General features: G+C 67.8%; 48 protein-coding genes and 1 tRNA gene (1 of these 49 only partly in view). 23 read left to right on the top strand and 26 right to left on the bottom strand.

Annotated elements, in window-relative coordinates:
• The first annotated feature begins 323 nt into the window (after positions 1-323).
• Positions 324-764 (top strand): hypothetical protein, encoded by a 441-nt coding sequence (locus OHB44_RS09795; protein WP_330440471.1) that lies wholly within the window; start codon positions 324-326, stop codon positions 762-764.
• Positions 765-1401: 637 nt separating this feature from the next.
• Here OHB44_RS09795 and OHB44_RS09790 read toward each other — a convergent pair.
• Positions 1402-2097: a hypothetical protein gene (locus OHB44_RS09790; RefSeq protein ID WP_330440470.1), complete on the bottom strand. Its 696-nt coding sequence runs from the start codon at positions 2095-2097 to the stop codon at positions 1402-1404.
• An 867-nt stretch (positions 2098-2964) separates the two neighbouring features.
• Positions 2965-4020 carry a hypothetical protein gene (locus tag OHB44_RS09785; RefSeq protein ID WP_330440469.1) on the bottom strand — a complete coding sequence of 352 codons (1056 nt, stop codon included), beginning with the start codon at positions 4018-4020 and terminating at the stop codon, positions 2965-2967.
• 733 nt (positions 4021-4753) lie between these two features.
• Between OHB44_RS09785 and OHB44_RS09780 the strand changes: the two genes are divergently transcribed.
• From OHB44_RS09780 to OHB44_RS09760, 5 genes are all read left to right on the top strand, one after another.
• Complete coding sequence (locus tag OHB44_RS09780; RefSeq protein ID WP_330440468.1) at positions 4754-6223, top strand: glycoside hydrolase family 3 N-terminal domain-containing protein; 1470 nt, start codon at positions 4754-4756, stop codon at positions 6221-6223.
• Entirely contained in the window at positions 6217-7272 is a 1056-nt protein-coding gene (locus OHB44_RS09775; protein WP_330440467.1) for an Ldh family oxidoreductase, read from the top strand. Before OHB44_RS09780 ends, OHB44_RS09775 begins: the two co-directional genes overlap by 7 nt.
• Positions 7269-8858, top strand: a complete 1590-nt coding sequence (locus OHB44_RS09770) for a hypothetical protein (protein WP_330440466.1) — start codon at positions 7269-7271, stop codon at positions 8856-8858. Before OHB44_RS09775 ends, OHB44_RS09770 begins: the two co-directional genes overlap by 4 nt.
• Positions 8855-10984 (top strand): hypothetical protein, encoded by a 2130-nt coding sequence (locus OHB44_RS09765; RefSeq protein WP_330440464.1) that lies wholly within the window; start codon positions 8855-8857, stop codon positions 10982-10984. The genes OHB44_RS09770 and OHB44_RS09765 overlap by 4 nt, the downstream gene beginning before the upstream one ends.
• 84 nt (positions 10985-11068) lie before the next feature.
• The gene (locus tag OHB44_RS09760) at positions 11069-11995 is read left to right on the top strand and encodes a sugar phosphate nucleotidyltransferase (protein WP_330440463.1); all 927 of its coding nucleotides are present in this window, start codon (positions 11069-11071) and stop codon (positions 11993-11995) included.
• Here the strand turns inward: OHB44_RS09760 and OHB44_RS09755 are convergent, their stop codons facing one another.
• Together OHB44_RS09755 and OHB44_RS09750 are read right to left on the bottom strand one after the other, a co-directional pair.
• A complete protein-coding gene (locus OHB44_RS09755) occupies positions 11996-12538 on the bottom strand; it encodes an AAA family ATPase (protein ID WP_330440461.1) in 543 nt (180 codons plus the stop codon).
• A 134-nt stretch (positions 12539-12672) separates the two neighbouring features.
• Entirely contained in the window at positions 12673-13656 is a 984-nt protein-coding gene (locus tag OHB44_RS09750) for a DUF5954 family protein (RefSeq protein ID WP_330440460.1), read from the bottom strand.
• Positions 13657-14172: 516 nt separating this feature from the next.
• Between OHB44_RS09750 and OHB44_RS09745 the strand changes: the two genes are divergently transcribed.
• Positions 14173-14907 carry an HAD family hydrolase gene (locus OHB44_RS09745; protein ID WP_330440459.1) on the top strand — a complete coding sequence of 245 codons (735 nt, stop codon included), beginning with the start codon at positions 14173-14175 and terminating at the stop codon, positions 14905-14907.
• On the opposite strand, the gene OHB44_RS09740 is transcribed toward OHB44_RS09745, so the two are convergent.
• Positions 14904-16166 (bottom strand): helix-turn-helix domain-containing protein, encoded by a 1263-nt coding sequence (locus OHB44_RS09740; protein WP_330440457.1) that lies wholly within the window; start codon positions 16164-16166, stop codon positions 14904-14906. The two genes, OHB44_RS09745 and OHB44_RS09740, sit on opposite strands and share 4 nt — an antisense overlap.
• 191 nt (positions 16167-16357) lie before the next feature.
• Here OHB44_RS09740 and OHB44_RS09735 point away from each other — a divergent pair, with 191 nt between their 5' ends.
• Positions 16358-16549: a hypothetical protein gene (locus OHB44_RS09735; RefSeq protein WP_330440456.1), complete on the top strand. Its 192-nt coding sequence runs from the start codon at positions 16358-16360 to the stop codon at positions 16547-16549.
• A gap of 487 nt (positions 16550-17036) precedes the next feature.
• Here the strand turns inward: OHB44_RS09735 and OHB44_RS09730 are convergent, their stop codons facing one another.
• A complete protein-coding gene (locus tag OHB44_RS09730) occupies positions 17037-17243 on the bottom strand; it encodes a hypothetical protein (protein WP_330440455.1) in 207 nt (68 codons plus the stop codon).
• 82 nt (positions 17244-17325) lie between these two features.
• On the opposite strand from OHB44_RS09730, the gene OHB44_RS09725 reads away from it, so the two are divergent.
• The 6 genes from OHB44_RS09725 to OHB44_RS09700 all read left to right on the top strand — a co-directional run bounded on the left by OHB44_RS09725 (position 17326) and on the right by OHB44_RS09700 (position 27677).
• Positions 17326-18729 (top strand): APC family permease, encoded by a 1404-nt coding sequence (locus OHB44_RS09725; RefSeq protein WP_330440453.1) that lies wholly within the window; start codon positions 17326-17328, stop codon positions 18727-18729.
• On the top strand, positions 18726-19739 hold the full coding sequence (locus OHB44_RS09720) for an acetamidase/formamidase family protein (RefSeq protein ID WP_330440451.1): 1014 nt from the start codon (positions 18726-18728) through the stop codon (positions 19737-19739). Before OHB44_RS09725 ends, OHB44_RS09720 begins: the two co-directional genes overlap by 4 nt.
• Before the next feature lie 10 nt (positions 19740-19749).
• Positions 19750-20427, top strand: a complete 678-nt coding sequence (locus OHB44_RS09715) for a GOLPH3/VPS74 family protein (RefSeq protein WP_330440449.1) — start codon at positions 19750-19752, stop codon at positions 20425-20427.
• A gap of 1032 nt (positions 20428-21459) precedes the next feature.
• Positions 21460-22104 carry a GNAT family N-acetyltransferase gene (locus OHB44_RS09710; RefSeq protein WP_330440448.1) on the top strand — a complete coding sequence of 215 codons (645 nt, stop codon included), beginning with the start codon at positions 21460-21462 and terminating at the stop codon, positions 22102-22104.
• A gap of 488 nt (positions 22105-22592) precedes the next feature.
• The gene (locus tag OHB44_RS09705) at positions 22593-22844 is read left to right on the top strand and encodes a transposase (RefSeq protein WP_330440447.1); all 252 of its coding nucleotides are present in this window, start codon (positions 22593-22595) and stop codon (positions 22842-22844) included.
• Positions 22845-25115: 2271 nt separating this feature from the next.
• Complete coding sequence (locus OHB44_RS09700; RefSeq protein WP_330440444.1) at positions 25116-27677, top strand: NACHT domain-containing protein; 2562 nt, start codon at positions 25116-25118, stop codon at positions 27675-27677.
• 16 nt (positions 27678-27693) lie between these two features.
• Here OHB44_RS09700 and OHB44_RS09695 read toward each other — a convergent pair whose 3' ends face one another.
• From OHB44_RS09695 to OHB44_RS09670, 6 genes are all read right to left on the bottom strand, one after another.
• Positions 27694-30780 carry a type I restriction endonuclease subunit R gene (locus tag OHB44_RS09695; protein WP_330440442.1) on the bottom strand — a complete coding sequence of 1029 codons (3087 nt, stop codon included), beginning with the start codon at positions 30778-30780 and terminating at the stop codon, positions 27694-27696.
• A gap of 3 nt (positions 30781-30783) precedes the next feature.
• Positions 30784-32019: a restriction endonuclease subunit S gene (locus OHB44_RS09690; RefSeq protein WP_330440441.1), complete on the bottom strand. Its 1236-nt coding sequence runs from the start codon at positions 32017-32019 to the stop codon at positions 30784-30786.
• Positions 32016-33977, bottom strand: a complete 1962-nt coding sequence (locus OHB44_RS09685) for a type I restriction-modification system subunit M (RefSeq protein WP_330440440.1) — start codon at positions 33975-33977, stop codon at positions 32016-32018. The genes OHB44_RS09690 and OHB44_RS09685 overlap by 4 nt, the downstream gene beginning before the upstream one ends.
• Before the next feature lie 877 nt (positions 33978-34854).
• The gene (locus tag OHB44_RS09680) at positions 34855-35691 is read right to left on the bottom strand and encodes an IS5 family transposase (protein ID WP_330440439.1); all 837 of its coding nucleotides are present in this window, start codon (positions 35689-35691) and stop codon (positions 34855-34857) included.
• Between the two features lie 481 nt (positions 35692-36172).
• Positions 36173-36244 (bottom strand) — tRNA-Val (locus OHB44_RS09675).
• 50 nt (positions 36245-36294) lie between these two features.
• Positions 36295-36921, bottom strand: coding sequence for a PGPGW domain-containing protein (locus OHB44_RS09670; RefSeq protein WP_442932693.1), 627 nt, complete (start codon positions 36919-36921; stop codon positions 36295-36297).
• A gap of 294 nt (positions 36922-37215) precedes the next feature.
• On the opposite strand from OHB44_RS09670, the gene OHB44_RS09665 reads away from it, so the two are divergent.
• The gene (locus OHB44_RS09665) at positions 37216-37647 is read left to right on the top strand and encodes an SsgA family sporulation/cell division regulator (RefSeq protein ID WP_007457244.1); all 432 of its coding nucleotides are present in this window, start codon (positions 37216-37218) and stop codon (positions 37645-37647) included.
• A 114-nt stretch (positions 37648-37761) separates the two neighbouring features.
• Here OHB44_RS09665 and OHB44_RS09660 read toward each other — a convergent pair whose 3' ends face one another.
• Positions 37762-38538, bottom strand: coding sequence for a glucose 1-dehydrogenase (locus OHB44_RS09660; RefSeq protein ID WP_330440392.1), 777 nt, complete (start codon positions 38536-38538; stop codon positions 37762-37764).
• Positions 38539-38740: 202 nt separating this feature from the next.
• On the opposite strand from OHB44_RS09660, the gene OHB44_RS09655 reads away from it, so the two are divergent.
• Positions 38741-39733, top strand: coding sequence for a helix-turn-helix transcriptional regulator (locus OHB44_RS09655; protein WP_330440391.1), 993 nt, complete (start codon positions 38741-38743; stop codon positions 39731-39733).
• A 7-nt stretch (positions 39734-39740) separates the two neighbouring features.
• Complete coding sequence (locus OHB44_RS09650; RefSeq protein WP_030333674.1) at positions 39741-40196, top strand: RrF2 family transcriptional regulator; 456 nt, start codon at positions 39741-39743, stop codon at positions 40194-40196.
• A 12-nt stretch (positions 40197-40208) separates the two neighbouring features.
• On the opposite strand, the gene OHB44_RS09645 is transcribed toward OHB44_RS09650, so the two are convergent.
• The 7 genes from OHB44_RS09645 to OHB44_RS33465 form a co-directional block, all read right to left on the bottom strand.
• A complete protein-coding gene (locus tag OHB44_RS09645; protein ID WP_238686575.1) occupies positions 40209-40820 on the bottom strand; it encodes a malonic semialdehyde reductase in 612 nt (203 codons plus the stop codon).
• A complete protein-coding gene (locus OHB44_RS09640; protein ID WP_330440384.1) occupies positions 40817-41377 on the bottom strand; it encodes a flavin reductase family protein in 561 nt (186 codons plus the stop codon). The genes OHB44_RS09645 and OHB44_RS09640 overlap by 4 nt, the downstream gene beginning before the upstream one ends.
• On the bottom strand, positions 41374-42708 hold the full coding sequence (locus tag OHB44_RS09635) for an LLM class flavin-dependent oxidoreductase (protein WP_330440383.1): 1335 nt from the start codon (positions 42706-42708) through the stop codon (positions 41374-41376). The genes OHB44_RS09640 and OHB44_RS09635 overlap by 4 nt, the downstream gene beginning before the upstream one ends.
• An 11-nt stretch (positions 42709-42719) precedes the next feature.
• Positions 42720-43586: an ABC transporter permease gene (locus OHB44_RS09630; RefSeq protein ID WP_238686578.1), complete on the bottom strand. Its 867-nt coding sequence runs from the start codon at positions 43584-43586 to the stop codon at positions 42720-42722.
• Positions 43579-44424, bottom strand: a complete 846-nt coding sequence (locus tag OHB44_RS09625) for an ABC transporter ATP-binding protein (protein WP_330440380.1) — start codon at positions 44422-44424, stop codon at positions 43579-43581. The genes OHB44_RS09630 and OHB44_RS09625 overlap by 8 nt, the downstream gene beginning before the upstream one ends.
• Positions 44421-45452, bottom strand: coding sequence for an ABC transporter substrate-binding protein (locus tag OHB44_RS09620; protein ID WP_330440379.1), 1032 nt, complete (start codon positions 45450-45452; stop codon positions 44421-44423). The genes OHB44_RS09625 and OHB44_RS09620 overlap by 4 nt, the downstream gene beginning before the upstream one ends.
• Positions 45453-45583: 131 nt before the next feature.
• Positions 45584-45661, bottom strand: a complete 78-nt coding sequence (locus OHB44_RS33465; protein WP_349881247.1) for a putative leader peptide — start codon at positions 45659-45661, stop codon at positions 45584-45586.
• A gap of 248 nt (positions 45662-45909) precedes the next feature.
• Between OHB44_RS33465 and OHB44_RS09615 the strand changes: the two genes are divergently transcribed.
• On the top strand, positions 45910-46089 hold the full coding sequence (locus OHB44_RS09615) for a DUF4236 domain-containing protein (RefSeq protein ID WP_030333600.1): 180 nt from the start codon (positions 45910-45912) through the stop codon (positions 46087-46089).
• A gap of 194 nt (positions 46090-46283) precedes the next feature.
• On the opposite strand, the gene OHB44_RS09610 is transcribed toward OHB44_RS09615, so the two are convergent.
• Together OHB44_RS09610 and OHB44_RS09605 are read right to left on the bottom strand one after the other, a co-directional pair.
• Positions 46284-47168: a hypothetical protein gene (locus OHB44_RS09610; protein ID WP_330440375.1), complete on the bottom strand. Its 885-nt coding sequence runs from the start codon at positions 47166-47168 to the stop codon at positions 46284-46286.
• 24 nt (positions 47169-47192) lie between these two features.
• Positions 47193-47714 (bottom strand): VOC family protein, encoded by a 522-nt coding sequence (locus tag OHB44_RS09605; protein ID WP_210787616.1) that lies wholly within the window; start codon positions 47712-47714, stop codon positions 47193-47195.
• A 49-nt stretch (positions 47715-47763) separates the two neighbouring features.
• On the opposite strand from OHB44_RS09605, the gene OHB44_RS09600 reads away from it, so the two are divergent.
• Both OHB44_RS09600 and OHB44_RS09595 read left to right on the top strand, forming a co-directional pair.
• Positions 47764-48225, top strand: coding sequence for a MarR family winged helix-turn-helix transcriptional regulator (locus OHB44_RS09600; RefSeq protein ID WP_030333595.1), 462 nt, complete (start codon positions 47764-47766; stop codon positions 48223-48225).
• Between the two features lie 57 nt (positions 48226-48282).
• Positions 48283-49929, top strand: a complete 1647-nt coding sequence (locus OHB44_RS09595) for a tetratricopeptide repeat protein (RefSeq protein WP_330440374.1) — start codon at positions 48283-48285, stop codon at positions 49927-49929.
• A 361-nt stretch (positions 49930-50290) separates the two neighbouring features.
• On the opposite strand, the gene OHB44_RS09590 is transcribed toward OHB44_RS09595, so the two are convergent.
• Both OHB44_RS09590 and OHB44_RS09585 read right to left on the bottom strand, forming a co-directional pair.
• Positions 50291-51664, bottom strand: coding sequence for an ATP-binding protein (locus OHB44_RS09590; RefSeq protein WP_330440373.1), 1374 nt, complete (start codon positions 51662-51664; stop codon positions 50291-50293).
• 74 nt (positions 51665-51738) lie between these two features.
• Positions 51739-52395, bottom strand: coding sequence for a response regulator transcription factor (locus OHB44_RS09585; RefSeq protein WP_330440372.1), 657 nt, complete (start codon positions 52393-52395; stop codon positions 51739-51741).
• 95 nt (positions 52396-52490) lie between these two features.
• On the opposite strand from OHB44_RS09585, the gene OHB44_RS09580 reads away from it, so the two are divergent.
• The gene (locus OHB44_RS09580) at positions 52491-53618 is read left to right on the top strand and encodes a LolA family protein (RefSeq protein WP_238686585.1); all 1128 of its coding nucleotides are present in this window, start codon (positions 52491-52493) and stop codon (positions 53616-53618) included.
• Between the two features lie 68 nt (positions 53619-53686).
• Here the strand turns inward: OHB44_RS09580 and OHB44_RS09575 are convergent, their stop codons facing one another.
• Positions 53687-54313 (bottom strand): SGNH/GDSL hydrolase family protein, encoded by a 627-nt coding sequence (locus tag OHB44_RS09575; RefSeq protein WP_238686586.1) that lies wholly within the window; start codon positions 54311-54313, stop codon positions 53687-53689.
• Between the two features lie 146 nt (positions 54314-54459).
• Here OHB44_RS09575 and OHB44_RS09570 point away from each other — a divergent pair, with 146 nt between their 5' ends.
• Positions 54460-56754, top strand: a complete 2295-nt coding sequence (locus OHB44_RS09570; protein WP_238686587.1) for a HelD family protein — start codon at positions 54460-54462, stop codon at positions 56752-56754.
• Positions 56755-56809: 55 nt separating this feature from the next.
• On the opposite strand, the gene OHB44_RS09565 is transcribed toward OHB44_RS09570, so the two are convergent.
• Positions 56810-57229, bottom strand: coding sequence for a hypothetical protein (locus OHB44_RS09565; protein WP_238686588.1), 420 nt, complete (start codon positions 57227-57229; stop codon positions 56810-56812).
• A gap of 191 nt (positions 57230-57420) precedes the next feature.
• On the opposite strand from OHB44_RS09565, the gene OHB44_RS09560 reads away from it, so the two are divergent.
• On the top strand, positions 57421-57671 hold the start of the coding sequence (locus OHB44_RS09560) for a glycerophosphodiester phosphodiesterase family protein (RefSeq protein ID WP_330440369.1). It continues 1792 nt past the right edge of the window; the window shows 251 of its 2043 coding nt (coding positions 1-251); the start codon lies at positions 57421-57423; its stop codon lies off the right edge, out of view.

Raw genomic sequence — 57671 nt, 5'->3', positions numbered from 1 at the left:
CGACCAAGCGTCCTCGAATCTTCACACGGAACAGCAGGTCGAGCCGCCATCGCGCCGATGGCCGGCAGGATCGCGACGACAGCCAGCGCGGCAGCCGGTCCTGCGACCTCCAGGGATGGGTACGCGTGCAACCGCAGGGTTTCGACCCGCTGTAATTGAATCCGCTTTCGTCTACGGGGCGTCGACCTGCCTCAATCGGCTAAGCAGGTGCAGGTGTCCTCAACGGCTGGGGCACGATCGCCGGCACCACGGTCGACGGGCAGTTTTGTGGAACGGTGGGAGGAGCACGCCCCGGATAGACTGCCTGCCGCGGAGATCCCTACGTGACGGGCGAGGTGCACATGGATCCGGTGTCGACCATGGACGAGGACACGGCCCGAATGTTCCTGGAGAAGTTTCCCGAAGCCGCGCGTCTGGTGACCGCCACGACGACCGCGCTCGGTGAAATGCACCAGGCGACGCTGGCGTCGAACGACAGAAGCCAGGACCAGGTGATGCGCGAGTGGCAGGCGGTAGGTGCGGCGATCGAAGCGCAGCTACAGAGAGACGGTCTCGATCCGGACCAGCGAGACCGTCTGATCGACCAGCGTTTCCTGGCCGCTGAACGGCTGACCGAAGCCGACGGCAGAAACAAGGCGTTCCTCGACCGGCTGGACCACCGCAAAACGCTGTTTGCGGTGGTCCTCGCCGCCACCGCGATCACCCTCGCAGCCGGCGGGAAGGCGATACTCCAGAACCGTTCACTGCTAAGCCGGATCAGCTGACGATCGCCGCCGAGACAGGACCCGGCATATTCACCCTGACCAGAAGCGGACCTAACCTTTCGGAACACCCTCTCAGACAGAACGAACCTCACGTCCACGGGAGGCCCGCCATGCTTTCGCCAGGAGTTCTTAGCCTGGGCGTGGGAGGTTGCGGGCCAGCGCCCGCCCTGAAGAACCTCAGCTCGACGTCCAGGATGGTTCCGGCTCGGCGGGTTTCAGGGCCTTGCCGAGGCAGTACGGGTCGTCGGGTGGCAGGTGCTCGTCGAGGTAGCGGCCGACGATCTGGTCGCCGGCGTCCCTGAGCTGCTCACCGCGGTCTGCGGTGGTCTCGGTGATGCAGTCGCAGCCAGTGGTGGGACGGTCCGTGTGTACGAGGGTGCCAACCGGTAAACCTCGGCCCGACTGCCACAGCTGCCGGCGGTACGACCGATTACTGTCGGCCGGAGCCAGCCGAAGACTTTGCCTAGCCTCAGCGCATCTACGGGCCACGGCGACGGCCGGGGCCCGCGCTGAGCTGCGCGCACCGCTAGCCACATCGCCGGTCTACAGCGGACCTGCAGACAGATCAGGACGCTAAACGAGCAGCAGGCCCCGCTGCGACGGCCGGATGACGGCCCCGGGTCACTGCACCTCCCTCTCAGCGCGGATCGCGAATGAACGCGAGCAGTTCGTGGCCGAGGTCGGAGGCGGCGGGACTCCAAGCGCCGTCGGCAGACATCATGCCGCCGAGCGGCGCTTGCACCAGCCCGGCCGCCTCCAGCACCCGGTAGTAGCGTCTGATCAATTCATCGCCTCGCGTAGCGAGGTCCGGCATACCGGCTTTGATCAAGGTCGTACGATTCGAACTGAGAGCGAATTGCGGGCGATCAAGGCCGGTCCGATCAAACCAGCCGGCCGGGTCACCGAGCAGGCCGAGCAGCCTGATGTGGGTGGGCATCAGCTCATCGATAAGCCGGAATAGCTGCTGCTGATCATCGTGGCCGGGCGCGGACGGAAGAGCCGCGTTGAGCAGTGCGTTACGCAGCGCATCGCGTTTGACCTGCTGGGAGTTACGCTCCGCGATCTGGGTAGCCGTGACGACGGAGTCCAGGAAACCTTCATCCTCCGCGAGCCCCTGCGGGTCGAAGGCGTCGACCTTCTCTCGCAGCTCCGCGAGTCCTTCGGCGACGTCGGTGAACCATTGCTCACGCCGCTGGTTAACGCTGTAGTTCAACGCCGCCATCAAGATCACGGCCACCGACCCGCCAGCTACTGGGATCAGGTTGAGGCCGGCCTCCGTGACGGTCTGCGCAATCTCACGGGATCTGCTGTGCGCCGGGGGTTTGGTATCCACCCGCCGATCATTCCCTACAGGTCCGGACACCGTGCCCATCGGCGTATGGGGCGACAGCACCGTGTGATGGGCGCCGCCAATGGAGCGCCTCTTCGGAAAGTGAAATTTGGGTGAGCTCGTTGCTGGCCGGCTTCGCGTGCGGCCTCTTGGCGGAGCGCAGGGTTCGCCTCGCAGTAAGTGTGAGAGGCACGAGGCAGCAGCCTCCCCGTGACGAAGAGTGACGTTGAGACAGCGTGACCAACTCCCTGCGCCAGAGACTCCGCAACACGACCGGAGTTGACAGGGAAAACCACGGCGCGGAGATCGAACTGGTCGCCTTTCCGTCCGAGTCGCGTCGGGTGACGACAACATCATTCGCGTACGCGCTCTCGATGCTGGTGCCGGCCGGAGCGAACAGGTGCCGCGGCACTGCGGTAAACGCCGCCGCCACCTCCGGTCGGGTAATCCAACCCTGGCTGCGTAGCTGGTCAACCAGCTGCAGGCGAGCGTCCTCCGCCGTCAACGTCTCGGTCGTCCTGCTTTCAGGTGCCACGAGGAAATCTCCTTCCTCGAACGAACATCAGGTGAGCAGCCGGCCGACCGCGACGAGCATCGGCGCGATGCTGGAATGCGGCAGTTCGAGATCAGCAGACCGGTGCGCCTAGCGAGTCGACCCGTCGACACGCGCCTGGAGGCATTCGCTGACGCGGCGGACCAGCGGTGAATTCCTGGGCGTCGGAGGGCATGCGGACACCGTAGAACTTCAGGCAGCCGACACGCCCGCAGCGCCAGGCACCGACAGTGTCGGCACATCGCGACACCAACTCCAACACTCCCCGGCCTTGACCACGTTCGGCGACATCTGAGATGCACGGCCTTTCGAAGCGATTACCGAGCGGGTGATATTCGCGGCAACTCCCGAAGTTCGCGGAGGATGTCGCGGACCACTGGTGAGCGCGGTGCGGCGGGGGCGAGTTCGTCGTGAAGTCGGTGTAGCAGTGCGACGCTGCGCACGGAGCTGACGGCGGGTAGGCGGCCAAGGGCGAGGCGGGCTGTGCTGACCGCGAGGTCGAGGTCGCCGGCGGCGTTGTGCGCGAGGCTGAGCCAGGCGGCGTGGCGTAGTGCGGAGCGTTGTGGGGAGTCGGTTGGACTGGTGTGCGCGCGGGCGTGGAGCAGCCGTTCAGCTTGGCGAAGGAGTGCTGGCCGTTGAATTGGCACCTGCTCGGCCAGTACGACGAGGCCGCGGCCGGTGATCGCGTCCAGTTCGACCCGGTCGATGTACGACGCCCATCGGGGTAGTGGGGCGTCGGGGGCGGTGTCGAGGAGCGTGAGGGTGTTCTCGCGCATGTGGAAGAAGCTGGTGAGGTCGCCGGCGACGGCGTGGGCGAGGCTGCTGCGGGCGGCTACCAGCGAGCGGACAGCGGGCGGCGTCTTTGCCGCCGATTCTTGGGCTGCAGAGGCGAGTTGCAGGGCGTCGAGGGCGTGTCCGCGGTCGGCGGCTTGGTTGGACATGAGGGCCAGGATGCTGGCGGCTAGGCCGGGATCGCACGAGGCGTGCCCGGCGCGTAGAGCGGTGAGGTACCACCGTTGGGCGAGGCCGTCCTCGTTGGCATCGAACGCCATGAACCCGGCGGTCTGGGCGAGCTGCGCTAGTGCGGCAGCTAGGCGCCGGCCGGCCTCCGCATTGTAGGAAGCTCGGCGCAGGAGCCGGGCCACGGCGGCGAACTGGTCACTGACGAAGCCGCGGGCGGCGCCGCCCTGCTGATCGTCGAGCTGCTGTGCGTGGGCGACGACGGTGTCGATCATGTCCAGCAGCGGTGGGGTGACCGGTCCGCCGTCTCCGGCAGCCGCGATCAGGTCTGGATGTGGCTGGTGAAGCGCGGCCCACGCGGGGGCGGTGAGCGCGGCGCCGGTGACACCGATGAAGGTGCGACGGGTCGGCACGGGTCCTCCTACGAGGCTGAGCAGTCCGTTGCTGTCCCAGGGTAGGTCCATCGCGTGATTCGCCGGCAACGCTGGATGCGAACGCGGGGCATTTACCCCCCAGACGTCCTCGAACATCAGGTCAATTCTGAGCTTGGCGGAAAGCACCTCGACGACGAGATCGGGTATGTCACCGTGCGGCACCGCGCCATCTGAGACCCATTTGTAGGGGGTTTTGGGGTGAACTCTGCGGGTGCTGCCTCGTGCCACGAGAGCGGAGTTGATTCGTCGGGCGAGGGCCTCGGGCCCCCATTGCGCCTCTCGAAGCAGACCGGCCAGCCGTTGGTTGGCGCGGGATGTCGTGGGTTCGGCTTCCACGGTGGGATCCCCCTTCCGGGTGCCGGTAGTGCAGCCGCGGGCCTGACAGTAGCGGCCACGGTCAGTGGCGGGGACCGAAGCGCACCATCCGCACCAGGTTCCGAGCGAGCGGCACCGATGGCACTCCGTCGACGCCTCCCCCAGGCGCTCGGAACCGACAAAGGTCGATGTGTGGGCAGGGTCAGGGCCTCGGTTGTCACTCCAGACGTCCTGCAGTTGATGCCCATCAGTCGACCTGCGGTCGCAAGGGAGAGCTGCCATGCCACGTCCATTTCCCGGCCAGCCGGTAGGAGTCGATCCCGCCCTTACCGCTGACATTGATCTGCTGGTGCGTCCCGGCCGGATATCGCTTGGGCCCGTCGGTTGCGTTCAGTCAGTGCACGAGCAGGCCGGTAGTGAGCCGGGCCGGATTAGTAAAGCCGTCGTCGCAGGCCCGGCGCGGTTGAGCCAGGTCATCCGGACGGCGAGCGAGAACTCAGCCGGTCCGCTGCCGCTGTTGCTGAGCGTGAATCAGGAGGGCGGCCGGCTGAACGCGCTGGACTGGCCAGGCGTGGCCCAGTTGCCAGGGAATCTGGCGCTTGGGGCAGCGGTGGACGAGGACCTGGCCGAGCTGGCAGGGACGGCGATCGGTGAGCAGCTCCGGTCGGTGGGGTTGACCTGGAATTTGGCGCCGGTGTGCGACATCACGGGGTGGCCTGCAGCTGCTGCCGTTGGCGCTCGCTCCTTCGGCTCCGATCCTGAACGGGTTGGGCTGTTGGCGGCAGCTTTCGTGCGCGGAGTACAGGCGGCTGGCGTCGCGGCGACCGCCAAGCACTTTCCTGGGCTGGGCGGGGTTGGTGGGGACCCGCACCACGTCGCGCCGGTGGTCGACCGACTCGACCAGGGTGCGTTGCTGCCGTTCCGGGCGGCGATTGACGCGCAGGTGGCGTGCGTGATGGTCGGCAGTCACACCGTGCTCGCGGTGGACAACAAGCCGGCGTTGGCATCGCCGCGCGTGCTTGGCCTGTTGCGTGACGAGCTGGGCTTCGGCGGTGTGGTGGTGAGCGAGAACTTGTCGATTCGGGCGGTGCACGAGCCGCTGGGTGGCCTGGCCGGGGCGGCGGTCGCCGCAGTGGAGGCCGGGGTGGACATCGTGATGCTGGACTCGGAGGTTTCCCGGGGGCGCAGCTCGTCGGCGGCAGGTCGGCGCCGCGCGCAGGTGGTGCAGGCGCTGACGGCGGCGGTCGAGCAGGGCGTGATCGATCGCCGGCGGATTGGCGAGGCCGTGGAGCGTGTGCAGGAGCTGCATCGGCGATACGGCCTGACGCCCGGCTCGGTCCGGCCGGACTGGCGGTCCGCGAACGCGGCGGCCTGGCGTGCGACGGAACAGATCGCCGACCGTTCGGTGGCGGTGGTGCGTGGAGACCGGCCCCTTCCGCTGGACGTGCCGTCCGGCAAGGTGCTGGCCTTGGTGCGGGTGCCTGACGAAGGGCAGCGGCGCGCCGACAGTGCCCGCTACACGCCGGACTATCTGCCCGCGCTGCTCGCCGCGCACCACGGCGTGGTGCAGGTGCCGGTCGGCGCTCCAGTGCCAACAGCCGGCCCGGTGATCGTGTACGGCTATGACACCCGCACCACAACCGCGGGTCCGAGCAGAGCTGCCCAGGAAGCCACCCGGCTGGTCGAGTGCGGCCGGACGGTGGTCCACGTCGCGTTCGGTGACGTGGACGACCTGGCTGGTTCGCCCGCGCCGGTGTTGGTGGCCGCGTTCAGTCCACACCGGGCTTCTGTCGCGGCGGTGGCCCGAATCCTGCTCGGCGACGGCCGCGCCCACGGTGTCGTACCCGTCGCCGGTGCGTCGTGGTGACTCGGGTTTCGGCTGGCCAGTTGACCACGTTCTTGCAGCGTCTCTATCACTCAGCGGGGATGACCCGAGCCGGGGCGCGAGTGATGGCCGATACCCACGTGGAGGCCGACCTTCGCGGCATCGCCGGCCACGGCAGCCGATTGGCCCCCGGCTACCTGGACAAGCTGCGCACCGGGCGCCTGAACCCGCGTCCCCTGGTTCGGATCGTGCAGGACGAGGAAGCGGTCCTGGTCGTGGACGCCGACCTGGCTCCGGGACCGGTAGCCGCCCGCTTGGCGGTCGCCGCAGCGATGCTCCGTGCCCGGCGCTGTGGCATCGCCGCTGTGACCGTTCGTCGGGCCGGTCATGTCGGCGCGCTCGGCATTCCCGCCGCGCAGCTGGCCCGGCGCGGCCTGGTGGGCGTGGCCGCCGCGCAGGCGTCCGCGCGCAGCGTGGCCCTGCACGGAGGCACTAGCACGCCGGTCCTGGGCAGCAGCGCACTGGCGGTCGCCATTCCAGGTCCAAACCGGCAGCGCCCGGTGCTGGTGGACCTGGCCGCTGCCGCGATGTCGTGGGGCCGCCTGCACCACCTGGCCCGCTCGGGACAGGCGTTACCCAACGGGTCCGCTCTCGACGCGAGCGGGCATCGGGTCCACGATCCGCACCTCGCCGTGGCGCTATTGCCCGTGGGCGAGCGCGGCCAAGCCCTGGCGATCGTCCTGGAACTGCTGGTCGGCGCTCTGACCGGGAGCACCCCCTTGCCGGCAGGAGACGACGGCCGCGGGCTGCTGGTCGTAGCGGTCGACCCTCGACGTCTCGTCGTCGCCGAGTCGCTGGCCACCGGCGTAGCCGCTGTCGCTCACGCGGTGCGCGAGCAGGGCGCCCGGATGCCCGGGGATCGCGCCTGGTCCCAGCGCGACCGGGCTCGCCAGGACGGCATCGCCCTCGAAGCCGACGATCTCGCCGCGCTTGTTGAGGCCGGTCGCCGCGTGAACGTCCGTGCTCCCCACGGATGGATCCAACCCGAACCCCTGGAAGCCAGCACCGGATCACAGAAGGAGCAGATGTGAGCAGTCCGACCAGCACACCGACCCTCGGCGGCCCACCGGCCGCCGACCAACCGGCCCTCTACCGCGGTGCGGCCCGATCCGAGGTCGCCCGCCGCCTGCAAGCCGTCCTCGACCTATCCGGCCCCTACCCGGTCGTTGACGCGGCGCGCGAACTCGCCGCTGGGCCGTTGGAGCGTGCCCTGGCTGACGTCGTTGCGGGCCGGCTGCTGCACGAGCCCACCGGCCGCCGCATCCCGCTGCAGGAACTACCCGCCCGCACGATCGCTGCGCTCACGCGCATCCACCACCTCGACGCGGACCAGGGCGACACCCTGGGATTCGCGCTGCGCTGCGCCTTCGCGTGGCCCGGCGTCGTCGGTACGCCGGACGCTCCGCACGCGCTCAAGTCGGTGCTCCCGGCCGGATTCGCGCCGAAAGCAACGGTCGAGCAGATCGCCGCGAGCCAGGCCACCGCCGGTCCCGACGGGTTGAACACCAGCTACATGATCTCGCAGATGAAGGGCGGCATGTCCGCCGACTTCGGCATCGGCTGCCCCCTGATGTGCGCCTACTGCTACCGGCGCGAAGGCGACACCGTCGACGGCTACCTCGGCTCCTGGGAGCCGACCGGGTTCCTCGAACCGGAGGATGTCGTCGCGCGGCTGTTGTCGCACCCGTGGTTCACCCCGCACCACACGCCCATCGGCCTGCACATGTCCACCTCCGAGGCGTTCCTGCCGAAGCTGTGGCCGCGAACCTGGCGCGCGTTGCAGCTGCTCGACCAGCTCGGTCTGACGAACCGCGTCTCGTGCATCACGAAGTACACCCTCTCCGATGAGCAGATCGACTGCTTGGAATCCCTCGTCCACGTCGACCTCGACGTCAACGTCTGCTACGCCGCCATGCCCGAGTCGATCGAGCCGCCCAACCGCGAGCGCCGCCTGCGGTTCCTGCGCCGAATCCTGCACTCCGAGAAGATCAACGTCCTGGCGTACTACCGGCCGATCGCCGAAGGGCTCAACACCACCGATGCCCACCTGCGTCACGTCTGGCAGACTTTCAAGGACGCCGATGCCCGCACCGTGGTCCTCGGCGGGCTGAAGTTCGCCGACGACCACGTCCAGTCCTTCATGTCCTACGGGCTGCCCCTGCCAGCAGGCTCCTTCACCCCAGGCAAGAAGCTGCTCGCCGCCGGCACCGAGGCGCGGATCATGGCAGCGTTCGACGAGGTATACGCCGACGTGGCCCCAGACTGGCGCCCCGCGGTCCTGAAACGGTCCTCGTGCGGTCGAGCGGTGGAACGCGGCAGCCACATCCCCGACTACAACGGCCACTACGACCAGCCCACCACGAACTGCCGCCTGCGCTGCCCTGCCGCCCAGCATGAGGTGTGCGCGGCAGCGCAGCCGCCGGACGAGGAAACGGTCCGGCACCTCCTGGCCCGCATCGGCAGGCCCGACGCCCGGGTGGACATCACCAAGAGCACCACCGTCGTGCACGCCGAGCTGAGCCAGTTCGAACGAACGTTCCTGCGCCAGAACCTGCTCTTCCCGGTGCACACCGCCCGGCAGGCCGCCGAACTCGTCGCCGGAAGGATCACCCGATGACCGCCCCAGCACGCCCCACGCCTACCCGGGTCTTCCTGCCCCTGGCCCAGTCGCCGCTGCTCGACCACCGCCACGACGACGACGTCGACCTCGCCGTGCTCCTTGCAACAGCCGCTGACCCGGAACCGGCCACCGTACGGGCGTTGCTGTCGATCACCGCCGTGCGGGCCGCCGACCGGATCGCCCGCGCGCTCGACGAGCGAACGGACCTGCCCCTCACCTCACTCGCGCTACTCGTGGCGCACCGGCCCGACGCTAAGCAGGCGATCGGTGCCCTGCGGGGCAGACTCTTCCCCGAAGGAACCTCACCCGGCGCGTGTCACCGATTCGCCCGCACGATAGCGACCCTCGTCCACCAGCCCGCATTGGTCGACGATGCATACCTCGACAGTGAACGATTCCGCGCATCCGCCGCCGCAGCGGACCCGGTGGTCCTGGGACAGCTACTGGCTCCGATCCTGGACGGGGGCACCCCGGCCGGTCCAGCCCAGACCGGGCTGCTCGCATTGCTCGACGCCCGCGCAGGCCGCGTCCCGACGGCTTCCATCGACCTGGCGGGTGCTACCGCTCTCGACCGCGCCAGTCATCGGCAGGTGCGCGCCGCGCTCCTCGCACGGCGCGAACAGACGATCCGTGGCCTCGCCGACCACACCGGGGGACTGACGCTGGCCGCCGAGCTGTGGTACTCCGCTCTCACGGCCGCCGCCGACACCTCCGTCCAAGCCAGCCAGGCCCTCGCCCTGGCCGAGAACGCCGCCGACATCCTCGCTGCGGGGGAGGACCAATCCTGCGCCTGGCCTGCCGTCCGTCGCCGTTGGCAGCACGTCGCCGCCGCCGCACGCGCCGCCGAAGTCCAGCCGGGCGGCTGGGGGCAGGCGTGGCAGGCAGCCGAGTTCACGGACGAGGGCGCACGGTGGGACGACACCCAACGCGGCCTCGTGGCCGGCTACGACCTGCTCGCCGACCACGTCCGCAGCACCTGGGGATCAGCCGACACCCCGCCCACCCCCGAAGCGTGCTGGGCCGCCGACCTCACCGGCCGCGCGCTGCTGCACCTGGTCGCCGACCACCTCACCGGCCACCAGACACACAGCCCGCTCCCGCACTACAACGACCAACTCCTCATCGCCTTCGTGCACGGCCTCGCCAAGACCCGCCACGACCACATCCCCGCCGATTTGCACCTGCACGGCCTGATCGCCGCCATCAAGGCCGCCCGGTCCAAAGCCACCCTCCTGACCCGGCCGGTCCCCGCCGACCTCGGCATCGTCGTGCCGATGCGCGCCGAGACGCATCACCTCACCCCCGAGGACAGTGACAACGCGCTCACCGTCAAGGTCGCCCAACTGGGCTGGCTCCTGCAAGCCTGTCCTGACGCCCACGCCGATCTCCTCCTGGTCGACGAGAGCACCGACGGCGCCTCGGCCCGCGCCGCCCGCGCGATCGACGTCGACCACCCGCAGATCCGCGTGTCTGTCGCCCAACGCCCCGACGACACCAGCGCCAAAGGTGGCATCGTGCTCTGGGGCCTCACCGAACTCGCCGGCGCCGGCCGCACCATCCTCGCCTACACCGACCTCGACCTCACCTACCCACTGGACCAACTCGGTCTCCACGTCGCCGCCCTCGACCAACCCGGCGTCGGCGCCGTCATCGGATCCCGCCGCCGCCCCGACTCCCACGGCTACTACCCGCCAACGGGCCCGACGCCCACCACCTGGCTTTACCAACGAGCCGTCCGGGACCTCCTGCACCTCGACGCCACCGACCCGCAGGCCGGCTTCAAAGCCTTCCCGGCCACCGCCCTGCGCACCGCACTGCCCCTCACCGCCGATCACAGCCTCGCGTTCGACACCGACCTGCTCGCCGCCATCGCCCGTTGCGGACACACCGTGGCCGAGGTCGGCGTCGCCGCCCTCCACCAGTACGTCGAAGGTCACCGGAGCACCCCGCACGACTACGACACCATGCTCAACGGCGTCCACCGGCAGGCCCTGCGCCACGGCCTCGACCCCGACACACGGCGGACCCCGACGTGGGACCGCATCCGTCAGGCCGGATCCCTGGCCGCAGCCGCCGCCGAACCCACGACCACCACCATGCTCACGGCACCCACCTCACGCTGACGAATCATCGCGGGCCGCCGGCGTCGACACGCCGGCGGCCTGCACCCGTGTGCCTTCCCATGTGCCCCGAATCGGACCAGTGCGATGCGTAAACTGCACAGATCCGCCCGGCTCACTGTCGCCACACCCATGACGGCCGGTGCAACCCAACCGAAAGGTAAGCACGTGAGGGCCGTCATCGCCGTCGCCGGCATGGGTAGCCGCTTCTTCCCCATCGGCAAAACCATCAACAAATGCATGCTGCCGATCCTCAACCAACCAGTCGTCGCCTACGCAGTCGCTGACTGCGTCGCCGCAGGCGCCCACGAGATCGCGATCGTCACCGCCCCTGGCGAGATCGGCCGCCAGGTGCGTCATTACTTCACCGAAGACCGGGACCTGAAGGACTATTTCACCGCGCGCGGCTGGCAGGACAAGTACACGCCCCTCGCCGACCTGCACAGCCAAGCCGACTTCACATTCATCGAACAACCACGCGACGACCGATACGGCACCGCACTGCCCGCCATCATTGCCGCTGACTTCATCGCCGGCGACGACTTCCTCCTCGTCGCCGGCGACGACCTCCTGCTCCGCAACGATGGCGGATCGGACCTGGCCGACCTCGCCGCCGCCCGGGCCGCCGCCGGAGTACCGGCCGCGCTCGCCGCCGCCACGGTGCCCGGCGCCGAGGCCCACCGCTACGGCATCCTCCATCCGCGAGCATCTGAGGGGCACCAGCTACTCGATCAGCTGCTTGAGAAGCCGACTACCTACGGCGAGCCAACCGCGTACATCAACATCAGCCGCACACTGCTACCCGCCGACGCCGTGGCCTACTTCCAGAAGCTGACCCCGGCGCCGAACGGCGAGTACCAGGCCACCGACGCCGTCACCGCCTTCGCCCGCGACAACGACGTACTGATCCACCCCGTCACCGGCGAGTACCACGACTGCGGCAACCCTGCCGGCTGGCTCGCTGCCAACAACGCCGCAGCCCAGGCGATCGTGGTCTCTGGGCCGCGCCCCTGATCACGATTCAGCCAACCGCGCCAACACCTGCGATGCCAACTCCGCCACCGGCAGCTCACCATCTAGCACCATCGTGTCAGCCGGCAACAAGCCGAGAGCGGCAGCGCAGCGGGCCACCTGCTCCAGCCGCCACGTACGCACCTGCGCATCACGAGCCGGGTCATCCGGCCAGACCGACTGCGCCTCAATTCGAGCCTGTAGGACGCGGAAGGGCACGTCGATGAAGAAATGGTCGACGCGCACGCTGTGGGCGCGCAGTCGACCGAAAATTTCCTCAAGATACGACGGCACCACCACCGTCATCGGCACCACGAGAATGCGGCCGTACTCCTCCAGTAGTGCTATCGCCGTGTCCGCCACGCTACGACGCCACACCCGCAGATCCTGGAAATCGCCACTCGCGGGCAGCGGAACTATCTCGCGGACCATGAACCCCGGCAACTCCGCGTCGAACATCAACAGCCGAGGATCCTCCGCAGTCAACTTCTCCGACAGAGTCGTCTTCCCCGCGCCGAACGCACCGTTGATCCAGATCACCCGCATGTACCGCTCCTCACGCGCTAATAGTGCACAACTGAAGAGCCCGGTGAAGATCACCCGCTGCGCGGCGTCCGCCGAACAGTCTTCGTGAGGCGTTCGGCAGCCTGGGCTAGGGGTGGCGGCCGGTTGGGTGGTGTTCAGGACCCGATGGTGTTGCCATTGCTCGTCTTAGCTCTCGCGGGCCGCGCCCCCGGTGGCTGGTCTGGGTCGGGGTCCGATGGGCGGGGCATTTCGGGGCCGCTGGAGCCCATGCGTAGCAGGGTCTCGATGCGGGTGACCCGGAATTGACGCCCGAGCGCCGTGACGTTGTCGACGGGGTTGGTATCGAGGGTGTCGGCGGCCTGTTGGTACGCGGCTGCCTGGTCGTCGGTCAGCCTCAGCAGGCGCGGTTCGATGTGGCGCAGACCGAAGGCGATCTCGTCGCGGGCCAGTTGCGGTGTGGCCACCGCTCGGCTGTAGGGCCGCCACGACCCGCCGACGGATTCGGCGGCGGCGTAGCGGGTCGGCAGGATGACCCCGACCGGATGGGAGGCGACGGCGGCGACGCTGTCGGCGTATACATCGGCGGGCACCTGGGCGCCGGGGTAGTGCGCGGTCATCAGCTCGACCCGCAGCATCGCCTCACTCAGGCCGGTCGCCGCGTCCGGGTCGATGACGATCTCTGGGGCGAGGAAACTGTCGTGGTCCGCGGCGTCGCGGGGGTCGCGGTCGGTGGGCCGGGGCGGCTCAGGCCCGTCCGGGCCGAACCGCGCGAACGTGTCCACCCGCACGATGCGGTGCACACGATCGCTGATCACCAGCTCGTCTACCTTCTTCCGGTTTAGGACGCCGAGCGCGGTGGTCAACTCCGCAGCCAACGGGGGGTCAATGCTCTCGTCGAGCTGCTCCATGAGGTGGTGCGCAAGGTCGTCCCGCGCGGCCTGCGGGGTGTCCGATACAACGGCGAATACCTGCCACCGCCCGCCCTCTGCCTGCACGGCGTGGCCGAACAGTGGGGCGCCGACCCGGATCTTCGGGTAGACCACCGTTCGCCGTGCCGCGTCGTCCTCGGTGACCGCGCCGACTGGGTCGGTGGGCTGCTGCACCCGAAGGACTACCGGCGGCTGCACTTCGTCACTCACGCCATGAATTGTGTGACGGCTCGATGGCCTGTGTCACGAGGGCGCGCCTTCACCGCGGCGGCGTCATCGGTGCGCTCGCCTCAGTTCAGGCTTGCGGCGTTCTTCGGCGTCCGCTCGATTCATGGTTCAGTTGCTTCTCGCACCCTCGTAACGTCGCGCGCCGACGTCGAAGCGCAAGCTGACGAACGGGCCCCGTCGGTCCGGTGGTCGGAAGATCCGCACAGGACGTGCAGTCGCCCTGCAGGGCCCCGGTGGCGTCCTCGTCGACCACCTCGACGACGAGCGACAGCCCGTGAGGGCCGTCGACGACACCCCACAGCAGGGCGAGACCGGCGGCCTGGCTGAGCACGGCCGGCGGGCGCAGGAGGCGGGGGTCGGTCGGATGCGACAATCCACTGACAACCAGATGGCCAGCAGTGACTCCAGCTCGGTCCGGTGTCTGTCCGTCCTCGCCCGGCCGCGAAGCCGGCGATGCTCGACAGGTTTGGCTGCCCGTGCGCGTGCGACGATGCTTCTATGAACCACAGCAGCGCCGGCTTAGTCATCTGGGACGTTGACGGGACGCTCATCCCCGCGGACTTACGCTGGTTGACGCGTGCGATCGCTCGTGCGTACGGCATCGCGCAGTCTGAGGTCGTCTTTCCTGACAAGAAGGTGCATGGGTATACGGACGAGTCGATCGCCGTCGACACGGCGATAGCCTCGGGCGTGGACCCGTCAGCTGCGGAGGCAGGCATACCCGCCTTCCGTCAGGCCATCGCCGAGGTCATGCAGGAGGGTCGGCAAGAGTTGGCTGAGGTCCAGCCGCCGTATCCAGGTGCCGCAGCGAGCATCGCGGAGTTGCAGGACCTCGGTTTCATTCAGACCGTGCTGACCGGCAACCTGCGATCGGCCGCTGACGTGAAGCTGCACGTGGCGGGCTTGGATGAGTTTCTTGATCTTCGCATCGGCGGGTTCGGGTCAGACGCTCGAGACCGCTTCCAACTCCCGGCGGTCGTAGCTCAGCGCTACTCCGCGGTCTACGGTGTCCCGCTCGATTCCGCTGGGGCGCTCGTCATCGGGGATGCGCCAAACGATATCGCTTGCGCACGTCACGCCGGCTTCCGTGTCGCTGTCGTCGCTCACCGGATTGGGCGTCAAGAGCTGGCATCCTACGAACCTGACCTGGTACTCGACTGTCTCGACCCACCGACGGTGGTGGCCGCCGTGAGTTCGCTGGTGAATTCGGGCGCGTCGCCGACTGCCTGCTAGGCGGCCATCTGCTCCTCAAGTTCGAGGACAATTGGCTCGTCGCGCCATCGGACCAGCCGCTCTCGGGCACGTTGAGCTCGTGCGATGCCCCGATGGTTTCCGCCGGCTCTCAGCCGATTGTAGGTGTCACCGAGCAGGGCACAGGATCGTTCCAGCTCGCCGGCCTCGGCGTAGGCGCTCGCGAGGTCCACTGCTGCTGCGAGGGCGACGTTCACGTTCTCCGGGTCGTGTTCGAGCGTTCGCACAGCACTTTCGAGCACCTCTACAGCCTGGTCGGCCTGGCCAAGAAGGAGATGGCAAGTGCCCGCATAGACGTGGAGGCGGGCGTTGCTCCAGTCGCTGTAGAGACCGACACAGTCAGCCGGTGACAAGCCGTTGACCGCTGCTTCTGCTCGCTTCAGAGCGGCGGAAACCTCGCGTGGAAGCCGCAGGGCGGCATAGGCCTGGGCCTGCTCGGCGGCTATCCGAGCTCGTGCGGCGGGGCTGAGATCTGTGGATGCCTGGTCGGCCTCGTCGAGCAGCCGCAGGCCGATCATGACGTCACCATCGGCTTCGATCAGCGTTGCAGCTTGGAGGTTGCTCTCGAAGATTCGTGCGGTCGCGCTGATCCGGCGGTCACCGAGCCTGTCGCCCAGCTGGCGGGCGTAGGCGCAGTGAGCGATTGCCAGAGCCCGGTTACCCTGCGCGCTCCACAGCCTGCTGGCGACGACCGAAGCTTCGCCGAGCATAGCTCCGACATCAGCACGGATGGGCGCACGGCCGGCTTTGCGATAAAGCGTCGACAGGCATTCACGGTGCGCCTCAATCAGCCTCAGAAGCGCGTCAGGTGACACAGCCTGACGTTGCTGCGCAAGCATGTTGGTCAGATTAGAAAAAGTGTTCCACTCGCCCACCAGGTAATCGCCGCGCGGCCTGAGGGCAAACGTCTCAAGAGCTGAGGAGGGCGACTGCGCCGGCTCAACCTCGAACGGCTGAGGTGTAGGCATTCCGCTCGGCACCTGCCCGACGCTCATGTGCCGGATTCGATCGTACTCTGGGGCCAGGCTGCCGCCGGTGCGCAAGATTTCATCGCTTCGGGACCAGAAGTTTCGTCCCACTCGCTGACGTCCGGTTTCCACGTTCGCGATCGTGCTTCGTCCGTAGTTGGTGAGAGGCGCGAACGTCTCTTGTGTGTAACCGGCGACTTTGCGGCTGCGGGCGAGCATCTGACCAAGAGCGAGCCATGCCGCGGCGATTTCCTGCGGTGAATCGTTCGGCATCAGCGGCTCCGGATCGATACGACGGACGTCTGCGCGAGGCGAGACGCGGTGGCGTGAGGGCACTGTAGCTGCAGAGGCACCGTGCGTCGGGTAGTCGCCGGCTGGTTCCAACATTCTTCCGACAAAGTTCCGACATCACCGTCGCGGTGTCTCAAACCCGCGTGATCGCGATCCTCGTATGCTGCCTGCTCGTGACCCGCGCGCTAGCCAACAATGATCATGAGGTTGAGACCAAGTACCACGTCAGCGACCTGAGTGAGCTGATCAAGGCGCTCGCCCAGCGGCAGGTGGCGTTGACAGAGCCGTCGGTACAGGACGACCAGGCGTACGCGCCAGCCGGCTGGACGTACGGGATGTCGAAAAATCGAACACGGCAGCTTTGAGCGCCAGCACGCGCAGCGCTTCGTCCAGCAGCGGAGCGGCATCGCGCTCCAGCGACCAACGGCTGATTGCGGGATAGCCGGTGAATGTGGCCCAGCAGGTGGAGTACTTCGTCGACGAGCTCTGCAGCCGGCCGTAGGCCGGGTGCGCCTGCATCTTGTAGAGGATCTCGGCGGCCCGACGGCCAACCTCTCCGGCCTCCAGCATGGATGAACTGGTCATGGTGCATGCCCTCCCAAGGGGTCGTGGACACGGCAGACCGTCACGCCGCATCGCGGCTGCGGTCCCTCATCGCCAGCGACGTCGATGCGGGCGCTGACTCAAACATCGGAAGTCGTCGGTGGCCGTGTCGATATTGGCTGCCGTTCATCTCCGACAATCCGCTGACATGTATCTACGGCGGACGTCGGCGATGCCGGGATTGTCAGTGGATTGTCAGAACCGCTTGGCAGGACTGGCCGACATTGATCAATTTCGTCTTAGGTCGCTCTATGCCGGTGTCATCGCCGCCGCTTCGCTGTAGTCACCCAGCCAGCGATGCCAACTCACCGAGGGAAGGTTCGCCGTACCTGTTGCCAAGAGGCTCATGCCCTGCTGATCCCACCGCTGGTGGCGCATTCGGTCATCGCGCCGCATTTGCTGGCGTCGACCGGCCGGCAACTCTCCGCCGACGGGCCTGTCCACGAGCAGGTGCATCGATGGCCTGCTTCACTCGGTCGGCGTATTTGGCAGACGCAATATTGCATTCACTGATTATTGAAACCCGCCGGAGGGTGTCATGTACGAGCAGGATTTGGCCCGCTATGGATACCGCCAGGAGTTGTCTCGTCAGTTGAGGTTCCGAGATCTGGTCGCGTACGGGTTGGTGTACATGGTGCCGATCGCACCGATGGCGATCTTCGGCAGCGTCTACGCCGGCTCCGGCGGGATGGTCGCCCTGGCGTACGTGATCGGTGTGGTGGCGTTGGTGTTCACGGCGTTCTCGTACGCGCAGATGGTCAAGGCGTTCCCGATGTCGGGCAGCGTCTACAACTACGCAGGGCGCGGCATCAGCCCGCCGGTCGGGTTCCTCGCCGGCTGGGTGATCCTCCTCGACTACGTCCTCGTACCGGGGCTGTTGTACCTGGTGGCGTCGGTGGCGATGCACGCCACGGTCCCGGCGGTGCCGGTGTGGTCGTGGCTCCTCGGCTTCGTCGCGCTCAACACGATCGTCAACTCGGTGGGGATCCGCATGACCGCGGTGGTAACGCGGGTGATGTTGATCGGCGAGCTGATCGTGCTGGGGGTGTTCCTGGCCGTCGCCGGCTGGGCCCTCGCCTCGGGCAGGGGCCGGTTCAGTTGGGCGGCGTTCTACAACTCCGACACGTTCACCTGGTCTCTGGTGGCGGGGGCGGTGTCGATCGCGGTCTTGTCCTTCCTCGGTTTCGACGGCATCTCGATGTTGGCGGAGGAGACCAAGGGCGGCTCCCGTCAGATCGGCCGCGCGATGGCTGCGGTCCTCGTACTGGCGGGGGTGCTGTTCGTCGCGCAGACGTGGCTGGCCGCGATGCTCGTCCCCGACCCGACCGCGCTGGTGGCCGAGGGTGATCCGAACGGGACCGCGTTCTACGACGCCGCCGCGGTGGCTGGTGGGGGTTGGTTGGCGACGGTGTGCGCGGTGGCGACGGCGATTGCGTGGGGGTTGCCGAACTCGATGGTCGCGCAGGTCGCCACGTCTCGGCTGCTGTACGCGATGGCCCGGGACCGGCAGCTGCCGGCGTTCCTGGCGAAGGTGTCGATCCGGCGCAACGTGCCGATCAACGCGACGCTACTCACCGGCGCGGTGTCCCTAGCGCTGGGCCTGTACATGGCCACCCGGGCGGATGGGATCACCCTGCTGTCCTCGCTGATCAACTTCGGGGCGATGGTCGCGTTCCTGGTCCTGCACGTCTCCGTCGTGGTGCACCACCTCATCCGGCGGCGCAGCGATAACTGGTGGGCGCACCTGGTCATGCCAGCCGTCGGCTTCGCGATCTTGGTGTGGGTGGTGGTCAACGCCAACATCGCCGCCCAGCGCCTCGGCCTGGCCTGGCTCGCCCTCGGCGTCATCATCCTGGCCGGCTTGTACCTGTCGGGCCGCCGACCGGCACTGTCGGGGTTGGCGCCCGCGCAGCCGCAGGCGCGTCACGTGGAGCGGGTGTGACCGGCATGGACACGTTCACCTACCGGCCGGCTCGGGACGATCTGGCGTACACCTTCGGCGGTCGGATGCCGGTGGCGCACGTGCGCGGCGGTGACGTGTTCACCGTCGCGACGGAGGACTGCTTCGGTGGTCTCGTGAGGGGGCCGGCGGACCTGCCGTCGCAGGTGTGCCGCATGCCGTACCTCAATCCTGTGTCCGGGCCGTTCTTCGTCGAGGACGCCGAGCCCGGCGACACCCTCGCCGTCCACCTCGCCTCTATCGTCCCAGCCCGGGACTGGGGTGTGTCCTCGACGTTCCCGCACTTCGGGGCACTGACGTCCACCACCCACACCGCCACCCTCCAGCCTCCACTGGAGGAGCGGGTGTGGGTGTACGGCATCGACCGGCATGCCGGGACCGTACGGTTCGAGGCCACCCGCAGCGACCACACCGTGGACCTGCCACTGGACCCGATGATCGGCACGATCGGAGTCGCCCCCGGCGCGTTCGAAGCCCGATCCACACTCGTGCCCGACACCCACGGCGGGAACCTCGACACCCCACACCTGCGCGCCGGCACCACCCTCTACCTCGGGGTGAACGTCCACGGGGCGATGCTCGCCCTCGGCGACGGGCACGCCCGCCAAGGCGAGGGCGAGGCCTGCGGCGTCGGCGTAGAGATCGCTACGACCACCACCCTCGCCATCGACGTCATCAAAGGCGTCAGCACGCCGTGGCCTCGGTTGGAGACCGACCGGGGCATCCTGTCCATCGGCTGCGTCCGCCCGTTGGAGGACGCCTACCGCATCGCCCAGCACGACCTCGTTGGATGGACCAGCGCGCTGACCGGCCTGGAAACCCTGGACGCCTACCAACTGGTGTCGCAGGCGGGGCGGGCGCCGATCGGCAACGTGTGCGACCCCAACTACACCGTCCTCGCCGCCATCGACAAAACCCTGCTCCCCGCCCCTGGACCCGCCTATGGCGGGACACACGAGCGGCTGCGGCGGCTCACCGCCGGGCTGCGGTAAGAGCCCTCGAATGACTACGTCGATCCCGCGCCTGCCGTTGCGCGATGAGCTGTTCCTCCTCGGCCACGACGACGACACCGGACACCCCCACGTGCACCGGCAGACCCTCGCCCTCGGCCTCGCGGGTGCGGTCCTGATCGACCTGTACCTGGCCGGGCGGGTGACCCTCGACCCGAACGACGACACCCGCCCGGCCAGCCACCATCGGATCCACCCGTACGTCGACCGGTTGGTCGGCGATCTGATCGCTGACGCCGCGATCGCGACCGTCCGCCACGCCCACCCACCGCTGCGGGGGTGGCTGCGGGGGTTCTCCGACGACCTGTATGACCGCACCCGCGCCGGACTTGTCGCCGGCGGGATCCTGCGTCACCACACCCGACGGCGCCTCGGCGGCCTCGTGCGCACCGACACCTACCTCGCCACCGACAGCAAATGGGCCGTCATCGCCCGCTCCCGCCTGCGCTACCTCGCGGCTGGCCGCGAACAACCCGACAACCACACCGCCGCTCTCGCCGGCCTCGTCGCCGACCTTGGCCTCACCAGCCACCTCTACCTCGACGACGACACCACCACCCTGACCACTCGATTGAAGGCCATCGCCGGGCAGCACTACCAGCCGGTACGCGACATCACCGCCGCCGTCGACGCCGCCGTCGGGGACCTCACCACCGCCGCCTACCGCTAGCCCCAATCCACCTCACCTCGAGAAAGCTCACCGTGAACAACCTGCCCCACATGCGACCCGCGACCGAGACGCCCCACCCGGTGGGCCGCCGAGCCGTCAAAGTCACTGCCGCCGCCTGCGCGCTCAGCCTCCTCGCCACCGCCACCGCTATCCCCAACTGGACGGGCGCCGCCAGGTCAGCCCAATCGCAACCGTCGCCTTTCAGCACCGCCGCGTCCCGGCCGGCCGTGTCGCCCTGTCTGTCACCTGCCGCCCTCACCGCGGCACAGCTCGAGGCCCATGCACAGCAGAAACTCGACCCATCGCCGACGCGCCTGCCGGCGTCGACGCCGGCGTGGGAGGCTCTGGAAGCGGTGACGGTTGGGCCGTCCGGCTGCGATGCCATCCCGGGCCGCTTCTCCTACGTCCATCTGCTGCAATGGGCCACGGACACTACGATCGCCGGCAACAGCACCACCACGCGGATCGTGCTCTTCGAAGAGCAACGCTGGCGCGCCGACGATGCCTCCGGACGCGTCGTCCGCAGCCGCTACCCCATCAGTCAGCGGCCCGCCGACGACAGCATCTACGAGCCCGGGGACCTGGACGGACCCATCGGAACGATCGCCCCCGACCCGGCAGCTCTCACCGCGCACATCGACGCCACCCCGATTGCTCGGACCCACCGCCATCATTCGCGGCCTCGCCAGCCTGCTCGGCTGGCGCACCCCCAACCAAGCCGCCCGCACCGCCGTCCTCACCGTCCTGCGAGACACCTCAGGGATCACGTACCACCGCTTGGTGGCCGACAGGGCGGGCCGAACCGGCGTCGGCGTCAGCGCCACCTCCGACGCCATCCGCTCCTTGCTGATCCTGAACCCCGCCACCGGCGAACTACTCGCCTACGAAAGAGCCGCACCCACACCACCACCCGGCAGCGGCCGGACCGGCGCCCGCCGACGACTACCTCCTGTACCTCTCCCACACCCACACGAAACCGCTAGCGACGCAACTCCTGATCCGCGTCACCAACAGACTCGAGGGAAACCAATTATGGACACTGTCCCGCGCATCCGCGCCGCCCGCTGGGCGGACAAAGACCACGTCGCCGCACTCATCGCGGACGCACTCAACTCCAGTCCTATCGCAACATGGCTGATCCCCGACCCAGGCCCACGGCGCCGGATCCTCACCGATGTCCTCGGCATCTGGGTCGAACACGCAATGTTCTACGGCGACATCTACCTCACCGACGACGCCGCCGCCGTCGGCTTCCACCGATATCGGCCCATCCCGCCACCGGCGAACTACCCGACCCGCATGGGCCACTTCGCAGGCCCTCACAGCTACCGCTTCGACCTACTCGATCGGCTGCTCGCGAAGGAGCGACCTACCGAGCCCCACTACCACCTAGCATTCCTCGCCGTTCAGCCGTCCGCGAGGCGGACTGGACACGGCACGGCATTACTCAACCATCATCGCAGCCGACTCGACAATGTGAATCTGTTGTCCTGGACGAGCACCACCCTCGATGCCCAGCGTCTGCATGTTCGGCATGGCTACACCCCAGGACCGGCGATTGACCTACCCGAAGGCCTAGTCGTCTGTTCCATGCGCCGCAGCCCTCGCCACGGTGAGATCTGGCCAACCAGCAAAACCAGCACGACCGGCGCCCAGGCCAGCCAACCCGGCCGTTGACCACAACCCATCCGTCACTCGGAAAGGATGACAACTGGCCGTTGATCTGCTGACTGCAAGATAACGGAACGGTTCCCATCGCCTACGTCTCGGAGTGAGAGACAGTTTGCCTCTCGTCGCCGGCGCCCACTCCACAACGGCGTTGTGCCGGCGACGGCCATCTTGTGTGGCGTAAGCGCGCCGTCGAAGTGAAGGGACACAGCAACGTGCTCGTTCGTACCAGCAAGCTATTTTTCCTCGATCCTCAGCCGTCGCCCGTCAATCAACGTGAGGGCCTCCGCTTACGGTGTTGAGTGCGGCTTGCGCCTCTCTAGAGCAGTAGAAGGCCCCCAAGCCCGTAGTGTCGGTCAGCCACCACGACTGGCCGCGGTCACGTTGGGCGTCCGACCGGATAGCCGGTTGGCGCATAGGTTGGCGGTGTCGGTGTCTCGGATGGCGTTGGTTCCGATGATCCGGCGGATGCCTGAACTGCCGCCGGTGCCACCAAGGTGCTGGGGGTGGACGACTTCGCTCGACGCCGTTGGCACCGATACGCGACCGTGCTTCTCGAGACGCACACCCACCGGCCGGTTGACGTCATACCCGATCGAACCTCCGACACCCTCACCGCGTGGCTGCGCGAGCACCCCGGAGTCCAGATTATCTGCCGCCAGGCCGACGGCGCCGCAAGGCGCACCCGACAAGGACTAGGTCATCGACCGGTGGCACCCGCTCAAGACCCTCAGCCCACACCATCGTAAGGTCGTCGGCGGCGTAAGACGATTCGTTTGCAGCCCGGGCAGAGCACAGCTCGCTCTGGCCCGGGGGTAAATTCAACGGCCGATCCTGGTTGTTGTGGTGGGCAGTGACTGCCCAGGTGAGCCAGCACCGAGTGTGATCCCACTACGCGCGCCACCACACCCCGGAGCTCCAGCCTTGATCACGATTGACGGCTGCCGCATCTGTCCCACCCATCAGACAGAGCACTGTGCGCGTCATCCAAAGGATCTGGGCTCGGCGACGCAGGAGCGTCCGCGCTAGCTTTCCTCCAGACGACTTGGCAACTCGACAAAGTGGGATTTCAATCACCGAGGTAACGGTGATTGACACGACTGCGGCGAACCCGGTGCCCAGCAATGCTCACATGGAGGATTTGATGCCCGACCCACTGATCGTTGCGCAACTTTGTGGAGTCTTTCTCGGTATTCAAGCTATGGCTACCGCCGATAACCGAAACCGAACTCCAGTTTTGTCTGGTGTACGAATGTGGAATGTGCCGATGCGGCCCGGAATTTCAGCACACCACGGGATGCGTGACTTTCAGGTTCCCTTGATTATCCCGTGCTGGGGTCAACGCCCAGAACAGGCTGTGGCCGCCTTGGAAGAGGCACGCCTAATCCTGCGTACGGTACCGCAGCCTCCTGGGTTTCCCCCTGGGGCGACCACCGTGGCTTGGTTCCTCACCTACCAGGACACTATCGACGGTGACGGCGGAAGAGGGTCTGGTGTTCAATGTCTTGACGGCGTGGACGAGGAGGGTTACATATACCAGGTTCGTAATCATTTTTGGGACGCCAGTCCAGGAAAGGTCCTCGTGATCGATAACCTTACTCTGCCTCTGCGGCCTATACTTGTCGGTCTCGCTGGGCTACACGACCCAGGCCGCACTTGGCGGTAACCGCTTCATATTGTCCTGATTTTACTGCCGGGCTGTAGAGCACACCGGGCATTGCGGGACCGTCTCGCCAACGGTGCTTCCAACAATCTTGGCTGGCATGTTTCGGCTAGTGCACAACGGTCATTGAAGGTGATGGCGAAGGCGTTCCAACCTGGGGTTTCAGCGCATCGTCCACCAGGTTCGGCGGTTCCCGGATCGGTTCCAAGGGCCGGGCCACCAGGAACAGACACTGCAACACGGACCGTTCAGTACCCCTATGTCTGCTCTGATAGAGCACTTGAAGAATCCGTCAGCGACGTAGCGTTTGAGGCCGTGCGAGATCTCCCCTTGTTCGGCCGGCGGTGCCGTTGGAGGTGCGCGCGGCGGGTGTCAGCGCCTAGTCTGGTCAAGGCGATCGGGGCAGCATGGCATTTGCCTGGCGGTACGTCGGTGGCGTTCCTACGGCCGGTGGTCGGGCCGCTGGGGTTGAGCCGACGGCACCGGGTTTTGCCTGATGGTCGTTCGGCGGAGCTGACACCGCAGAGGGCTGTCGAGGCCGCTTCGCCGGTCGGCAGCTTTTCGAGCTTGCAGACCTTCGAGGTGAAGTGGCGGAGGCGATCGGCGAGCGTCCGCAGTTGCCCGCACGGGATCAAGTTCGTCGTAGGTCAGCGTGAAACAGTGCGTTGACCTGGACGTGAGTGGTCTTGCCAATTAGTTTTTCTCGCAGAAGAGGCATCCCCGATTGAGAAGTCCGCCCTTGAGCCGCTTCATCGCCTGGGCGCGGGTTCTGACCGCGGAGTCCCCACGAGATTGAGGAGCGGATGGCCTCGACCATGCCGTCGTAACTCTTCGGTGTCACGGTGGCGCTCCGGGCGCGGGGAACAGCACGTCGTTAAGGGAAGCGATGCCGACCTCGCGGATCTCTTCGCGGCCATGGCCTCGGCTGGTCTGCCTGCGCAGGATGGGCACACGTTTCCGCGCAGCGCTGCAGTGCGGCGGCGAGGGTGGTTTCATCGCCCTTGGCGACGATCAGGGTAGCGGGCTGGCGTTACGGATTCGTACCGCGTACCGGGCGGACCCCAATCGCCACCCACCCCTTCAATCGGTCGAGCCCCCCCCCCCCGTGGTCGACCCCGGCACCGAGAGCACGGCCGCGACGCCGGCGGTCGGGCAATGAGCACGGGGCTCTGTGTGGATCTTGAAGTTCGGACACCTTAATGGTCCACGCCTGCCGTGCTCATCACACACTCAGCCATCCAGACGACCAAGGTTCGGCCAAACAGGACTCTTGTGAACTAGCCCGAAGCCTACTTTGTGGATGCCACTGAGCCGTTCGGGTAGGGCGGCTACGGTACAGATGCTCTAGCGTGGACGCATGGATGCCGCGCCCCAGTTGCCGAACACCGAGGAGCTGGTGCATCAGATCCGCTACGCCCTCGCGAGGCTACGAGCGCACAACGGACACCATACGTTCGAGGATCTGTGTCTTGCCTTCACCAAGATCCGTATCTGTCGGGATGTGGTGCCTGCAACCGGGCCGGTGTCCGCGGGCGGTGACCAAGGTCGCGATTTTGAAACGTTCCGGTCTTACATCTCAAAGCACCTGCCCGCAGCCGCTGTTGGACAAGCTCCAGAGGGACCCCTCGTGTTCGCCTGCACGCTTCAGCAAGAGGGCCTCGAGGGAAAGGTAAAGAGCGATGTTGGCAAGGCGGTGGGAGGGGAACCCTTCGCAGGGCTGCACTACTTTTGTGAAGCGAACCTACCTGCCGCTGCACGGCACAAGCTGATCGCCTGGGCGCGCGACACTCATAACATCACCTTGGAGATCCTTGATGGCGAAGCCATCGCCACGAACCTTGCCGATGACGATGTTTACTCGACCGCACGCCAATACCTAAGGCTTCCTGAATTTCTGCGGACACGCGCGTCGGCGCTGCACGACTACCTCACCGCAATTGTTGCGAACGGCCAGACGCACCAGTATTCACCCTGGGTCGGGTTGTCGGCGACGTGGCTGCCCAGCCTGGCAGACATTTTCGAGCCGCCAACACTGGCGCTCCTGCCACCGGGATGCTCGCCCAACAGCGTGACGGATGACGCCTCCCTCCACGTTGGCAGATCGGTTGAGTGGCAACAACTGGTCGACGGCCATCGCCACGTGCTGATCTTCGGTGGGCCCGGAAGCGGCAAGTCGGGCCTGCTCGGCGCTATCGCAATGGACCAGGCCAGGCAGTGGCTCGATGGCGCCGATGTCCCTGCGCCACTCACGTTGCACGCACGGTCGTTTGTCACGAGCATGCCGCTGGACGCTGCGTTGCGGGAGGGCGCCACTCAGCAGCTAGGGACCGCGTTAAGGCAGACGCTGCCCTCGGAACTTTTCGCCCAAGGTCCCGCCGAGGGTCGATCCTGGTTAGTGCTGGTCGACGGTCTCGATGAAATCAGCGACCCCGTCAGCCGTAAGATGGCTATTGAACGCATTACGGCACTGTCGGAGGTTCCGTGGCTGCGGCTGGTTGTTGCAAGCCGACCTCTGCCCAATCTTGACCTAGCCAGAATTCGTTCGATATTCCAAAGTGCCGAGATCCTTCCGCTCGCCGCGGATAGTCGAGACCGGTTGGTCCGGCAGTGGGTTACCCAGATCGGATCCGCTGATCCCGAGGCGGACATTGAAACCGTGCTAACACACCTGCAAAAGCTCGGGAGAAGCGGGTGGGCACGGACGCCGCTGGTGACACACATGCTTTGCGGCCTGTGGGCCGCAGAACCGGAACGGGAACTGCCCCAGGGGCGGGGAACTCTCTATCGGGCGTATCTTAACCTGCTACAGCACAAGGCAAGGGAGGATCATGAGACGCCAACGGAGCTCTCACGGCATGCCCTCGCCCTGCTCAGCGAAGCCTCATACGCACATTTGACGGACCCTAGCGAGCCCGCCTTGCTCGACGTCGCGGTCGTTGCGGCCGGACGGCTGGGCATCGGACCGGTGTCTCACGAGAAGATGTTATGGCAGCGGCTCGTGCACGATGCTCTATGCCGCACCGGGTTGGTCGCAACCGAGGGTCAGCAACTGCGATTCGCCCACATCACGCTCGGAGAGTTCCTGGCCGCTGACCACCTGGCCGTTCTGTTGAAGCGGGAGGACCCAGCAGGGCGGGCGCAGGTATTGCGAGAACTGCTCTACGCCGGGTTTGCCGATCGTAGCGAGATACTGGCCTTCCTCGGTCAAGCTGTACAGGAAGCTGGCCTGTCACCGGATCCACTGGTCGCGGTGCTTTTGGAAGGCAAGCCAGAGGACGGTATGCACCTTCTCTGGCGATGGGAGGACGACGGTTTCGCCCCGGGACCTAGGGCAATTGCGGGGCTGGTGGAGATAGTGAAGGGCTGGTGGACGGAGTCCTCCACACGGGTAGCCGCAGCTCAGACGGTCGGTCACGTCGACACCGAGGAGGCCACACGGCTGCTCTTGGCTGTGGCCGCCAACGCCAACCGTACCGACAGTGCGCGCCCTCGCGTGCTTGCCGAGCTGCGGCGCGCGGGTGGAGAAGTGGAAGCCGCCGCCATCTGGCTAGACCGAATCCTCACAGCATCCGACACAAAGGCCAAGGAGCAGCCGGAGGCTTCCCGGGTGATGGCCGGCAATCACAGCCTGCCCGGCTTGGCGCTGCTGCTGTGTAACCGCCATCTAAAAGATGCCTATCGCGTCGACGCGGCCCTGCGGCTGGATGAGCTCCTGCATAGAGGCGTCCATCGAGATCCGCTAGGCGCCAACGCCCTGTTCGGCGCGGTGGCGGCCCTGGGCGAACTCATGCAACGCGGGCAGAACGGCGTTCGTGGTCTTCTCGGCCGGATTGCTCACGACGCCGCTCTGCCGGTCGCGGTTCAGCGGAGCGCCCGCGCGGAACTCGAACACCCAGGATCGGCCGGCCGCTTCCGATAGACGCCCCGGCACCGGATTAGGCGTCACGAAGCGTCTCCCACAAGCGCATCATTGCGAGGATGGCGAGGATGTCGTCCCGGGACCGCTCCGCCGCCAAGCGTTCGATACCCTTGGCGTGCTGGTCGCCTGCTTCGACGATAATTTCCTGCAGGGTCGACCATAGATCGGGACCGGCAAAGAAATCCTGCCTGTTGTTAGCACGAGCCTGCGCCCGCAAGTCGCCGTTGTCGAGCATTTTGCGCACGACGCTTTCGACCGCCGTAATCTGGTCGCTGTCGGTAAGTCCATCCCCTCGGAAGAGGGCGTTAATCTGCTGCAGTATCGCGCTCCACGGGACCAGGTCGTCCTCACGTGGACTGCGGCCGCCTGCAGCAACTAATGCCGACAACCCTGCCGCTTCGCCCCGCGAGAGGTTGAGGTTGGACTCGGGCTGCTTGTGCAGAGCGTGATGAGTGAGGGTCACATCAGATAGGTCGATGGCTGGCGCGTAGCGCTGGGAATCCTTAAGCACCTGAGCGAGCATCCGTGCGAACAGGGCCCGCTTTTCCAGGTCCACATCAGCGTAGTCGACGATCGAAGACAAGAAGTCGTATGTGCTGACGAAGGTGCGTAGGTCTCGTCGAAAGGTATCGAGCCGATCGGTCTCGTTGGAGTCGTCCACGGCGATAGCCGTCCTATAGGCCGCGTTGAAGCGATCTCGGACCGGACTCAGAGCCGCAGACAGTTTGCCTTGCGTCGGTTTGGACGTGCCGTGGCCGAAGTATGCCCTCGCAGCGGCTTCCACGTCCATTTCACTGAAGAAGCCAGCCCCGTCAAGCTTGTCCCACTGATCGAACACCAGATTGGGGTCGCTGGCCTCCGTGAGCTCTGCGCCTTCGTAATAAGTCTTGAACGCGGCCAGAACGTCTTCAGCTTGATTGGCGAAGTCCAGGACGTATGTGACCTTGCCCGGACAGGTCCGGTTAAGCCTGGACAGCGTCTGCACGGCCTGGACTCCGTCGAGCCGTTTGTCGACATACATCGCACACAGCTGGGGCTGGTCGAATCCAGTCTGGTACTTGTTCGCAACGATCAGAACCTGGAAGTCGGAGCTCTCCAGTGCTTCAGGAATAGTACGGCCTCTGAGCTTCGGGTTCATCGAGGATTCGGTGAACGCTAGAGGCCCGGTCTCACGATCGCTGACCTCGCCAGAGAAAGCGACCAGCGCCGAGACACCGCTGATCTGCCGATCGTGGAGGTACTTATCGACCGCGACTTTGTACCGGACCGCGGACTTGCGTGAGTCCGTCACAATCATCGCTTTGGCATGGCCGTTGATCAACGGAGTCACGTTGGTGCGGAAGTGCTCGACGATGATCGCAACCTTCTGCCCGATGTTGTACGGATGAAGTTTCACCCAGCTCATCAAGGACTTCATCGCTTTGGACTTTTCGACCTTATGCGAATCATAATCTTGGCCGCCGTGCACTAGCCGGAATGCCGTGCGATAGGTCGTGTAGTTGCGCAGCACGTCCAGGATGAAGCCTTCCTCGATGGCCTGCTGCATCGAGTAGAGGTGGAACGGTCGCTTGTCAGTCTCCTGGCCGGTCGACGAGGTGCCGAACAGCTGAACAGTCTTGCCCTTGGGAGTGGCGGTGAACGCGAAGAAGGAGACGTTGGCTAACGTACCGCGACCCTCTAACTCCATACGGACCAGGTCATCAACATCGACCACGCCCTCGCTCTCCGGCCGAACCGCGCCAGACAGCGTCTGGCGGAGCTTGTTCGCTGAGTCCCCAGTCTGGGATGAATGCGCCTCATCCACGATTACCGCGAAGCGCTTACCCTTCAGAGCTCTGGAGGTTCGGATCGCCTCGAGCGCGAATGGCACAGTCTGGATGGTCACGACGATGATCGCGCCGCCAGCCGTCAGAGCCTCCGTCAATGCCTCGGATTTTGAAGAGAACCGCCGGGTGAAATCACTGTCGGTTCCCTGCCCGATCGGCAGTACGACACCACGCTTGTGATCGATCTGATAGATTGCGTCCTGCAACTGATCGTCGAGAACGGTGCGATCGGTGATGACAATGACGGAGTCGAACACCTTCTCCGACTGCTCGTCGTGCAGGGTCGACACTTGATGAGCAAGCCACGCGATCGAGTTGGTTTTGCCTGATCCCGCCGAATGCTGGATCAGGTACCTCTGGCCCGGTCCTTTGGCCTTCGCGTCAGCGAGGAGTTTTGTGACGACGTCATGCTGGTGATAGCGGGGAAACAAGATGGTCGCCGACCGCGTAATACGGCCGGTAACCGCATCCCGGTTGCGGCTTGTTTGGACGTGCATGAACTTGCCCAAGATCTTCAACCATGTGTCTCGTTGCAGGATCTCCTCCCAGAGGTAGGCCGTCGCCGTTCCAGCCGCGTTGGGTGGGTTCCCGGCGTGATGGCCGTTACCGCGGTTGAAGGGCAGAAACCGGGACCTATCCCCATCGAGCTTCGTGGTCGTGAAAACCGCGCTGTTGTCCACCGCGAAATGCACCAGGGCTCGGTGCCCGAACGACAACAGTGGCTCCCTCGTGCCGGTCTCCGGGTCGATTGGTAGTCGATCACGCTTGTACTGTGAGACTGCAGCGTGGACATCCTGGACGAATTCAGATTTTAGTTCCGCTGTAGCTACCGGCAGCCCGTTGACGAAGAACACCAGATCAATACTGTCGGTTTTGCTGACCGAATATCGCACTTGACGCATCACACGTAAACGGACCTTACCGTAGCGCTCCGACGTAGTCGGGTTCATCGTGTCAGCAGGCTTGAACTGGCATAGATCCATCTGCTTTATGTGCTTGAATCCGTGGCGCAATGCCGACAACGTACCACCGGCGGCACTTAGTGGCCGGTCAAGTGAATCGGCCAGCCGGTCAAGCAGGCGAATGCGCTCCCTGTCCGTGCGAGCTACAGCTTCGAGGGCTTCGGGCTGCGTGTTCTCGAGCCAGCTGAACAAGTCCTCGGGAAAGAGTGCTCGCTGCTTGTCGTAGCCGTCGTCGTTAGGCGAGTAAAACCAATCATGAGACGACAGATGGTCGCAAATCTCGGCTTCAAGATTTTGTTCGTGATGCAATGCCACAACTTAGCTGCCTTCGCGATACGTCGCTATGTCAACTTGCCCTGTTACGCATGCCGCGATCCACCCTCGTCGCCGCTCCTTCATGACCCCGATCAGCTGGCGAGTCTTATCGAGCAGTGTGTCGATACGCCTTGTCTCGATATCTAGGCGGTCAGCAATAACACGTTGCTCATCGACCGTCGGTATCGGGATAGGGAAATTGCCTACACTGGTCGAGTTGGTTGACGCAAGGTTCGTCGTCCTCTTTGCGGTAGCCCGAAAGTACCGGCGACCAGTGTCGGACTCCAGAAGATAGACCAAAAATCTGTTAATTAGGCTCGGGTGACAGCGCACTGCGAAAATGTGGTTCTGGTGGACGCATGGGTCTATCTGCCCTTCCCAGATGCATCCGCGGCCAAGTTTATCAATATCGCCACCTTCGGTCATTAAAACATCGCCGGGTCTCAGCAGATAATTGGCAAGGTCACCGGGATTAAGTGCAACCTCTTTAACCTCAGCTAGATCGACGTAACCGGTCTGTACGTTCGCGACCCGCAAATACGGATACCTGCTCGCCTCTGCGTCCAGAGTTTTACCCAACGTCACACCGGTCTGAATCTCGGCGTGATACTTCAGTCGAGACTGCTGCGTCCCGCCCTGAATAAGTTCAGCGATTGCTTCGGTGATCAGAGATGCACGATGCTCAAGAAGCGTGGTTACCAAGCATTGCTGCTTCGTAATGATGGCGTCGATCTTTGCAGTCTCTTGAACCAAAAAATTCGCGATCGCTTGTTGCGCTTTGATTGGGGGGAGCCATACCGGAAGAATACGTAGACCGTCGTTATCGATCTCGACCTGGTTAGGACGGACACCGCGCGACAGACGCAAATACTCGACAGTATAGACATCGGACCGCAGAAGCCAGTTTAGAAATCGGGCATTCTCATGGTGCTTAGGACGAAAACATACGTAATGCCCTGAAATGATGCCCCGATATGACGAAATCCCTACGGATCCTTGCCACGCCTTCATTCGATTGATGACTAACCACCCGCGGTCGACGAGTTGGTAGATCTCCCGGTTTTCAGCGGTCTTATTACCATTGTCGCTTCTGCTATCTTTCTTCACAATCCCGTAATCACGGTAAACGCTGAGCATCTCTTCGTCGGGATGCCCCACGTCCTTGACGCGATCAAAAAGTGACCATAAAGGGACTGCTCGCCACGCCTCGGGCCAGTCGATCGAACCGAGAACACTCATGATTCGATCTCAGCGAAGAGGGTCTGGATCTCACCGATAAGACGCCTAACGTCGGCGTCAATATCTTCCAGGTTCCGAGGTGAGACGTATTCGTAGAAGTGGCGGTTGAACGGAATCTCGTAACCTATTCTCGTCTTGGACTCATCAATCCACGCTTCAGGGACGTGTGGTTTAATTTCGCGGAGAAAATGCTCGGATATATCCTCGCCCAATGGAACGTTTTCGGTGTCGCGCAACTTGGGGTCGGGCTCCGCGTTGCCCTTCGCGTCCCTACAAATCTCCGCAGACTCGTCCCGCTCGGCCATGCTCCCCAGCAGTACCTTGCGAACAGGGGCGCTCACTCTGACGCCCACCTCGCGGAGAGATTTGTCCAAGAGCGCACTGAAAGCGGGTCGATCTTTGGTTATCTGTTCCAGAATGAGCGGCTCGAGGGCGTTCCGCAACTGGCCTCTTGTCTCCTTGTCAAGTTTTTCAACTGCTGGATTGTTGAGTGCCGATTCGATGCGCGCCATCGTCACTTGGAATGACAGCCTGAGCGGGCGCTCGATCGTGATCGTATGGTAGCCGAAGGCCTTGTTCTCGAAAACCTTGGATCGCTTGTCATCCACACTGAGGATGGCATACAGCCTCACGATGGTCTCAATATCCGTGTCGGAAAGTGCCTTTCGCTTGTTCCCCAAAGACTTGCGCATCTTTACGAACATCTGAGATGCGTCGATGAGCTGAACCCTGCCGCGGCGCTCCTCAGGCTTATGCCGGTCTAGAACCCAGATGTAGGTAGCGATCCCGGTGTTGTAGAACATATCCGTCGGCAAAGCAATGATCGCATCAAGAAGATCGGATTCAATAACCCAGCGCCTGATTTCGGACTCACCTGAACCAGCTTTGCCCGTAAACAGTGGGGAGCCATTGAGCACGATGGCTGCTCGGCCGCGAGTTTGGTCAGGATCGACCGGCCGCATCTTCGAGATCAGATGGAGCAGGAACAGCATCGAGCCGTCCGAGACGGACGGTAGCCCGGCACCAAATCGACCGTTGACGCCCATCATATGCTCTTTGCGGACCTCGCGTTCGGCGGTCTTCCATTCGACGCCGAATGGCGGATTCGACAAGCAGTAGTGGAACACCTTGCCGGCATGCTGGTCATCTGTGAGAGTGTTCCCGAGCGCTATGGCGTTGACGTCCTGGCCCTTGATGACCATGTCGGCTTTACAGACGGCGTACGAACTAGGATTGACTTCTTGGCCGGCCATCCTCAACCGCGCAGTCGGGTTCTGCAGCCGCAGGTGCTCGTCCATCACTGAGAGCATGCCGCCCGTGCCTGCCGTAGGGTCATACACTGTGCGGATGATGTCAGCCCTGCTAGTAGCCTCCTCGTCACCCACGAGGAGCAAATCGACCATGAGCGCGATGACCTCTCGTGGCGTAAAGTGCTCCCCGGCGGTCTCGTTAGACGCCTCGGCGAACTTGCGGATCAGTTCCTCGAATACGGAGCCCATCTCGGTGTTGCTGACGTTTTCGGGACGCAGGTCGAGTGCCGCGAACCGCTGCAGGATTAGGTAGAGGGCGTTGGCGCTGTCCAGGCGCTGAATCTGCTCTTCGAACTTGAACTGCGTGAAGACGTCTCGAATGTTGTCGCTAAACCCATCGAGATAGCTCAGAAGGTTAGCCTTGGCGTTGGCACTGTCGCCGGTGAGCGAAGTGATCGTGTACTGCGATGTGTTGTAGAACTTGTAACCGGACTTCTTGCGCAGCCTGACATCTAGAATATCAGCGCTTGTCTTGTCCCTAGATGCTAGCCACTCCTCGTGGACTGCCTTCTGCGTCGGGGCCAAGACGCAGTCGAGCCGTCGCAGGATGGTCATCGGGAGAACCACATCGCCGTACTCTTTTGGCTTGTATGGCCCCCGGAGCAAGTTGGCAATGGCCCAGATGAAGTTGGCGTCTGGCTTTGACACGGCTGACAAGCCCTCCGGCGGCTGGTAGCTCGGATCGTTCCCACGGCAGCGCACCCAGAAAGAAGATCCGACATATCGACAGTTCATTGCCAGCCTAGCCGCAGTCGCGGAGACTCGCGGTGCCGGGACTGCCCATGATTTCGAGGCCGGAACGAACCTGTCGGGCCTAGGACGCGAGCGCCCAGCGATGATCACGGGTGCGCTTATCGGAACAAGCCTCGCAAATCTCCCGCTCGGGCGCTGGCCCGAGGCAGAGAAGTACGGGACCGATGCCTATCCACTTGCTCTGCACGAAGAGGGACGGAAGTAGACGGACAGGGTGAATACACCGTTAACCGCCACCGCAGGCCTACGACGCCACCGCCGGACGACACGAGCAACGCTGGCGTTCACTCGGGAGTAGCCGTGGCCAGAGGAGGCGGCCGACGTGGGTATTTTGCGGACGCCCGACTGGACCTGCCTCACGGCGGACACATTCCTCCGCTTACCAGCGGACGTCGACCTATCAAGGGTGGGGTGCAGCGGCGCCTCGCATCTTTGATGGCGGGTCGGATCCGGCTATCGCCTCTAGCCTCACGGGTCTGTTTTCGACGAGGTGGAAGTGTGTCGTCGGAGCTCGTCTGTGAAGGCTGCCCAAGCCCTAGATGCGGCACGAGGGCCCTGGGCCGGGCCCTGCAATCGGCGGATGTGACAGCGACCTCACGACCTGCCGGGTTAGGGTCACAGACTCCCGGACCTGACTCCGCCGACGAACGCCGTCCGCCTCGAGGTGTTCACCACCAGGATGCGACCAAACGGGTCCTTGAAAATTGCGGATGTCAACCGCAAGCGGAGTCAGTGCGAATTAGACACACTCAGAGCGCGTTTCACATTGCTGTCAGTCGGGTGTGTTGAAGGTGCGGCGTTGTTGGCGGGTGGCGGGTTCGCCTCGGGTGAGGCGGCGGAGCATGCCGCCGAGGGCGGCCCATCGGATCATGGCCTCTGACGTTGCGCGGTGGGTTTCGTAGTCGCGGGCCAGGCGGCGGTGAGCGGTGATCCAGGCCAGGGTCCGCTCCACGACCCAGCGGCGGGGGTGCACGACGAACCCTTGTTGGTCGGCGGGTTTGCGGACGATCTCGACGGTGGTGCGTAGCAGGTCGCGGGCCCAGTCGACGAGGCGGCCGGCGAAGCCGGTGTCGGCGAAGACGTGCCGGATGGGGGTGGCTGCGTAGGTGGCGAGCAGGGCTCCTTTGGCGCCGTCGCGGTCCTGCCAGGACGCGGCGAGGACCCAGACGGTGACCAGCAGTCCGAGGGTGTCGGTGACGATGAACCGCTTCCGGCCGTTGATCTTCTTGCCGGCGTCGTAGCCGCGGGTAGCGCGGGGCACGGTGTCGGCGCCCTTCACGCTCTGCGAGTCGATGATCCCCGCCGTCGGCTCTGGCTCGCGGCCGTGAGCCACCCGGATCTCCTCGCGTAGTTCGGTCAGGATCCGCTCGGTCACACCCCGACTGTTCAGGCGCGTGAAGTGCGCGTACACGGTCTGCCAGGGCGGGAAGTCGACCGGCAGGTACCGCCACGCGCAACCGGTACGCACCACGTACAAGATGGCGTCGATGACGGCCCGGCGGGCGTGCTTCTCTGGTCTGCCCATCCACTGCGGCGACGGCAGCATCGACGCGATGATCTCCCACTCGGCGTCGGTCAGGTCAGATGGGTACCGCCGCACTCGATCCATGCCTGTCTACCGACCGAGCTACATCCATCGATCGGACCCGCTGTGCGACACACCCGACCGACCCACAAACCAAACGCGCTCTCAGCATTCCCGTTCAACCTGCGGGTGCTCCGTCGCCAGGCTGCGCGGTTCAGAAGTTGCGGTCCATGCTGTCACCTTCCCAGGAGTTGCTCGGACTCGTTCGAGGTCCATCGAAGTGCTGCCGGCGCGGCCAGGACGCCGCAGACCACAGTTGTTGACGAGCGCTGGCGAAGGCGGGCACGCGCACGAGGCTGTACGCCGAAGCCCTCATGACGCTGCCGGCGCCGATATCCGGACGGAGGCGTTCGACGATCGAGTCACCATCGGGCTACCTTGTGGCCGGCCCTGGTCTGCTACCTCGGTCACTGCTCCCACTCTGCTCCCAATGTAAGCGGCACAAATGGCCAAGCCCGTTACCGACTACTGCGGCAACGGGCTTCTGACCTGCGCAAACTGAGAGTGGGCGATGCTGGTATCGAACCAGCGACCTCTTCGGTGTGAACGAAGCGCTCTCCCACTGAGCTAATCGCCCTCAGCGCCACTGACTCTACCCGATCGTGGAACCGGACCGGAAATCCGGGGTCAGTGGGTCGCGAGGTAGTGCATCGCCTCGGCCACCACGTCGATGCCGAGGCTGTACTTGAGGGACAGCCAGACCACCGTGGCCACGAAGACCAGGCCGACAGAGCCGAGCACGATTCGCACCAGCAGCGACTGTCTCGTTACCCAGCGTGTCCATCCGTGGACGTGGCGGCGGGTGAAGCCGAGCAGCCGGCGCGCCCAGTGGTATTCGACGGCCCAGATGCCCAGGCCGGCGATCACCAGCAGCCAGCCGGGCCCCGGGAGCGGGATGAGGGCGATGCCGATGGTCACCACCAGCGCCCCGGCGATCGCGATGAAGATCTTGAGTGCGATCCGGCCGGTGGGGTTGGCGCGGATGAGGTCGAGGGTCAGCGAGATCCGCTCACGCCAGCGAGGACGACGCGGCGGGTCCTGCACCGCGACTCCACCACCACGACCAGCACCGGCATCGCTGCCGCGACCAGCACCGCTGCCGCCGCCACCATCGGTGCCATCACCACCGGGACGACCGGCGTCGGACGCCGGCCGACCGGCCCGCTCGGGTTGCTCCATCGGCACTCCGTACCCCCGCTTTTCGGCTGCTCGGACCGCGACGTTCGGCGGGCCGGGCGCCGCCGCCGGATCCACTGAGGATTGCTTCGTCACCATTTCACCCCCCAGTGTCGCTCGGGCCCGTCACTGCAACGGCCGACTGGACGTTACCGGAGTAAGTCGACGACTGAGCCACCCGATACCGGGCGGGATCACGCACTGGGCAGAACCGGAAATCCTACATGAATGCTCACATTCACGCGGCCTTTCCGTCCCCCTTCCCACCACTGGGTGAAGTCAGCGTATGGCGGAGCGTAGCCAGGAGTAGCACCTGAGTATGGGAAAAGCGGGACACGCGCGTTCCGCAGCGGTGCCGGGGGGAGAACGTCCATGAGTGTCATCCGACCGACGACCGTAGAGGTCGAGACGTCGCTAAGGCTCGTCGCACCTGACGCCACCGCCTTGCCGGTGCGTGCCAGTCTGCGTTACGACCCTGCTGACCCGTATGCGGTCCATGTCCTGTTCCATGCCGAATCGGCAGGGGGCGAGGCGGTGAGTTGGTCGTTCGCTCGCGAACTTCTGGTCACCGGCCTGGACGAGCCGGCCGGCATCGGGGATGTGCGGGTCTGGCCCTGGGCCACACCGCGCGGCGACTTCGTCGCGCTGGCCCTCTCGTCACCGGACGGCAACGCCCTCTTCGAGGTGCCGCGCAGCGTCCTGGTGCGTTTCCTTCGACGGACCTACGTCGTCGTCCCGCGCGGCCGTGAGGCCGAGCACCTGGACGTCGACACGGCGGTGAACCGGCTGCTCGCCGGTCGCTGACCGCCCGAACCTGCAACACCGGCCATACCGGGGCCGCGCGGATCTGCCGAGTCCGCGCGGCCCCGGCACACACCCAGGAAGTACGCGCACAGCGCTCCCCGGGTCGGCCGGTGCTCAGCCGTGCGTGGTGATGCCGCCGTCGACGGGAATGACCGCCCCGGTGAGGTATGCGCCGGCGCGCGACGAGAGGTAGATGGCGGTGCCGGCCATGTCCTCGGGGCGCCCGATGCGGCCCAGCGGCACCTGCTGCTCGATGGCGGCCCGGCTCGCCGGGTCGTCGAGCGCGAACGCCATCATCTTGCTCTCGAACGGGCCGGGCGCGATCGCGTTGACGGTGATCTGCTCACCGGCGAGCTGGTGGGCGAGGCTGCGGGTGATCATGTGCACGGCCGATTTGGTGGCCGAGTACGCGTACACCTCCATCATCGGCACCCGGATGCCGTCGATCGACCCGATGTTGATCACGCGGGCCGGGTCCTCGGCGCTGGCGGCGGCGCGTAACGCCGGCAGCAGCGCCGTGGTGAGTCGGAAGACGGCCTTGACGTTGACCGCCCAGAGCTTGTCGAACGCGGCCTCGGGGTAGTCCTCCAGCGGTGCGCCCCAGGTCGCGCCGGCGTTGTTGACCAGCACGTCGAGGCGACCGAAGCGCTCGCGTACGGCGGCGGCCAACGCCTCGGCGCCGGCGTTGTCGCTCAGGTCGGCGGGGATTGCCTCGCAGCGGCCCTCGGCGGACAGGGTGGTGGCGACCGCCTCGCAGACGTCCGCCTTGCGCGACGAGATGATCACGTGTGCGCCGGCCCGGACGAAGCCCTGAGCGATCATCAGCCCTATCCCCCGTGAGCCGCCGGTGACCAGGACCGTCTTACCTTCGACCGAGAACAGCTGCGTCATGCCCATCCCATCGCGAGTCGGCGGGTGCCGCCGGCCGGTCGGGTGACCGGCGGATGCCGGGTGGACCGCTGACCGACGGCGCTACCGCCGGGTAACGTAGCCCGGCCGCCGGGACCGCGACAAGCCCGCAGCTTGCCGCGGATTCCGCTGCGACCGTCGATCGGGATGCGGTGACCTGCGGTTCGGGCTACCGTCGCAGGCGATGGTCTCCACCGATCCCTCCCCCGCGCCATCGATCGGAACGGCGTCTCCGGTCACCGACGAGATAGCCACGTTCGCGCTGGCCGATCTTGCCGGTGCCCCGGGCTGGCGTCGGCCGGTGATCGTCGAGCGGGAGCTGTTGATTCTCACCACGCGTGGGCACGGCGACGCGGAACTCGACTTCCACCTGCTGCCGTGCCGGCCCGGCACGCTGTTGCGGGTCCGCCCCGGCCAGGTGCTGCGCTGCGCCGGCCCCCAGTTCGACGCCACAGTGGTCGCCTGGGAGCCCGAGGCGCTGCACGGCTTCGACGTCGACCTGACCACGACAGCGACCTGGCGGCAGTTGGCCGGTGAGGACGAGGACGCGGTGATCAGCGAGGTGAGCCAGTTGGCGGTGGACTGTCGGCGGCACCCCGACAGCCCGACCGCCCGCGCGCTGCTCCGGCATCAACTGGCGGTGCTGCTGCTCCGGCTGGCAGTGGCCCACGACGACCGGTCGCCGTCCCGCCCCGAGGACGAGACGTTCCACAGGTTCCGCAGCGAGGTGGAACACGGCTACCCGCACACCCGACGGGTGGAGGACTACGCGGCCGAACTCGGCTGCTCGGTGCGGACCCTGACCCGGGCCTGCCTGGCCGTCACCGGTCGTAGCGCCAAACAGGTCATCGACGAGCGGGTCGCGTTGCAGGCCAGCCGGTTACTGGCCGCGACGGATCAGCCGATCGCCCAGATCGGCCGGCGGCTCGGCTTCTCCGAACCCACGAACTTCGGCCGCTTCTTCACCCGCGAGATCGGGGTCAGCCCGGGCGCGTTCCGGGCCGCCCGGGATCAACCGGTGGCCGGCCGGGTGGTCCGACCTCGACCGCCGGCCGAGTCGACGGGCGTCAACGGCGGTTGGTTCCGCCCCGGCACCCCGGGCGAACCCGCAAACGGCGGGCACGCCACGAGACCCGGACCGCCCGCCGGAGGGCCCGGCGGCACCGGGCGGGCATGATGGCACTGTGCAGATCTCCGCGCGCGGCGACTACGCGGTACGGGCGGCGTTGAGCCTCGCCACCGCGTACCCCTCGCTGCTGTCCACCCAGGCCATCGCCGCGGAGCAGGACATGCCCCGCAAGTTCCTGGAGGCGGTCCTGGCGGATCTGCGCCGGGCCGGCATCGTCCGCGCCCAACGTGGCGCCGAGGGCGGCTACACCCTCGCGCGTCCACCACGCGAGGTGACAGTCGGCGCGGTGCTGCGCGCCGTCGAAGGCCCACTTGCCGGGGTACGCGGGCTGCGCCCCGAGGAAACCCGGTACGAGGGTTCGGCGGAGAACCTGCCCGGCCTGTGGGTGGCCGTGCGCGCCGCCGTGCGGCGGGTCGTCGACGAGGTGAGCCTCGCCGAGATCGTCAGCGGTCGACTGCCCGCTCACGTCCGCAAGCTCACCGCACTGCCCGACGCGTGGGAGCCGCGCTGACCTCGGGTCGGCTCACAGCGCCCACACCACCTCCTCGGTGCTGAGCCGGGGCAGCCGCCGATCCCAGGCGTCCGGGCCGGGGCGGCCCAGGTTGAGCAGCAGCAGCGCCTCGTGCCGGCCGTCGGGGAAGAACTCCCGGCTAACCCCTGCCGCGTCGAACCCGGCCATCGGGCCGGCGGCCAGCCCGGCGGCCCGTACGCCCACCAGCAGGTAGCCGATCTGGAGGGTCGCGCTGAAGCGGGCCTGCTCGGCGCGGGACGGGCGGTCGCTCAGCCAGTCGCGGGCCTGCGGCCGGTGCGGATACAGCTCCGGCAGCCGTTCGTGGAAGTCCACGTCGGCGGCGAGCACCGCCACCAGTGGCGCCGTGGCCGTCTTCGCCCTGTTGCTCGACGAGACGTACGGCAACAGCCGCGCCCGCGCCGCCGCCGAACGGAGCAGCAACACCCGCAACGGCTGACCGTTGTACGCCGTCGGCCCGTACCGGATCAGGTCGTGGATCGCCGCGACCTGGGCGTCGGTGACCGGCTCGTCGGTGAACGTGTTGGCCGTGCGGGCCGCCCGGAACAGCAGGTCCTGGGCGGCCCGGTCCAACGCGAGCAGATCGGCCGTGGTGACTGCGCTCACGGGGAGACGGCGGTGGTGTAGCCGCCCCGGTGGTGGACCAGTGGCGCGCCGTCGCCACAGTCGCCGAGCGCCAGCGGCTCGGCGATCACCAGCGTGTGGTCGCCGGCCGGGACCCGGTGCACCACCCGGCAGAGCAGCCGGGCCAGCACCCCGTCGAGCAGCGGCACCCCGAACGGTCCCGACGTCCAGTCCGGGTACGCGGCGAACCGGTCGATGCCACTGGTCGCGAAGACCGTGGCGGCCTCCCGCTGCCCGGCGCCCAGCAGGTGCACGGCGACGTGCTCGGCGCGGGCGAGCACCGGCCAACTCGACGACGCCACCCCGAGGCAGAACGAGACCAACGGTGGGTCCAGCGACACCGACGTGAACGACGTCGCGGTAAAGCCCGCCCGGATGGGCGCGCCGATCCCACCCAGGCAGGTGGGGTCGGTGGCGCGGGCGACAGCGGTGACCACCGTGACGCTGCTGGCCTGCCGCCGCAGCAGAGCGCGGAACAGGTCCCGGTTCACCGGTCGCAGCTCGGCGACGTCCGCCGAGGGGCGCTCCACGGTGGTCACGCCGGCACCAGGGCCGACGCGGCGTACGCACTGGCCGGTCGGGGCAGGCCGTAGTGCTCGCGCAGCGTCCGACCGGTGTACTCGGCGCGGAACAGCCCCCGGGAGCGCAACACCGGCACCACGTGGTCGACGAAGTCGACGAGCCCACCGGGCAGGTGCGGCGGCATGATGTTGAACCCGTCGGCCGCGCCCTGGGTGAACCACAACTCGATCTGGTCGGCGATCTGCTCCGGCGTACCGGCGACGACCCGGTGACCCCGGCCGCCGCCGAGTCGGCCGATCAGCTGGCGGATGGTGAGCTGCTCCCGGCGGGCCAGCTCGGTGACGAGCTGATAGCGGCTCTGGTGAGCCTGCACGGTGCCGGCGGCCGGCAGCTCCGGCAGCGGCCCGTCCAGCGGCAGGCCGGTCAGGTCGATGCCGAGCATCCCGGAGAGCTGGGCAAGGGCGTACTCGGGGACGATCAGCTCCTCCAGCTCGGCGGCGAGCGCCAGCGCCTCGGCTTCGGTGCCGCCGATCACCGGCGCGATGCCGGGAAGGACCTTCACCAGCTCCGGGTCGCGGCCGGCGGCGGTGACCTGCCGGCGCAGCTCGGCGTAGAAGCTCTGCCCGTCGGCGAGGGTCTGCTGCGCGGTGAAGACCGCCTCGGCGTAGCGAGCGGCGAAGGCAATCCCGTCCGGCGACGAGCCGGCCTGCACCAGCAGCGGTCGGCCCTGCGGCCCCCGGGGAATGTTCAGCGGGCCACGGACCTGGAACTCCGGCCCGCGGTGCGCCACCTCGTGCACCCGGTCGGTGTCGGCGAACACCCCGGCTGTGGTGTCGAAGACCAGCGCGTCGTCCTCCCAGCTGTCCCAGAGCTTGACCGCCACGTCCACGAACTCGGCGGCCCGCCGGTAACGGTCGGCGTGTTCGGGGTGGCTGTCCCGGTTGAAGTTGACCGCCTCCCGCTCCTGGGCGGAGGTGACGATGTTCCAGCCGGCCCGACCGCCGCTGAGGTGGTCGAGCGAGGCGAACTTGCGGGCGACGTGGAACGGCTCGTTGTAGGTGGTGGAGACCGTCGCGATGAGACCGATGTGTTCGGTCACCGCGGCGAGCGACGCGAGCAGGGTCAGCGGTTCGAAGACGGCCTGGATGTTGTGTCGGGGGTTCGGGCCCACCGAGAGACCGTCGGCGAGGAAGAGCGAGTCGAGGGTGCCGCGTTCGGCGATCCGCGCCAGCTCCTGGAAGTGCCGTACGTCGGTGACCCGACGCGGGTCGGTGCGGGGGTGCCGCCAGGCGGCCTCGTGATGGCCGACGCCCATCAGGAACGCGTTGAGGTGCAGGGTGCGGGTCATTGGTGTCCGTCCTATCCGGCAGAGACGTCGACGCGCCAGGTGGAGAAGCGACGTTCGAGGGCGACGAGGAGCTGGTTGACGACCAGGCCGATGGCGGAGATCGTGATGATCCCGGAGTACATGTCGGCGATCGCGAAGTTGTACTGCGCGTAGTTGATGAGGTAGCCGAGCCCGGCCTTCGCGCCGACCATCTCGGCCGCGACCAGCACCAGGATCGAGTACGCCCCGGCCAGCCGGACGCCGGTGAAGATGGTCGGCACCGCGGCCGGCAGGATCACCTTCTGGAACAGCCGCAGGTGGTTGAGCCCCATCGAGCGGGCCGACCGGATCAGCAGCGGGTCGACGCCCTTCACCCCGGCGATGGTGTTCAGCAGGATCGGCCAGGAGCACGCGTACAGCACCAGGGCGATCTTGGAAGTCTCGCCCAGGCCGAGGATGAGCACGAACACCGGCAGCAGGGCCAGCGCGGCGGTGTTGCGGAACACCTCCAGCAGCGGGCTGAGCAGCTCGGCGAGCGGCCGGTACCAGCCGATCAGCAACCCGAGCGGGATGGCGGTGAGCACCGCCAGGCCGAGCCCGGCCAACGACCGGGTGAGGCTCGCGCCCACGTGCTCGGCGAGCTGCCCGCTGCGCAGCAACTCCCACCAGGCCACCAGCACCTCCGACAGCGGGGGCAGGAAGACCCGGTCGACCAGCCCGAGCCGGGGTGCGCCCTCCCAGATCGCGGCCAGCGCGGCGATGGCGACGGTACGGTGCAGCACCTTCGCGCCGACGCCGAGCAGCCGACCGGCGCGACCGGAAGCGGCACTGTCGGCCGCAGCACGGGGCACGGTGGGTGGCCCGGCGAGTCGGGCGGGACGTTCGGCGATGTCAACCAACGCGGGCCTCCTCGGTGTGGCGGACGCCGGTGCCCTCGGCCGCCTGGGCGGCCCGCACCTCGTCACGCAGCAGGGTCCAGATCTGGTGGCGGTGGTGGCGGAACGCGTCGGTGGAACGGACGTCCTCGACCGCGTCCCGGTCGCCGAGGTCGATGTCGATGACCTGTTTGAGCCGCCCGGGCCGCGACGTCAGCACCGCCACCCGCTGACCCAGGTAGACGGCCTCGTCGATGCCGTGGGTGATGAACACGATGGTCTTGCCGGTACGGGCCCAGATCCGCACCAGCTCGTCCTGCAACGAGTCGCGGGTCTGCGCGTCCAGGGCGGCGAACGGCTCGTCCATCAGCAGCACGTCCGGGTCGTACGCGAGGCTGCGGGCGATGGCCACCCGCTGCTTCATCCCGCCGGACAGTTCGTGCGGATAGCGGTCGGCGAACCCGCGCAGGCCCACCAGGTCGAGGTGGTGCTCGATCAGGGCGGCGCGCTCGGCGCGGGGCACCCCCTTGGCCTCCAGGCCGAACGCGACGTTGCCGGCGGCGGTGCGCCAGGGCAGCAGCGCGTACTGCTGGAAGACGATGCCCCGGTCCAGGCCGGGACCGGTGACCTGCCGACCGTCGACGAGCACCCGCCCCGCGGTCGGCTCGGTGAGCCCGCCGAGCAGGTCGAGCAGTGTGGACTTGCCGCAGCCGCTGGGGCCGACGACGACCAGGAACTCGCCGGGGCGTACCCCGAGGGTGACAGCGTCCAGCGCGGTGACCGCGCCGGCGCCGCCACGCCGGCTCGCGCGGACCGGGAAGGTCTTGCTCACCCGATCGAAGAGGATCTTGTCGGTGCTCACGCGTTCCCCCCGTCCACGAACGGGTTGAATCGGTTGGTGTAGATGTCTCCGGGCTTCGGGCGGTCGCCCTTGAGCTCACCCTCGGCGGCGAGCCAGTCGATCCAGGTGCCGAACTCCTGCTCGCCGATCACGCCGCCACGGCCGGCGACCCCACTGCTCTTCCAGTACGCGACCAGGGACGGGTCCTCGTTGCGGCCGCGCTTGCCGATGATGTCCCGCATCCGGGCGACCACTGCCTCCCGGGGTTGGGTACGGGCCCACTCGATGGCCTTGCCGACCCCGGTGACGAAGGCCTTGACGGTCTCCGGGTTGCGCTTGATGAAGTCGTCGCGGAAGACGTAGGTGCCGCCGCTGAACGCGCCGAGCAGCTCGTAGTCGGTGAAGATGGTGCGGATGCCGCCGCTGGCGACCGCCTTGTCGCGGATCACCCCGCCGAGCACCGCGACGTCGATCTGCCGCTGCCGCAGCGACTGCTCGGTGTTGACCGGTGGCAGGGCGACCAGCTCGACCTGCTTGACCTCGGCGGGAGTGAGGCCGCCTCGAGCGAGCCAGGTCTTGAGTACTGCCTCGGCGTGCGCGCCGAGGGTGTTCATGCCGACCTTCTTGCCGATCAGGTCACGAGGACTGCGGATCGGGCTGTCGTCGAGCACGTAGTAGCCCTGGAAGGTCTGCGCGTCCGAGCCGTAGTAGCTGACCACCGCGGTGATCGGGGCGTTGGCGGTGGAGAGCTTGACGATGGCGCCGTTGAACGCGCCGCCGAAGTCGCTCTGCCCGGTGGCGGTGGCCTGAATGTCCTGCGGACCACCGGTGACGTTGCCGATCCAGGTGAGCTTGACGTCGCCGAGGTAGCCGAGGTCGGCGGCGAGTTCGGGAAGGGTGACCTGACCGACCGAGCCCTGGTAGCGCAGCTCGCTGGCCTGGGCGTCGTCGGCTGCCGCGTCACCGCCGCAGCCGGCGGTGGCGGTGAGCACTACCAGCGCGGCAACGGCGACGAGGGTACGCAGAATTGCACGACGGGGTGGGGACATGAGGAGTCTCCTGATCTGTCCACGATGGGAACGGGGACGCCCGGATGAGGGCGTGCGGGCACGCTGCTCCGCAGTGAGCGGGCGGGCGGTGAGAGTGCGGCGCTGGAGCCGAGCCGGATGGACCGGTCAGCTCAACAGAGCGCGCTCGCGTGCCGGACCAGGTCGACGTGCACACGAGCGGTGAGGAGTAGCTCATCCCGCTGCGACATGACCCCATGCTGCCCGGGATCGGAACGAGCGGTCAACGGCCTTCCAGAAGATGAGACTTCTATCGCTGACGATGTTACGGAGCACCCCGACCAGCGTTTACCACGCCGCAACACCTATCTGTTGGATAGAGATTGCGATGGCCGATGGGCGACCGTCCAGGACGGACAGCGAGAGGGTTTCAAAAGTTGTCGGTTCGGGCATGTTCGATCTCGACACGGCAGGGAACGGTGACGAGGGGAGACCTCCGATGGGCCTCATGTTTCGCAAGCGCAAGAAGTACGGTCCGATCATCCTGAACTTCACCGAGAACGGCTTCTCCTCGTGGAGCATCAAGATCGGTCGCTGGTCCTGGAACTCCAAGGCCCGTGCGCACCGGGTCGACCTGCCGGGTCCGCTGAGCTGGAAGCAGGACAAGTCCCGGTCGTAAGCATCCCGGGAGTCGAGCGGGGTGCCGGTGATTCACCGGCACCCCGCTCGGCGTCTGCCCCCACACGCCCCGCCCCGGCCCGGCCCGGCCCACCTCGGCGATCTTGCAGTTTCTGTCGTTGTTTTGCGTGGAATAACCCTTATGCCGGAGCAGAAAGTGCAAGATCGCGTGGGCGGGGGCGCGACGGGGGGCGCTCAGCGCGCCAGGGTGATGATCTCGTCGCCGGCCAGCCGCCCGGACTCGCGATCGCGTCGCACGACGCCGACGTCGAGAAGCTCGACGAGCGCCTGGTTGGCGTCGGCGGCACGGTAGACCGTCGCGGTGAGGGTGTGCCGGCGCAGCTCGGTCACCGGCCGTGGCCCGCCCGCCCGCAACTCGGCCAACAGCTCGTGGGCCAACGGTTCGAGGTCGGGATCACCGACCACGTCGACAGTCGTGCCGGTCGGGTCCAGCGGGTCGCGGTAGCGCACGCCGAGGTCCGCGCCGACCGCCCAGAGCGCGTCACGGACCGCCTCCAGACTCCGGTCGGAGCGGCTGCCGAACGCGATCACCCCGGCGGCCTGTCCGCCGGGCAGCACCGGCGCCACCTCGGCGACCAGGGGGAAGCCGGCGGAGACGAGCACGTCTCGGGCACTGTCGCCGGTGTGCAGCAGCAGCTCTCCGGTCCGGCCGTTGGTCGTGGCGGTGAGCAGCTTCGGCGTCACCGCCCCGGGCAGGTCCACGAAGGAGAACAGCGGCGCGCCGGCCGCCCCGGCGGCCTTCACCGCGACCGGCAGCCGATACGGCTCGCCAGGAAGCAGGTGCACTGTGACCTCGGCGGGCAGCTCCGCCTCGATCGGGCCGAGTCGGGAGGGCAGGTCGGCGGCGGCGTCGGCCAGGACCAGCACCGTCACCTGCCGGCCGCGCACCTGGTCGCCGTGCGTGGCGACCAGGCGTAGCGCGGCCTCCGCGCTGCCCGCGTCGGCGCCCGCGAGGGCTATGGTGGCCCGCCGGGAGCGGTGCAGGGCCGCGGGCAGCCAGGTCGTCAACTGGCGGACCAGCAGGTCGCGGAGGAAATCAGTGGTCCGGTCGGTCGGCATCGGTCCGTTCTACCGTACGGCCGGTCAGGCCGGGACGGAGATCCCCACCCCGCCCCGGGTCTGCCCGCCGTAACGCTGCCGCTCGGCGTCCAGGTCGAGCCGACCGATCTGCTTGCGGGCGGCCAGCGCGGTGTCGTCGAGCAGGTCGGCCGGGATCAGCCAGACCACCTCGAACTCCAGACCGTCCGGGTCCTTGCCGTAGAGGCTCTTGGTCGTGCCGTGGTCGGAGGTGCCGACCAGGGCGCCCGCCGCAGCGAGCCGCTCGGCGGTGGCGGCCAGCTCGTCGAGCGTGTCCACCTCCCAGGCGAGGTGGTAGAGGCCGACGGTGGACCGGCCGGCGGTCGACCGCCCGGCGCCCGCGCCGATCTCGAAGAGGCCGAGGTCGTGGTCGTTGGTGGAGTCGGGGGCCTGGAGGAAGGTGGCGCCCCGGAAGCCGTCCGGGGTCATCGCCACCGGGCGGAAGCCCAGCACGTCGCTGTAGAACGCGACGCTGCGGGCGAGGTCACTGACGTAGAGGACCGCGTGGTTGAGCCGGTGGATACCCATGACCCGAGACTAACGCAGTTTAGTTGAACCTTCAACCATCCGGAGTATGATGGCGGTCATGACCCGCTGGTTGGACCCCGACGAGCAGCGCACCTGGCGCGCGTACCTCACCGCTTCCCGGGTGCTGATGGACACTCTCGACCGTGAGCTGCAACGCGACGCGGGCATGCCGCACGCGTACTACGAGATCCTGGTCCAGCTCTCCGAGGCCCCCGGTCGGCAACTGCGGATGAGCCAGTTGGCCCAGGCCGCGGGGTCGTCGCGCAGCCGGCTCTCGCACGCCGTGGCCCGACTGGAGGCCGCCGGCTGGGTGCGCCGTGAGGACTGCCCCACCGACCGGCGCGGGCAGATCGCGCTGCTCACCGACGAGGGTTTCGCCACCCTCGCGGCCGCCGCACCCGGCCACGTCGAGGGGGTACGCCGACACCTGTTCGACGCGTTGAGCCCCGCCCAGGTCGACCAGCTACGCCGGATCAGCGAGACCCTGGCCGAGCACCTGACCGGATCCTGACCAATCGACACCGGCGCGGGTCTTGTACTTACCGTCGTCGGATGAGCACGATGGGGCGTGTCTTCCGGCTTCGGTGAACTGACTGATCAGGCGCACCACCTCGTGTCCTCCGGCGATCTTGCCGGCGCGCAGCAACTGCTGTCCGACGCGCTCACCGACGCCGACCCCCGCCCGGCCAACGCCACCCCCGAGCTGGCCGAGGCGGCCAGCCTCCAGGCGCGGGTGCTGATCGCCCTCGGCGAGCCGCACTCGGCCCGCGGGTGGGCAGCTTTCGCGTACGCGGCCACCACCCGCCTGCACGGCCGCGCCGACCCGCGCACGGTGGCCGCTGCGGCGACCCTGGCCGCGGTTCTGCACCGGGTCGGCAGCCATTCCCGGGCGGCGCGGCTCTACCAGGAAGTCATCATCGAGCTGACCGCGCAGGACGGCCCGGAGTCACTGCGGGTGCTCGCCGCGCACGCCGACCTGGCCACCGTCGAGTACGCGCGCGGCCAGTGCACTGTGGCCCGCGACCGCCTCCAGGACGCCTGGGAGCTGCACCGCGAGGTGTACGGCGACGGGCACCCCAGCGGCATCAAGATGCTGGCGCGGCTCGGGGCGATGCAGCGCGACTGCGGGCAGTTCACCGAGGCACACGACAACCTGGCACTGGCCCGCGAGCTGTGTCGCCAGCACCTGCCCGCCGACGACCCGCTGGCCACCCAGGTGGCGGCCCTGGCCCGGGCGGCGGCCAGTCCCGACCACGCCTGCGCGGACAACCCGCCCACGGCTCGGGACACGCCGGTAGTGCCGGCCGCCCGCGTCCCACCGCACAGCGACGGGCCAGCCGAATCCGGCTACCACCCGCAGGCAGCCGCGACCCACCACGCCGGGGCGGTGCCCAACCCCCGGCTGCCCTCCGACGAGGCGGTCGGGTCGACGGGCGGCAGATGGTCGACCGAAGCGGCGGACGAGCCGTCGCCCCACCCCACCGACCCTCCGGTGCCCCCGTCGGTGGTCGGGCTGGCCGGCGGCACGGAGGAGCAGCCCGGCGTCTACCGACTGCACCGACCCGCCGACCCGTACACGTCGCCCGACCCGTACACGTCGTCCGACCAGCACCAACCGTCCGACCCGTACGCGCGGCCAGACCCGTACGCGCGGCCCGATGCGTACGGGCAGGTCGAGCCGTACACGCCGTCGCGGCTGCTGCCGGTGCCCGTGCACCGCGCGCCGCCGGAGCAGCGCAACCGGCTGGTCCCGGTGCTGGTGGCCGGCGTGGTCGTGGTGCTCCTCGGCGCGGCAGCGGTGATCGCCGGGGTGGCCCGGGTCGACGGCGACGACGAACCGACCCCGCCGCCGGCCAGCGCCTCTCCCACCACCGGCGCGCCGGCCAGCGCCGCGCCCGCCCCGGGCGGCTCGGCACCCACGTCGGCTGCCGCCGCGGCGCCGCCCGGCACCCCACCCAGCGCGGTGACCCTGCGCGACACCCGGGACAGCATCGCGCTGAACTGGACCTATCCGGCCGGCGGCGAGGGCCCGGTGGTCATCGCGGGCGGCCGCACCGGCCAGACCCACAACATCTTCGCGACGCTGCCCGCCGGCACCACCAGCTTCGTCATCTACGCGCTCAACCGCACCAACGACTTCTGCTTCACCGTCGCCGTCGCCTGGTCCACCGACACCGTGGCGCGTTCCAAGCAGGTCTGCACCCGCCGCCGCTGACCCGCCAGCCGCTGACCCGCCAGCTTTGCCCCCGCCCGCCACTGCCTGCCACCCACTGCCCTTGCCCGCTACGCCCCGCCTTCACCGCCCTGCCGCTACCGCCGCAGACCTCACTCAGCGTGGGCGTACCTGTTGACCAACCTGCCGTGACGCGCCGTCACACCCGACGCCCCAGCCCACGGTCCCTTTCAGGCTTTGCTCTGCTTACCTATACGCACCACTTGGGGTGACCAGCTGAAACGTCGTGGCCGTCGCTTCGGCACGTGCCGGCGAGCATCACGTTGGGTAGCTGTCGCATCCGCGGGTGCAGAGCAAAGGGGCCATCGGTGGTCGGTGGGGGGAGGTCGCCGTCACGGCCCGTCTAACTTGCGGGGTCCTCGGCCGGCAACGCCGGCAGCAGCAGGCACACCCGTAACCCCCGCTGCTGCGGCGCGTCGGTCAGGGTGATGCCGCCGCCCGCGCGTCGAACCAACTCCCGGACGATGGCCAGCCCCAGGCCGGCGCCCCCGTCGTCGCGGGCCCGTCCGTCATCCAGCCTGGTGAAGCGGTCGAAGACCCGCTCCCGGTCGGCCATCGCGATCCCCGGGCCGTCGTCGGTCACCGTCACCAGGTGGTACGCCCCGACGCCAGGCGTGACCGTGGAGCCCACCGTCGGTGCCGCCGCCGACGCCGCGAGCATGACACTGCCGTGCGCGTGCCGTACCGCGTTGTCGACCAGGTTGGCCAGCACGCGACGCAACTCCTCGACGGTGCCGACCGTCCAGAGCGGGCCGACCGGCGGCGTCACCAGCACCGGCGGTGACGGGTAGCGGGCGGCGACCTCGGTCAGCAACGCGCCCAGCTCCACCGGGCCGGTCCCCCGGGCCGTCGGAGTCTCGTCCAGACGGGCCAGCAGCAGGAGATCGTCGACCAGGCGGCTCAACCGGTCGGTGTCGGCGAGCAGGTTGGCGGTCACCGCCGTCCAGTCCGTCCGGTCGGCGAGGCGCTGGGCCACCTCCAACTCGGTCCGGATGTTGGTCAACGGGCTGCGCAACTCGTGCGCGGCGTCGGAGACGAAGGCCCGCTGTCGGACGCGGGCGGACTCCAGCCGGCCCAGCATGCCGTTGAGGGTGACCGCCAGACGGTGGATCTCGTCGGCCGACGCCGGCACCGGCAGCCGGCCGGCGCCGGCCCTCCCGGTGATCTCCTCGGCACCTCGACGCAACGCCTCGACCGGCCGCAGGGTCGCGCCCACCACCCGCCACGCCACCCCGGCCAGCACGGCCACCAGAAGCGGGAACGCCACCAGCAGGATGGTCCGGACCACATGGGTGCTGTGCCGCACGTCGGCCATCGAGCGGGCGACCAGCACGGTGAGCGGGTCGGCCGCGGTGCCGGCGGGTACGGCGACCACCCGGACCGGGCCGACGAGCCCGACCCGCTCGGCCGGCACCTCCAGCCGCTGTCGACCGTCGCGGTGGAGCCGCTCCGGGCGGACCATCGGCACCAGACGGTCGGCATCGATCGAGGCCGCCCGAATTCGTCCCTGCCCGTCGACGACCTGCACGCGGACCTGCCCCCCGGCCACCGGCAGCGGGTCCGGCAGCGCGTCCTCGGCGGCGAGCAGGGCGACCGCGTCGGCGGTGCGGAACGCCTCGGTGTCGACAGTGCGCTGGAGCACGAAGCCGAGCGCGCCGAGCAGCACCACCCCGCCCACGGCCAGCCCGATGGTGAGGCCGACTACACCGATCGCCATGAGCCGCCCGCGCAGCCCCAGGACCGGCATCCACCCGGGCCTGGCCCGACGGTCGGGGGCCGGGCCGGCGGTGGTCACGTCGCCAGCCGGTAGCCGGCCCCCCGGACCGTCTCCAGCCGGTCCCGGCCGAGCTTGCGGCGCAGATAGCCGACGTACACCTCGACGGCGTTCGGCGCGGTCTCCAGGCTGGCGTCCCAGACGTGGTCCAACAACTCGACCTTGGAGACGACCTGGCCCGGCCGGCGCATCAGGTAGTCCAACAACGCGAACTCCCGCGCGGTCAGCGCCACCTCGGCGTCCGCCCGGGTCACCCGCCGGCGGGCCGGGTCCAGCCGCAGGTCACCGACTGCCAGCACCGTCGGGCGCTCCGGCGCGCCCCGACGCAGCAGGGCCCGGAGCCGGGCCAGCAGCACCACATACGAGAAGGGTTTGGTCAGGTAGTCGTCGGCGCCGCAGTCGAGGCCGTCGGCCTGGTCGTACTCGCCGTCCTTGGCCGAGAGCATCAGCACCGGCAACCAGTGCTGCTCCGCGCGCAGCCGCCGGACCAACTCGTACCCGGAGAGGCCGGGCAGCATCACGTCGAGGACCATGGCGTCGTACCCGCCGTGCCGGGCCGCGTCCAGGCCCGCCGGGCCGGTTGCCGCCACGTCCACCGCGAACCCCTCCGCCTGAAGACCGCGTTGCAGGGCAGCCGCCAACCGGGCCTCGTCCTCCACCACCAGCACTCGCACAGCTCAAGGGTGCCACCCGGGTCAATCGGCGCGGTTCGGTGTCCTCAGCGCGTTCACAGCACGGACGAGGCAAGATGGCCGCAGGAGGTGCCACCATGTCCGTCCTGAGAAGCCGTCCCGTCCTTCGTTGGCTGGTTCCGGCCGCCGCGGCCGTCACCGTCATCGGCGGTGGCGCGGCAATCGGCACGTTCGCCGCCGAGGCCGAGCCGAGCCTGCCGCCCCGAACCGCCGCTCAGCTCCTGGTCGACCTGCAGACATCCCGGCTGGAGGGGTTGTCCGGGACCGTCGTGCAACGCGCCGACCTCGGCCTGCCGCCCCTCGTCGGGCTGGTACCCGGCAACGAGCTGACCACCCTGCTGACCGGCACCCACACCCTGCGGGTCTGGTACTCGGGGCCGGACCAGCAGCGTGTCGCGCTGATGGACACGCTGGGCGAGCAGGACATCATCCGCAACGGCCGGGACCTGTGGACGTGGCAGAGCCGCAGCAACACCGCCACCCACCGCACACTGGGCGGCGACGCCGGGGCCTGGAAGCCCGCCCCCGAACCGGCAGCGAGCCTGCCAGCCACCCCGCAGCAGGCCGCCGACCTGGCGTTGGGCGCGATCGACCCGAGCACCGAGGTCAGCGTGGGCCGGTCGGCCACCGTGGCCGGCCAGGACGCGTACGAGTTGGTGCTCCAGCCGCGCGACCAGGACTCCCTGGTGCACCAACTGCGGATCGCCATCGACGCCAAGCAGCACGTGCCGCTGCGCTTCGAGGTGCTCGCGAAGGGCAGCGACCGGCCGGCGTTCGAGGTGGCCTTCACCCAGGTCGACTACCGCCGCCCGGACGCCGACCAGTTCCGCTTCAACCCGCCGCCCGGCGTGACCGTCGACGAGGAGAAGGCCGAGCGCCCGATGGGCAAGCCCGGTCACGTCGAGCCGGCGAGTGACCCGCAGGTCCGCGCCGTGGGCGAGGGCTGGACGACAGTGCTGGTTGGCCGCCTCGACGGGGCCGATGCGGGCCGGAAGCCCGCCGCGAAGCCGGCCGCTCCCCCGGCCGGCGCCGAGCCGGACCTGGACATGTCGAAGTTGCTCGGCGGGCTGCCGGCGGTCAGTGGTGACTGGGGCAGCGGTCGGCTCCTCACCAGCAAGCTGTTCAGCGTGCTGCTCACCGACGACGGCCGGGTGCTGGCCGGAGCGGTGACGCCGGAGCGGCTCTACCAGGCCGCGCGCGGCTGATCTCCGCGGTGTTCGCGCCGGGTCGACCTGACGGTCGGCCCGGCGCTTCGCTGTGGGTCAGGCCGAGGTCAGGAGACGCCGAGGGCGTTGAGGTACGCGTCGGCGAGGACCGCGTGGCCGGGCAGGTACGGGTGGACCCGGTCGTCGGCCCAACGCGTCGCCGGACTCACCGCCAGCACCCGGTCGAACGCCGCCTGGTTGGGCACGTGCACCGCGTCGAACTCGGTGGCCAGCACCGCCACGACCGCCGCGTACCGGTCCGTGTCGGCGCGTTGCGGGACGCTCCGGTCGGGCTCGATGAAGAACGGGTCACCGAGGATCAGTCGGCAGCCGGTGGCGTCGACCGCCCGACGGAGCAGGTCACGCAGGGTGCGCTCGTACTCCTCGATGCCGACGGCCTCATCCGGCCGGTCACCGTAGTGCCGCCAGATGTCGTTGATGCCGATCATCACCGCGAGCCAGTCGGGGCGCTCGGCGATGGCGTCGTCCTCCCAACGGGCGGCCAGGTCCCGCACGGTGTCGCCGCCCACACCCCGGTTGACCCACTCCAACTCCAGCTCCGGGTGCCGGGCGTCGACCAGGGCGCGCACGAGACTCACATATCCGCTGCCGTAGGGCGCGGCGACGTCGCGTCGACCACAATCGGTGATGCTGTCCCCGATGAAGACCACCCGTTGCCCGGTCCGCAGGATCATCCGCCGCCACCTCGCGATCACCGGCGCGCCGGACCGCACGGCTTGGTGAGAACCGGCGGAACGCGCTATCTTCAACAGTTCGAAGGCACAAAAAAGAACGGCTAAAAGCCGTTCCTGCAAAGGATTCTAATCTTTAGGGAGACGGCTTGTCAAGGCACTCCGGCGGTTCCGGCGAATTGCCGCTCGACGACGAGATCGGTCGCGAGCAGGAGTACGTCTCGATGCTCTACAACCGGCTGGACCAACTGCGTGAACAGGCCGCCCACCGGCTCACCGCCGAGCTGCACAACACCGGCGGCACGCTCCAGGACCGCTCGCAGCGCGACAGCTCGGTAGCGATGTACGCCGATCAGGTCGAACAGTTCTCCGCCGTGGAGAACGGGCTCTGCTTCGGCCGTCTCGACGGCGACGACGACTCCCGCCACTACATCGGCCGGATCGGCATCTTCGACACCAGTGGTGACTACGATCCGCTGTTGATGGACTGGCGGGCACCCGCCGCCCGCCCGTTCTACCTCGCCACCGCCGCGAACCCGCAGGGCGTACGCCGTCGCCGGCACCTGCGTACCCGGCAGCGGAAGGTGACCGGGCTCAACGACGAGGTGCTCGACATCGACAGCGCCTCCCCCGGCGCCCACGAGGAGCTGACCGGTGAGGCGTCGCTGCTCGCCGCGCTCAACGCGGGCCGCACCGGCCGGATGCGCGACATCGTCGAGACCATCCAGGCCGAGCAGGACGAGGTCATCCGCGCTGAACTCCCGGGCGTGATGGTGGTCCAGGGCGGGCCCGGCACCGGCAAGACCGCTGTCGCGCTGCACCGGGCGGCGTACCTGCTCTACACGCACCGCCGGGAACTCTCCAGCCGTGGCGTGCTGCTGGTCGGCCCGAACGCGACGTTCCTGCGCTACATCTCCCAGGTGCTGCCGACCCTGGCCGAAACCGGCGTACTGCTGCGTACCCAGGGTGATCTCTTTCCCGGGGTGAGCGCCCAACGGAGCGAGCCGGCCGAGACCGCCGCGCTCAAGGGCCGGGCGGTGCTGGCCGAGGTGTTGGCGCTGGCCGTGAGGGACCGGCAGTGGGTGCCGGACGAGCCGCTGGAGATCGAGGTCGAGCGGGAGACGCTCACCCTCGACCCGGAGATCGTCCGTGCCGCCCGGGACCGGGTTCGCCGCGCCGACCGACCGCACAACCTGTCCCGCGCGCTGTTCGACGTGGAGATCGTGCACGCGCTCGCCGACCAGGTGGCCGAGCGGATCGGCGCCGACCCGCTCGGCGGGGACAACCTCCTCGACGAGGCGGACCGGGCCGAGATCCGCCGCGAGCTGCGCGAGGAGACGGAGATCCAGGCCGCCCTGGACCGGCTGTGGCCGGTGCTCACCCCGCAGCGGCTGCTCGCCGACCTGTACGCCGACCCGGACCGGATCGCCGCCGCCGCGCCGATGCTCAGCGAGGACGAGCGGGCGCTGCTGCGGCGCGAGCGCGGTGGCTGGACGCCGGCCGACGTGCCGCTGCTCGACGAGGCCGCCGAACTGCTCGGCGAGGACGAACGCGCCGCCGCCGCCCGGCGGGACCGCATCCGGATGATGGAACGGGAGTACGCCGAGGGCGTGCTGGAGATCGCCAGGGGTTCCCGCTCGATCGACGTCGAGGACGAGGCCGAGGGCGGTGAGATCCTCGGCGTGACCGACCTGATCGACGCGGATCGGCTGTTGGAGCGGCAGGAGGAGGCCGACCGGCTGACCACCGCGCAGCGGGCCGCCGCCGACCGCACCTGGGCGTTCGGCCACGTGATCGTGGACGAGGCGCAGGAGCTCTCGCCGATGGCCTGGCGACTGCTGATGCGCCGCTGCCCGAGCCGGTCGATGACGATCGTCGGGGATGTGGCACAGACCGGCGCCCTGAGCGGCACGCCGTCCTGGGCGGACGCCCTCGCCCCGTACGTCGAGCAGCGGTGGCGGCTCACCGAGCTGACTGTCAGCTACCGCACTCCCGCCGAGATCATGGCGGTCGCCGCCGAGGTGCTGGCCGACATCGACCCGGCACTGCGGCCGCCGCGCTCGGTGCGGGAGAGCGGCGTACCGCCGTGGGACCGGACGGTGCCCGACGGCCGGTTGGCGGCGGAGTTGGTCGCCGAGGCCACCCGGGAGGCGGCCGGGCTGACCGAGGGGCGGCTCGGGGTGCTCGTGCCAGCCGGCCGAGTCGGCGAGTTGGGTGCGGCGGTGACCGCCGCCCTGCCCGAGGCCGCCGTCGGCGAGCATCCGGAGCTGGAGAGCCGGGTGGTGGTGTTGACCGTCGCGCAGGCCAAGGGGTTGGAGTTCGACTCAGTGCTGGTGGTAGACCCAGACCGGATGGTGGCCGAGTCCCCACGCGGACGCAGCGACCTGTACGTAGCCCTGACGCGCGCCACCCAACGCCTAGGCGTCCTCCGCCCGGCGAGCTGACCACGAAACCCGCCGTCCCCACCGAGTTGTCGCTCGGCGGGGACGGCGGGTGGGGTCAGTCGTTGGATGTGTCTCTGATGGACTTCGCGGGGCCGGTTGCCGACGTGGACTGGTCGCTGGTGCCGCCGCCCATCGGGGTGCTGAGGCCGCCGGTGGTGGCATCACCGGTGGTGGTCGGCGCTACCTTGCCCGGGTGTCGCTCCGGCTGTCGGGCCACCCGGCGTACGCTCGCCGGCCCAGCGGTGCCACCGGTGGTGGTCACCGCGCCCTGCCCGCCGACGGGGCCGCCGTCGCGCAACACCTGTGGGTCGATCCGTTCCTTCGCCGGGTCGAACGGGTCATCGCGCTGAATCTGACTCTCCACATCGGTGCGGGGCACAGTCACCTCGTCGAGGGCGCCCTTGCCGTACACGCCGCCGGCGATCCGATCCTCGGCCTCGCGGGCGGCATCCTGCCGCATGTCGTCCTCACGCACGTCCATCACCTCGCAGAAGCTGTGGAACTGACTGCGTGCCCGGCCACCGGCCGACCAAACCCGGCGTGACCGGGAGGTCGTCCACGGCGGTTCACCGGCACGCCGCCCGCTGGCCGTCTTCCCGCAGCCCGAGATGTCCATGCTGTCCCGCGACCGGTGGGAGATGCCCGCCGGCAGGAGGGGATGACAGCGTGCGCACAGTACGCCGTACCGCCGTCGCGGCCCTGGTGGCCGCGACGGTGACGACCGGGCTCGCGGTGCCCGCCCAGGCGAAGCCACGACCGGACCGGACATTCGACGTGCAGGCCCACCGGGGTGGCCTCGGGCTGCGGGTGGAGAACACCCTCGCCTCCTTCGGCAACGCCCTCCAGCTCGGGGTGAGCACCCTCGAACTGGACGTGCAGATCACCGAGGACGGCCAGGCCGTCGTCACCCACGACCG

Origin of the sequence: Micromonospora sp. NBC_00821 (assembly GCF_036347035.1) — a bacterium.
GTDB classification, from domain to species: Bacteria; Actinomycetota; Actinomycetes; order Mycobacteriales; family Micromonosporaceae; genus Micromonospora; species Micromonospora hortensis.
This window is presented reverse-complemented; position numbering and strand designations above follow the sequence as displayed.

Bases quoted from the DNA above. Each gene is read 5' to 3' on its own strand.
- OHB44_RS09680 (WP_330440439.1), bottom strand. From the start codon at position 35,691: ATGGATCGAGTGCGGCGGTACCCATCTGACCTGACCGACGCCGAGTGG.
- OHB44_RS09620 (WP_330440379.1), bottom strand. From the start codon at position 45,452: ATGTCCCCACCCCGTCGTGCAATTCTGCGTACCCTCGTCGCCGTTGCC.
- OHB44_RS09690 (WP_330440441.1), bottom strand. From the start codon at position 32,019: ATGAGTGTTCTCGGTTCGATCGACTGGCCCGAGGCGTGGCGAGCAGTC.
- OHB44_RS09760 (WP_330440463.1), top strand. From the start codon at position 11,069: ATGCGTAAACTGCACAGATCCGCCCGGCTCACTGTCGCCACACCCATG.
- OHB44_RS09655 (WP_330440391.1), top strand. From the start codon at position 38,741: ATGGTCTCCACCGATCCCTCCCCCGCGCCATCGATCGGAACGGCGTCT.
- OHB44_RS09665 (WP_007457244.1), top strand. From the start codon at position 37,216: ATGAGTGTCATCCGACCGACGACCGTAGAGGTCGAGACGTCGCTAAGG.
- OHB44_RS09635 (WP_330440383.1), bottom strand. From the start codon at position 42,708: ATGACCCGCACCCTGCACCTCAACGCGTTCCTGATGGGCGTCGGCCAT.
- OHB44_RS09590 (WP_330440373.1), bottom strand. From the start codon at position 51,664: ATGGCGATCGGTGTAGTCGGCCTCACCATCGGGCTGGCCGTGGGCGGG.
- OHB44_RS09710 (WP_330440448.1), top strand. From the start codon at position 21,460: ATGGACACTGTCCCGCGCATCCGCGCCGCCCGCTGGGCGGACAAAGAC.
- OHB44_RS09600 (WP_030333595.1), top strand. From the start codon at position 47,764: ATGGCGGTCATGACCCGCTGGTTGGACCCCGACGAGCAGCGCACCTGG.
- OHB44_RS09740 (WP_330440457.1), bottom strand. From the start codon at position 16,166: ATGCCGAACGATTCACCGCAGGAAATCGCCGCGGCATGGCTCGCTCTT.
- OHB44_RS09615 (WP_030333600.1), top strand. From the start codon at position 45,910: ATGGGCCTCATGTTTCGCAAGCGCAAGAAGTACGGTCCGATCATCCTG.
- OHB44_RS09755 (WP_330440461.1), bottom strand. From the start codon at position 12,538: ATGCGGGTGATCTGGATCAACGGTGCGTTCGGCGCGGGGAAGACGACT.
- OHB44_RS09715 (WP_330440449.1), top strand. From the start codon at position 19,750: ATGACTACGTCGATCCCGCGCCTGCCGTTGCGCGATGAGCTGTTCCTC.
- OHB44_RS09730 (WP_330440455.1), bottom strand. From the start codon at position 17,243: ATGCACCTGCTCGTGGACAGGCCCGTCGGCGGAGAGTTGCCGGCCGGT.
- OHB44_RS09725 (WP_330440453.1), top strand. From the start codon at position 17,326: ATGTACGAGCAGGATTTGGCCCGCTATGGATACCGCCAGGAGTTGTCT.
- OHB44_RS33465 (WP_349881247.1), bottom strand. From the start codon at position 45,661: ATGTCGCAGCGGGATGAGCTACTCCTCACCGCTCGTGTGCACGTCGAC.
- OHB44_RS09765 (WP_330440464.1), top strand. From the start codon at position 8,855: ATGACCGCCCCAGCACGCCCCACGCCTACCCGGGTCTTCCTGCCCCTG.
- OHB44_RS09745 (WP_330440459.1), top strand. From the start codon at position 14,173: ATGAACCACAGCAGCGCCGGCTTAGTCATCTGGGACGTTGACGGGACG.
- OHB44_RS09610 (WP_330440375.1), bottom strand. From the start codon at position 47,168: ATGCCGACCGACCGGACCACTGATTTCCTCCGCGACCTGCTGGTCCGC.
- OHB44_RS09660 (WP_330440392.1), bottom strand. From the start codon at position 38,538: ATGACGCAGCTGTTCTCGGTCGAAGGTAAGACGGTCCTGGTCACCGGC.
- OHB44_RS09580 (WP_238686585.1), top strand. From the start codon at position 52,491: ATGTCCGTCCTGAGAAGCCGTCCCGTCCTTCGTTGGCTGGTTCCGGCC.
- OHB44_RS09605 (WP_210787616.1), bottom strand. From the start codon at position 47,714: ATGGGTATCCACCGGCTCAACCACGCGGTCCTCTACGTCAGTGACCTC.
- OHB44_RS09575 (WP_238686586.1), bottom strand. From the start codon at position 54,313: ATGATCCTGCGGACCGGGCAACGGGTGGTCTTCATCGGGGACAGCATC.
- OHB44_RS09700 (WP_330440444.1), top strand. From the start codon at position 25,116: ATGGATGCCGCGCCCCAGTTGCCGAACACCGAGGAGCTGGTGCATCAG.